This window comes from Streptomyces corallincola (assembly GCF_019104725.1).
Lineage (GTDB): Bacteria > Actinomycetota > Actinomycetes > Streptomycetales > Streptomycetaceae > Streptomyces > Streptomyces corallincola.
In genome coordinates, this window is sequence record NZ_JAHRXF010000017.1 from 56,635 (window position 1) to 109,407 (window position 52,773).

A 52,773-nucleotide genomic window follows, 5' to 3' on the forward strand; every position below is an offset into this window, starting at 1 on the left:
GTCTCCGGCATCGACGACCACCCCGTACTGCGCGCCCTGCGCCGTAACCAGCCGGGGTTCGCGCGCCGCGTGCACAGCACCGACCGTGTCGCGGACTGGCTCACCACCGGCATCACCCGCCGCGCCCACCAGATCTACGCCCCGCCCTGGCTGCGCTGGTGCCAGCCCCTGCGGCCTCTCTTCCCGGCCGTCGTCTCCCGGATGACCCGGCACGAGCTGCGCACCCATTCCCGTACCGAACTCGGCTCCGACACGGAGGTGTTGGGCGCCGGGGGACGTGCGGACTGGGAGGCGCATCTCGCGGAGGGACGGGCCGGGGCCGTAGGCCGCACGCCGTCGTGAGGGGCAGACTGCCGTCCCACCGCCGCCCCGGCCATCGGCCTGCCCCAGAGGACCCCGCACCCCGGCGCTCGGCCATCGCCACCGGACGGCGCCGGGAACCAAACCACCACCGTCCCTACACCACCGCCCCGGCACCACCGTCCTGGCGCAACCCACCCCAGCACCGGCTGAACTCCCCGTCCCCCCAAGGCGCTTCGGATCACCTCGGACCGCGAACCGCCGGGAGAGCGACCTCATGCCTCGTCGGCGGATACGTACGTGTCCGAGGCCGGGGAAGGCTTCGTGGACGGCGTGCCGGAACACGGGCGCGGCCTCGGAACCCGGACGTCCGGCACCGGACGACACCGGCACCGGACGACAAAGACACGGTCGGGTGACGGGCGGCCCGTGAACCCGGGTCCGGGCACGCGGTGCATCCGTGCATGAGGAAACATCGGTAAACGCGTGTGAACCACGCAGGCGTTCGCCGACACGCGTCGCCCCCGTCACCACCCGAGGAGACCGATGACCCCCGCCCGGCGCGCCCGCTGGCTCGTCCCGCTCGCCCTGCTCCTCGTATGGCTCGGAGCGGGCGCCGCCTTCGGCCCGTACGCCGGACGGCTCGGCGAGGTGTCGAGCAACGACCAGGCGGCCTTCCTGCCCCGCAACGCCGCCTCCACCCAGGTACTGCGGGAGCAGAAGGCGTTCGCGCAGAAGGAGACCCTGCCCGCCATCGTCGTGTGGACCACCGGGAAGGGGACGGACGCCGCCGCGCTGCGACCGCGCGCCGCCCGCGCCCTGGCCTCGCTGGCGAAGGACCCCGCCCTCGCCGGACCCGTGTCCGCGCCGATCGCGTCCGGCGACGGCCGCGCCCTGGAAGGTGTCGTCCCGCTCCGGCCCGACCTCGGTGACGGCCTCGCCGACGCCCTCGACCGGGTCCGCGCGGCGGCCCGGCAGGTGCCGGGCACCACCGTCCAGTTGGCCGGACCGGCGGCCAGTCAGGCCGATCTCGCGGACGCCTTCGCCGGTATCGACGGCATCCTGCTCCTCGTCGCCCTCCTCAGCGTCCTGGTCATCCTCCTCCTCGTGTACCGCAGCGTCCTGCTGCCGTTCGTCATCATCCTCGGCGCGGTGTTCGCGCTCGGTGTGGCCTGCGCCGTCGTCTACGTCCTGGCCGAACGGGGCGTCGTACGGGTGGACGGACAGATCCAGGGCATCCTGTCGATCCTCGTCATCGGCGCCGCCACCGACTACGCGCTGCTCCTCACCGCCCGGCACCGCGAGGAACTCGCGGCGGGCAAGGACCGGCAGAGTGCCGTCCGCGCCGCCGTGCGACGGTCCTCGGGGGCCGTCGTCGCCAGCGCCGCCACCGTCGTCGCCGGACTGCTCGCCCTGCTGCTGAGCGACCTCACCAACAACCGCGCCCTCGGCCCCGTGGGTGCCATCGGCATCGTGTGCGCGCTGCTCTCCGCGCTGACCTTCCTGCCCGCGGTGCTCGCCCTGCTCGGCGGCGCCGCCTACTGGCCGGCCACCCCCGCCAGGCAGCGCACGCGCGGGCACGGCCGACGCCTGTGGGAGGGGGTCGCGGACCGCATCGACCGCAGCCCGCGCCGGGTCTGGGCCGTCGCCCTGCTGCCCCTGGTCGTGTTCGCCGCGCTCTCCCCGACGCTGGCGTCCAAGGGCGTCCCCATGAACGGCATCTTCGTCAACGACGCGCCGTCCGTCGCCGCCCAGGACACCCTCGGCCGCCACTTCCCCGGCGGTTCCGGCAACCCGACCGTCGTCATCGCCCAGGCCGACCGCTTCTCCCAGGTCGCCGACACGGCCCGCCGCACCCCCGGAGTCGCCGCGGTCGCGCCGCTCACCCGCGCGGGCAGGCCCGGCGCGGACGCCCCGCCGGTGGTCGCCGACGGCCGCGCCCTGCTGTACGTCACCCTCCGGGACGGCGCCGACAGTGACGCGGCCCGCACCACCGTGGCCCGGCTGCGCACCGCGCTGGACGGCGTACCCGGCGCCGACGCCCTGGTCGGCGGCTTCACCGCCCAGCGCTACGACACGGTGAAGACCGCCGAACGCGACCGCTCCGTCATCGTCCCGGTGGTCCTCGCGGTCATCCTCGTCGTCCTGATCGGCCTGCTCCGCTCGCTGGTCGCCCCGGTCCTGCTGGTGGCCACCGTGGCACTCAGCTACCTGGCCACGCTCGGTGTGTCCGCGCTGGTCTTCCAGCACCTGCTGGACTTCACCAGCACCGACCCCTCGGTCCCGCTGTACGGGTTCGTGTTCCTGGTCGCGCTCGGGGTGGACTACAACATCTTCCTCATGTCGCGCGTCCGTGAGGAATCGTTGCGGCTGGGGGTGCGCGAGGGGGTGCGCCGGGGTCTGGTCACCACCGGAGGCGTGATCACCTCGGCCGGTGTGGTGCTCGCGGCGACGTTCGCCGCTCTGGTGGTGATCCCGCTCGTGTTCCTCGTGCAGATCGCGTTCATCGTCGCGTTCGGCGTGCTGCTGGACACACTGGTCGTCCGCTCCCTGCTCGTCCCGGCCCTGGTCCGCGACCTCGGCCGCTGGACGTGGTGGCCGGGCGCGCTGAGCCGGAGCACCGGCGGCCCCGGCACCGCCCGGCCGGACACCACCGGGCCCACGGACACCGGTCCCACGGACACCGGGCCGACCGGACGGGACGTCAGCACGGGCACCTCGCGGCACACCGGCTGATCACGTACGGCGCCGGACATCGGCAGGCCCGACAGCAGGAAGGAAGGAGCAGACGATGACCACATGGACGGTCCGGCCCGACGGTGGCAGGCCCGAGAGCACCCGCTGCGCGCATCTGGACCAGCCCGCGCCTCCGCCGCCCACCGGCCGCCCGGTCTGCGAGGAGTGCGCGGCGCGGGGACGCTCCTGGGTCCACCTCCGCGTCTGTCTGACCTGCGGCCACACGGGCTGCTGCGACAGTTCCCCCGCGGCCCACGCCAACGCCCACTACGAGCGGACCGCCCACCCGGTGGCCGCCGCCCTGGAACCGTCGGAGCACTGGGCCTGGTGCTACACCGACGTGGTGTTCCTGGAACGCCGGTAAGGCGGAGACGGCCACGTCCCGGCGATCCCGGTGCGCGGCACGAACGGGACGCCCCGGAAAACCAGTTGCTCCGGTTGCCGCCAGCGTCCCGGACACCGAGCCGGACACTCGGCGCCGGGCAGCCCCAGCTCCCTCACCTGCTGGACGGTGACGGGTTCGCTCAGGCGCTCGCCGTGCTCCGGTGGGCGAGGGCGGGCCGGGGTGCCGCGTGGTGGGCGGGCAGGGCCGCGGACGAAGCGGGGACGAGACGGCGCAGCCACAGGGAGGCGGTGAGGAGCAGGCCGGTGAAGACGGCCAGCAGGGCGGCGGCGACCCACATACGGCGGCTGCCCGGTTCGGTCCAGCCGGTGAGGGCGGCCGCGAGGGCCCAGAGCAGGGCCCCGGCCGCGTAGAAGGCGCGGACGCGGCGGAGTTGGCGTACGGCCCGCAGGAGGGTGAGGGGTTCGGTCTTCGCTGCCATGCGGATGCGGGTACCCCGATCACGGGAGGCATCACCCGGCCGTCACGGCTCGTCCTCAACTCCGTTCACGGACAGGCTCTTTGCGCCTCCGATTCCCCGGTCACCCCCGTGCTCCGCTCACCGGACGCCCCCGTGCTCCGCTCACCGGCCGCCCCCCGTACTCCTCTCACCAGTCACCCCGACTCCGTTCCTCGGCCGCTCCCGACTCCGTTCACCGGCAGGCCCGTTGACCCCGGTGAGCCCGGTCCGCCGCTCAACTCCCCGCCCGCAGCGTCCTGGACAGCCCGAGCGCCGCTGTCCGCACCGCCGGGGCCAGGCGGGCCGGGTGGAAGCCCGCGCGGGGGACGGCCACGGAGAGGGCGGCGACGGCACGGCCGCCGGGGCCGAAGACGGGGGCGGCGACGCAGGCGACGCCCTCGGCGGCTTCCTGTTCCTCGTAGGCGAGGCCGGAGACCTGGGTCTGTTCGAGGGCGGTGCGCAGCCGGGCGGGGTCGGTGAGGGAGTGGCGGGTGAGGCGGGGCAGCGGGGCGGTGAGGACCTCGTCGGTGAGTTCGGGCGGGGAGAAGGCGAGCAGGGCCTTGCCCACGGCGGTGCAGGTCAGGGGGAGTTTGCCGCCGATGCGGGAGGGCAGGGCGAGGGAGTCGTGGCCGTGGATGCGTTCGACGTAGACGACGTGGTGGCCCTCGCGGACGCCGAGGTGCACGGTCGCGCGGGTCGCTTCGAACAAGTCCTGGAGGAAGGGCAGGGCGGCCTCGCGCAGGTCCCGGCGGCGCGGGACGAGGGAGCCGAGCTCGAAGAGCCTGCCGCCGAGGTGGTAGCCGTCCGGGCCGTGTTCCAGCAGGCCGAGTCCGAGCAGCGAGGCGACCAGCCGGGACGTGGTGCTCTTGGCGAGGCCCGCCCGGTCCGCGAGTTCCGTGAGACGGAACGGACCACCACTGGGGACGAAGCAGTCCAGGAGGAATACGGCTTTCTCCAGCATGGTGCCGTTGGCGCTGTTCCGTGACATGGAACGGATTTTGCCAGGTCGGACCCCGGTCGTCTATCCAGTAGGGGTCACCAGCAGGGGTCACCCACCCCGTACCAGCAGGGGTCATCCGCCTCGTACCAGTACGGGGTCATCCCGCCCGCATCCGACCGGAGGGCCGAGCAGTGAGCGCCTCATCCGCACCCCGTACGAAAGTCGCCGTCATCGGCTCGGGGAACATCGGCACCGATCTCATGATCAAGGTGCTCCGCCTCTCGGAGAGCCTGGAGATGGCCGCGTTGGTGGGCATCGACCCGGAGTCCGACGGGCTGGCCCGTGCGCGTCGGCTGAAGGTGGCCACCACGCACGAGGGCATCGACGGCCTGGTCGGCATGGACGGCTTCGACGAGGTCGGCATCGTCTTCGACGCGACCTCCGCCGGTGCGCACCGGCGCCACGACGAGGTGCTGCGCGCGCACGGCAAGACCGTGGTGGACCTGACCCCGGCCGCGCTCGGCCCGTACGTGGTGCCGCCGGTCAACGGCGCGGAGCATCTCGACGCGCCGAACGTCAACATGGTCACCTGCGGCGGCCAGGCCACCATCCCGGTGGTCGCCGCCGTGGGCGCGGTCGCGCCGGTGCACTACGCGGAGATCGTCGCCTCGATCTCGTCCCGCTCGGCGGGCCCCGGCACCCGCGCCAACATCGACGAGTTCACCGAGACCACCGCCTCCGCCATCGAGAAGGTCGGCGGCGCGGCGCGCGGCAAGGCGATCATCGTGCTGAACCCGGCCGAACCCCCGCTGATCATGCGGGACACCGTGCACTGCCTGGTCTCCGCGAGCGACGAGGCCGCCATCACCGCGTCCGTGGAGGAGATGGCGGAGCGCGTACGGGCGTACGTCCCCGGCTACCGGCTGAAGCAGCGGGTGCAGTACGACACGGTGGCCGCCGACGACCCGCTGCGCTCGCTCGCGCCCGGCACCGGCGGCCTGCTGCGCGTCTCGGTGTTCCTGGAGGTCGAGGGCGCCGCGCACTACCTCCCGGCGTACGCGGGGAACCTCGACATCATGACCTCGGCCGCGCTGCGCACCGCGGAGCGCATGGCCGCCCGACGCATCTCGGAGGTGGCGGCGCGATGACCCGTCTGTACGTCCAGGACGTGACCCTGCGGGACGGCATGCACGCCGTCCGGCACCGCTACTCCGTCGAGCAGGCCCGTACGATCGCCGCCGCGCTGGACGCGGCCGGGGTCGCGGCCGTCGAGATCGCGCACGGCGACGGGCTGGCCGGTTCCAGCGTCACCTACGGGGTCGGCGCGCACACCGACTGGGAGTGGATCGAGGCGGTCGCCGGGGTCACCCGGAACGCGGTCCCGACGACCCTGCTGCTGCCGGGCATCGGCACGCTGCGCGATCTGAGGCAGGCGCGGGCGCTCGGCATCCGCTCGGTGCGGATCGCCACGCACTGCACCGAGGCCGACATCGCCGCCCAGCACATCGCCGCCGCCCGCGAGGCGGGCATGGACGTGGCCGGGTTCCTGATGATGTCCCACATGGCCGAACCCGCCGAACTCGCCCGCCAGGCCAAGCTGATGGAGTCGTACGGCGCGCACTGCGTGTACGTCACGGACTCCGGCGGGCGGCTCACGATGGACGGCGTCCGCGACCGGCTGCGCGCCTACCGCGACGTCCTCGACCCGAGTACGGAGCTGGGCATCCACGCCCATCACAACCTCGCCCTCGGGGTGGCCAACACGGTCGTCGCCGTCGAGAACGGCGTGACCCGCGTGGACGCCTCCCTCGCCGGGCAGGGCGCGGGCGCGGGCAACTGCCCGCTGGAGGCATTCGTCGCCGTCGCGGACCTGATGGGCTGGGAGCACGGCTGCGACCTGTTCCCGCTGATGGACGCGGCCGACGACCTCGTACGCCCACTCCAGGACCGGGAGGTCCGGGTGGACCGCGAGACCCTCACCCTCGGCTACGCGGGCGTCTACTCCAGCTTCCTCCGGCACGCCGAACAGGCGTCCGCGCGCTACGGCGTGGACACCCGGTCCCTGCTGGTCGAGGCCGGGCGGCGCCGGATGGTGGGCGGCCAGGAGGACATGCTGACGGACATCGCGCTGGACCTGACGTCCGGGCGGACCTCGGCGTAGACAGGACGCCGGTGCCTCTCCCGGTGCCGTAGGCGTACGGGATGCCGTCTACGAGGGTGCACGCGTACGGGGGTGCACGCGGCCCTCGTACGCACGGCCCCGTACGCACGCCCCCGTACGGACGGTCACTCTCCCGTGGGCGCCGCCGTGCCGTCCGGCATACCGGAGGGTGTGTGCCGTCCGAACACCCCGTGCTCGAACAGGCCGGTGCCGGTCCGGCCGTCGGCGGTCCGCACGAGCGAGAGGCTCTGGGTGTGCGGTGTCGTCCGGTCGGCCGGGCCGAGGGAGGCGAAGTTCCAGCTCTCGTGGGAGACCGTCTCGCCACCGTGCCAGGCGCCGAAGGCGTGGTCGGGGTGTCCGTAGCCGAGCCCCTTCATGAGGAACGGCACGCGCGCCTCGATCTCCACCTCGCGGGACGGACCACCGGCCGGTCCGAGCCGGAGCCGGGCATGTGCGGGCCTGCGGGTGCCGGGCAGATAGCGGATCGCGCACGCGGCCTCGGTGCCGCGCAGGGGCTGCCGGGCTGGGTCCGCTCCCCACACCGGCAGCGCCGTGGCGACGACGCCCGAGCGGTTGCCCGCCGGGTCCTCGTGCCAGGTGGTGTGCAGGCACTCGTCGTCGAAGTGCAGCACCGACCACACGAAGTACGCCTCCGGCGGAGCGGCGGGCCGGGCCGGGGTGCCGCCACCGGCACCGCCGTGCAGGGACCGCACGCCCCAGGAGCGGTTGCGGACCGCGAGCCACCGGGACCTGTCCAGCACGGTGGTACCGCCCTGACGGGTCGTCAGGGTGCCCTCGACCGAGCCGAACTGCACGACACGGGTGACGTCCGAGACCGTGCGGAGGCCCGCGGTACGCACCGTGCGGGGCTCCTCGGCCGGGTCGGTGTGGGCGTGGAAGACGAACTCGCCTCCCAGACCCTCGTGTTCGTCGGCGACCACCCGGAGGGTGCGCAGCGGACGTACGACCTCGATCGACAACGGGCCTACGGACAGCGGGCGTTCGGGGCGCAGGGCGGTGGAGGCGAACAGCGAGGTCTGGCGGCCCGCGTGGGAGACGGAGAACGCCGCGTCGGCGACGCCGAGGTTCGGGTGGAGGCTCAGCCCGAAGCCCACGGCGGTGGTCGCCTCCCGGTCGAAGAAGCCGAACCAGTACCGCTCGTAGTGGGCGGGGTCGCCGGAGGCGGGATGGGCGACGGGCATCGGGGTCTGGTGGACGGGATAGTCGTCCCAGGGGGTGATCATGCGGGCAGGAACTCCTCGGCTCCGAGGTCGAGGGCCTGCGCGGTGCCGCGCCGGAGCATTTCGAGCATCATGGCGTCCCCCCGTCCGTTCGAGATCACGGTGCCCGCGGCCGGGACGATCACCAGCAGGATGGCGAGGGAGAGCCTGCGGTACTCCGCCCACGTCCACTCCTCGGTGACGGCGGGAACCCCTCGTGCCGCGAGGTCCGCCGCGTGCCGCCGGACGACGTCCCGCTCGGCCCGCCGACGTCGGGAGGGGTCGAGGGAGCTGCCGACGAGGTAGGCGAGATCCCACAGCGGGACTCCCCAGCCGACGATCTGCCAGTCCAGCACCCAGGTACGGTCGGCGGAGAACATCATGTTGTCGTAGCGGAAGTCGTGGTGGGTCAGGCAGAACGGGCCCGGCAGGTGTTGGGCCCAGTCCGAGCAGACCTGGCCGAACCGCTCGATGAGGCGGCGGGCGGCGGGTCCGAGGGCCGGTGAGAAGCGGTCGCGGACCGACGCCCAGGAGCGGGCGTACCGTTCGGCCTGGGCGGGGATGGGCACGCCCGTCCGCCGATGCAGCCACGGGATGCCCGCCGTCTCCGGATCGCCCCAGGACGGGGCCTGGAGCGCGGCCAGTTGGGCGCGTGCGCGTTCCAGGCGGCCGACCGGCGCGGTGCCGAGCTGGTCGCCGGGAACGGCGATGCCACAGAGGTCTTCGAGCAGGACACCCGGCGGGGTGCCGCCGGGGCCGGGGAGCGTGCCGTGGAACGCGGGCGTGCGCACGGCGAGGCGTGGGGCCAGCTCGCGGTAGAAGACGGCTTCGCGCTCGTAGGCGGACAGAGCGGCGGCGGTCCGGGCCGCCGTGGGGTCGAGCGAGGGCATCTTCGCCACCAGTGTGGCGGGGCCGGTTCCCTCCCCCGCGTACCGGAGGCGGAGCCGGAAGGTGTCCGCCAGCAGCCCGCCGCCGACCGGCTCGGCCGCCGCCTCGGTCACGCTGGCCGTGCCGGTGAGGGCGCCGGTCTCCCGCAGGGCGGTGGTGAGTTGGGCCGCGCTCCAGGTGTGGACCGGAGGGGAGGACGTGCCGAGTGCTGTCATCTGCTCCGCTGTCCGCTCGCTCGGACGCGTTCGGTCCGGACACGAGGTCGCTCCCTCCCACTGCCGGACGGATGCCGTCCGGGCGCGGGGATTTCCGGTGAACACGCTTTTTGGTGTGGGGAGTTGAGCCTAGGAACGGGTACTTCCGCAACGCTGACGTTTTTCTGATGGCCAGCCCGGCGCTCCGGCGGGCGTGCTTCAGGTGCCGGTCAGGAACCGCCGGGCGTTGCCGTGGGAGATGGCCGCCCGCTGGTCCGGGGTGAGGAAGCCGGCCTTGGCGAGCACCGAGCCGACGGGGCGTTCCCCGAGGGGGTAGGGGTAGTCGCTGCCGGTCATGACGTGGTCGGCGCCGAGGGTGTCCACGAGGAGGCGCAGGGCGCGTTCGTCGAAGACGACGGAGTCCACGGAGAAGCGGGACAGGTAGTGCGAGGGCGGCTGTTCGGAGGTGCCGATGACGTCCGGGCGCCGGTGCCAGGCGTTCTCCAGACGGCCGAGCCAGAAGGCGAACGAGCCGCCGCCGTGGGCGAAGCAGATCCGCAGCCGTTCGTCGATGCGGTCGAACGCGCCGCCGAGGATCAGGGAGATCAGCGACAGGTGCGTCTCGGCGGGCATACCGGTGAGCCAGCGGGCCATCCACCGCTCGGCGCGCGGGGAGCTGGGCATGTCCCAGGGGTGGACGAACACGGGGACGCCGAGCGCCGCGCAGTGCTGGAGGAAGGTGACGACGCCCTCGCTGTCGAGGTCGTCGTCGCCCACGTGGTTGCCGATCTCCACGCCCCGGTGGCCGGCCGCCACGCTGCGTTCCAGTTCGCGGCAGGCGGCGTCCGGGTCCTGGAGCGGGACCTGGCAGAAGGGGAGGAGCCGGTCGGGCGCGGGGGCGGTGATCTCCAGGGCGAGGTCGTTGAAGATCCGGGCGATCTCGGCGGCCTCGGCGCCCGAGCGGCCGTAGTGGAAGAACGCCGGTGTGGGTGAGACGACTTGGACGTCCACCCCGTCGGCGTCCATGTCCGCGAGGCGCAGTGCGGCGTCCCAGCAGTGGGCGGTGAGGGCGCGGAACTCCCGCGCGCCCGTCATGATCACCTTGTCGTCGCGCAGCCAGGGCGCGTCCGGTCCGGCCCAACCGGTCAGATCGGGCCAGCCGTCCGGGACGTAGTGGGTGTGGATGTCGATGAGGCCGGTCATGAGCGGCTCCGGCGGGCGACGGCCTGGATCTCGATCAGCAGGTGCGGGTGCGGGAGTTGGTGGACGGCGACGGTGGTCCGGGCGGGCCCGTTCTCGTCGAAGTACTCGCCGTAGACCTCGTTGTAGCCGCCGAAGTCGTTCATGGCGATGAGGTACGTGGTGAGCTGGACGATGTCGGAGAGGTCGGCGCCGGTCTCGCGGAGGATGGCGCGGATGTTCTCGATGACGGCGCGGGTCTGCTCGCGGATGTCCAGGGTGGTGGTGCCCATCGCGTCGGCCTCGGCACCGGCGATGGTGTTGTCGGCGCGGCGGGCGCTGGTGCCGGAGACGTGGATCAGGTCCCCGGAGACCTTGACGTGCGGGTAGCGGCCTCGGGGGGTCGCCAGGGCGGCGACCGTGTGGGAGCTGGTGTCGGTCATGGTGGGGTCCTCGGGGAGGGTGGCGGGGGGGCTGGCCCCCTGTCGGGCTGAGGTCACCGGGCGCCCGTGGGGGTCACGGGCGCCCGGCTCACACGTGGGTGCCGCACACATGGACGCGGCCCACATGGGGGCGCCGCACACGCGCGGAGGCTCACGTGTGGATGCGGCTCACACGTAGAAGGGCGGCGGCACCTGCTCGGCGAGCATCACGGACTTGAGCTGGGTGTACGCGTCCAGGGTCTCCTTGGCGACCTCGCGGCCGAGACCGCTCTCCTTGTAGCCGCCGAACGGGGAGCCGTCCACGAGGTTGACGTACTGGTTGACCCAGACCTGCCCGGCCTGGAGCCGGTCCGCGGTGCGCATGGCGTTGCGCAGGTTGGAGGTGTAGACGCCGGAGGCGAGGCCGTAGCGGATGTCGTTGGCCTGCTCGATCATCGTGTCGAAGTCGTTCCAGCGGATCACCGAGAGCACCGGGCCGAAGATCTCCTCCTGGGCGATGGTGGAGTCGTTGGTGGTCTCGAAGATGGTCGGCGCGATGAACCAGCCCGCCTCGTGGCCGGGCACCTCGACGCGCTCGCCGCCGGTGATCAGCTTGGCCTCGGCCTTGCCGGTCTCGATGTACTTGAGCACGCGCTCGCCCTGCTTGGGCGAGACGACGCTGCCGAGCCGGGTCTCGGGGTCGAGTGGGGAGCCGACGCGGATGCTCCGGAATGCGGTGACCAGCTTCTCCATGAACGTGTCGTAGATGTCGTCGTGGAGGAACAGCCGGGTCCCGGCGAGACAGGACTGCCCGTTGCAGAAGGTCGCGGCGAAGGTGACGTTGTCCACGACGGCGTCGATGTCGTCGATGTCGGGGAAGACGATGTTCGGGCTCTTGCCGCCGAGTTCGAGGGTGACGGGCACCAGCCGGGAGGCGCCCGCGTGGGCGATGATCCTGCCGACCTCGGTGGAGCCGGTGAAGGCGAGCTTGGCGACGTCCGGGTTGCCGGTGAGCGCCGCACCGGCCTCCTCGCCGAAGCCGGGGACGACGTTGACGACACCGGCCGGGAAGATCTCCGCGAGGTACTTGGCCAGTTCCAGCGTGGACAGCGAGGCGTTCTCGTCCGGCTTGAGGACGACGGTGTTACCGGCCGCGAGGGCGGGCGCCAGCTTGAAACTCACCATGATCGCGGGCACGTTCCACGGGATGATCGCGCCGACGACACCCAGCGGCTCGCGCTTGGCGATGGCCCAGCCGCCCGGCGTGACGTTGTTCCAGCCGTCGTGGGTGGAGATCGCGGAGGCGAAGAAGCGGTACTGGCCGATGGCCTGCCGGTAGTCCTGCGGGAGTTCGAAGACGGTACGGCCGATGTCGTGCGCGTCGATCCGGACCAGTCGCTCGGTGTTCTCCTCCAGCCAGTCCGCGACCTTCAGCAGCAGCTTGGCCCGCTCGGCGGCCGGGGTGGCCGACCAGGCCGGGAAGGCGGCCTTGGCGGCGGCGACAGCGGCGTCCACCTCGGCCGCGCCGGACCGGGTGATCACGGCGAGCCGTTCGCCGGTGGTGGCGTCCGTCGCCGGGAACGTCTCCTCGGTGAAGGCGGTGAACTCGCCGTTGATCAGGGGGAGGTAGTGCGAGTCGAACATGGGAGTCTCCTGTTTAGAGCGCCGACTTGCTTCTGGAAAAGGTGACTTGCTGTGCGGAGCGCGCTGACGTGCCGCTCAGAGTGCCGACTTGCCGGGGTGGACGGCACCGCACGCGGAACACGTGCGAGCGGCCTCACTCCCGTAGAACGCCTCGAAGGCGGGGGGAAGGTCGGTCACGATGTCCCGCACCTGGAGGACGACTTCGTGCACGAGCGCGGCGCAGGACAGGCAGTACCACTGGAATTTCTCCAGCGTGCCCTCCTCGCGGATGCGCTCGACCACGATGCCGATGGAGCCGGGTTCGGGGCGCTGCGGGGAGTGCGGGGTGTCGCGGGGCAGCAGCCACATGTCGCCCTCACGGATGTCGATCCGCCGCGGACCGTCCTCGGTGATGACGTTGACGTGCATGTCACCCTTGATCTGGTAGAACAGCTCCTCGTACGGATCGACGTGGAAGTCGGTCCGCTGGTTGGGGCCGCCGACCACCTGCACGATGAAGTCGCCGGTCTTCTCCCACATCTGCTGGTTGTTGACCGGGGGCTTGAGCAGGTGCTCGTGTTCGGCGACCCACTCGGTGAAGTTGAAAACCTGGGGAACGGCCACGGGGTCCTCCTGGGGGCTGGTGCCGTAGAGCTGATGCCAAGTGCCCTGTCCGGCAAGGCACTTGACGGCTAGGCGTCGAAGGTGAAGCTGACGCGGCCGAGGGTGGAGACGCGGGCCTCGACGGTGGAGCCGGGGGTGAGCGGGGCGGCGGCGGTCGCCGCACCGGCCAGGACGACCGTCTCGTCGGGCAGGTGCAGCCCGGTGGCGCGGGCGAGCCGGGCGGCGGTCTCGACCGCGCGCCAGGGGTCACCGAGGATGGCGGCCGTGGAGCCGGTCTCGGCCACCCGCCCGTCGATCTCCATGACGACCCCCCGGTTGGCGGTGTCGGTGTCGGCGGCCCGCCAGGGGCCGAGCACGTAGGCGGCGGCGGAGGTGTTGTCCGCGACGACGTCCACGAGGTTGAAGCGGAAGTCCCGGTACCGGGAGTCGATGATCTCCAGGGCGGGGGCGACGGCGGCCACCTCGCCGCCCCGGAGCAGGAAGGCGATCTCCGGCTCCACCCTGGGGTGGATGAACCGGCCGGGGTCGAGCCGGCCGCCGTCCGCGACCGCCATGTCCTCGGTGAGTTCCCCGATGATCACGTCGAAGACGCCCATCTGGACGGCCTTCGCCCGGCTGGTCAGGCCGAGTTTCACACCGGTACGGGCCCGCTTGCGGGCATCGACCACCAGGCGCTGCACCGCGTAGGCGTCCGCGAGGTCGAGATCGTACTCCCGGCTGAGCTGCGGGACGGCGCTGCGGTCCGCCGCCGCGTCGGCCAGGGTCCGGGCGAGCGCTTCGAGGTTCATCGCGTCCTGCCAGGGGTGGAGGGGGTCGGGTGGAGGTCGGCAGAGGGGGTGGAGTCGGGGGAGGGGGTGGAGGGCAGCGGTCGTACGGTGGTCCGCTGCCGCACGGCGAGCATCTGCCGTACGGCGAGCCGCGCGGCGCGTGTCCCGGACACGGTCGCTACGGTCGCTGCCGTGCCGGTGCCGGGGGTGGTGCCGGGGGTCATGCCGCCGCTCCCTCGAACACGGCGCGTACGTCGCCGAGGGATTCGAGGCGGGCCCGGTGGACGCCCGCGCCGGACACCGGGACGACGGGGCCGAGCGCTCCGGAGAGCACCACGTGTCCGGCGCGCAACGGCTGTCCCCTGCGGGCGAGTTCACCGGCGAGCCAGGCCACGGCGGTGACCGGCGAGCCGAGGCACGCGGCGCCCGCGCCGGTGGAGACCGCCTCGCCCCGGTGCTCCAGCACCATGCCGATGTCGGACAGGACGGCCTCGCCGGGCCTGACGGGGGTGGTGCCGAGGACGAAGGCGCCGGAGGAGCCGTTGTCCGCGACGGTGTCGGTGAGGGTGATGTCCCAGTCCGCGATCCGGGAGTCCACGATCTCGACGGCCGGGAGCAGGAACTCGGTGGCGCGCAGCACGTCCGCGACGGTGCACCGCTCGGTGTCGAGGTCCCGGCCGAGGACGAAGGCGACCTCCGCCTCGACCCGCGGCTGGAGAAACCGGCCGAGCGGCACCGGCTCGCCGTCCGCGTACGCCATGCTCGCGGTGAGCGTCCCGAAGTCGGGCCGGTCAACGCCGAGTTGGCGTTGCACGGCGGCCGAGGTGAGGCCGATCTTGTGGCCGACGACGCGTTCGCCGTCGGTGATCAGCGCGCCGGTCAGGGCTGCCTGGACCGCGTAGGCGGCGTCCAGGTCGTCCCCGATCAGATCGCGCACCGGGGCGCAGGCCACCTTGGTCCGCTGGGCGGTGCGCAGTCGCTCGGCGGCTCGGGTGATGACGTCGTCGGACATGTGCGTCGTCTCCTCTGAGCTGGGTTCGGAGAAACGGATACGGGTCGGAGCCGGGCGTCAGAGCTGGACGCAGACGTTGGTCGGCTGGCGGTAGAAGTGCAGGGAGTGGGTGCCGCCCTCGCGTCCGATGCCGGAGAGTCCGGCGCCGCCGAACGGGGCGCGGAGTTCGCGCAGGAACCAGGTGTTGACCCAGGAGAGCCCCACTCGCATCCGCTGCGCGACGCGGTGCGCGCGCTCCAGGTCGGAGGTCCAGACGGCGGCGGCGAGCCCGTACTCGGTGTCGTTGGCGAGGCGTACGGCCTCGTCCTCGTCGTCGAACGGGATCAGGGCGGCGGCCGGGCCGAAGATCTCTTCGCGCACCACGCGGTCGGTGTTGGTGAGCCCGGTCCACAGGGTGGGCTCGATCCAGGCGCCCCCGGCCAGGTCCTCCCCCAGGTCGGGCACTCCCCCGCCGGTGAGAACCCGGGCGCCCTCCCGCACGGCGAGGTCGTAGTAGGAACGGACCTTCTCCCGGTGACCGGTGGAGATCAGCGGCCCGAACGTGGTGTCCGGGTCCTCCGGTCGGCCGGGGCGGAGTTCGGCGGCGCGCTTCGCGAGCGCGGCGGCCACCTCGTCGTACACCGGACGCTGGACGTAGACGCGTTCGGTGCACAGGCAGACCTGGCCGGTGTTGGTGAACACCGAGCGGGCGAGGCCGTCCACGGTGCGTTCGAGGTCGGCGTCGGCGAAGACCAACGCGGCGTTCTTGCCGCCGAGTTCGAAGGAGACGGGCCGTACCCGCGGGGCTACGGCGCGCATGATCGCGGAGCCGGTCGCGGACTCGCCGGTGAAGGTGACGCCGTCGATGCCGGGGTGGGTGGTGAGGAACTCGCCCGCGGAGCCGGGTCCGAAGCCGTGCACCACGTTGAACACGCCGTCCGGGACACCCGCTTCCGCCATGATCTCGGCGAGCAGCGCGGCGCTGGACGGGGTCTCCTCCGACGGTTTGACCACGACGGCGTTGCCGCAGGCCAGCGCGGGGGCGACCTTCCAGGTGAGCAGCAGCAGCGGGAGGTTCCACGGCACGATCACCGCGACCACACCGAGCGGCTTGTCGTACGCGTAGTTCAACGCGCGCCGCCCGTCGGGGAGTTCGGTGAGGAAGGAGTCCATGCCGTGGGCGGCGACCGTGTCCGCGAAGGCGCGGAAGTTGGCCGCGGCCCGTGCCACGTCGAGGGTGCGGGCGAGGTGCAGGGGCTTGCCGGTGTCGGCGGACTCCGCCCGCACCAGATCGTCGAACCGCTCCTCGACGCGGGTGGCGATCCGGCGCAGCAGGGCGGCCCGCTCGGGGACCGAGCTTCTGCCCCAGGGCCCGTCCAGGGCGGCGCGGGCCGCCCGGACCGCCTCGTCCACGGTCGTGGCGTCGGCCTCGTGCACCTGGCCGACCACCGAGCCGTCCACGGGGCTGGTCTTGGTGAAGGTGCGGCCGGTCTCGAGGAACCGGCCTCCTACGAAGTTGGTGATGTCCACGGGACAGAGCTTAGATCTTATAAAATCGAAAAAACAAGAGGCTGTGCTTTACTCGTGGACATGGCCATTTCCGTACCCCGCCGGACCGTGAGCGCGCACGACGTCGCGCTGCGTGAGATCCGGGACCTGATCCTGACCGGCGAGTACCAGCCCGGCGCCCCGATCAGACAGGAGACGGTCGCCGCCCGGCTGGGCCTGTCGGTGATCCCCGTGCGCGAGGCGCTGAAGTCCCTCCAGGGCGAGGGCCAGGTGGTCTTCGTACCCCGCAGGGGCTTCTTCGTCAGCGAGTACAGCCGTGACGACCTGCTGGAGATCTGCTCGATCCGGGCCGCGTTGGAAGGCATGGCCATCCGGCGGGGCGTGCCGCTGCTGACCCCGGCCGTGCTCGCGGAGATGCGGGAGGCAGAGGCGCGGATGCGCGAGGCGGACGCGGCGGCCGACGTGATCGCCTTCCTCGACGCCGACCGCCGCTTCCACTTCTCGCTGCTCGGGCCGGGCTGCGGCCCGCAGATGTACGGCGTCCTGACCTCGCTGTGGGACCGCTCCGACCACTACCGGGCGAAGGTCCTCAGCGAGAGTGCCACCCGGCACAGCAACCACCACGAGCACGAGGCGATCGTCTCCGCCGCCGAGGCGGGCGACGCGGAGCGGGTGATCGAGCTGCTCGACGCGCACCGGCTGGGCGCGCTGAAGGGGCTGGACCACGGGGCGGAGACGCGCGAGGCGGGCTGAGCGCGGGGGCACGCGGGGCGCGGGGTACGCGGAGCGCGCCCCGCGGACGCCCTGGGCGTGCGCGGGGCTACGGCGTCATCCCGTACGGCGTCATCCCGTACGGCGTCATCCAGCACGGCGTCATCCCGTACGGCGCCCCCTCGGGCTCGCACGCCGTGGGCGCGCGCGGGGGCTACACCGTTTCGGTGTCGCGCCCCATGAACTGCGCCAGCCCCACCACCAGCAGGTCGATCACGACCATGATCAGCAGGCAGACGGTGAAGGCGTGCGGGCTGTTCAGCGGGCCGGGCCGGTCGGCGACCATGTGGAAGAAGATGCCGCCGGTCAGGGCCACGCCCACGGTCGCGCCCATCTCCTGCGCGGTGCTGAGCACCCCGGAGGCGGACGCCGCGTGTTCCGGGCCGACGGGGGCGAGGATCAGCGAGGACAGCGGGGCGGTGGTGAAGCCCATGCCGACGCCCGCCACCAGCAGCGGCGCCGCGAGCCACAGCGCGTGTCCTCCGGCGCCGATCTCCCGTACCAGCAGGGCGAGTCCGCCGTAGCCGACGACGACGAGGAACGCGCCGAGGGCGGGACCCTGGCGGCCGAGCCGGGCGGCCACGGTGCCGCCGAGCGCAGTCGCGGCGAAGAACCCGATGCCCATCGGCAGATACATCAGCCCCGAGCCGAGCGGTGTCATGCCGCGCCCCTGCTGGAGGTAGAGCGACAGCACCAGGAAGCAGGCGCCCATCGTGGTGAAGTAGCAGACCATCGCGAGCAGCCCGAAGGAGAACGAACGGGACCTGAAGAGCCCGGTGTTGACCAACGGCGAGCCGCCGCGCCGGGTCGCCCGGTGCTGCTGGTACGCGAAGACGGCGAGCAGGGGTACGGCCGCGACGAGGCACACCACCGACCAGGCGGGCCAGCCCGTCTCACGCCCCTGGGTGAGCGGCAGCACGATGGCGACCAGGCCGAGCATGACGAGGAGCGTGCCGACGACGTCCAGTCCGGTACGGCCGCCGCCGCGCGACTCGGGCACCAGCCGGGGCACGAGCAGGACGGCGATCAGTCCGACGGGCACGTTGACGAGGAAGATGGCCCGCCAGCCGAGCCCGCCCGGATTGAGCGTGATGAGCGAGCCGCCGATCAACTGGCCGAAAACCGCCGCCATTCCGATGGCCAGGCCGTAGACGTTGAACGCCACCACACGCGCCCGGCCCTGATAGATGGAGCCGAGCAGCGCGAGCACCTGCGGGGTGATGAGGGAGGCCGCGATGCCCTGGAACACCCGTGCCGCGATGAGCTGTTCGGGGTTTCGGGCGAGTCCGGCGCAGGCGGAGGCGGCGGTGAACAGGGCGAGCCCGATCACGAACAGCCTTCTGCGGCCGTGGAGATCGCCCAGCCGCCCGGCCGTGATCATCATCGTGGTCAGCGGGAGCCCGTAACCGGCCAGCACGAACTGCACCTGGACGGCGCTCGCGTGCAGACCGCTCTGGATGTCGGGCACCGCCACGTTGACGATGAAGAAGTCCAGCACGGTGATGAAGGTGCCGAGCGAGACCAGGACGAGCGGGCTCCAGCGCATGGGCGGCTCCGGCGCCGGAGCGCCGGAGACCCCCGCGATGTCCGGCTCGGACAATTCCTCGGTCGCCATGACACGTCCCCCTTGCGCGATTCTCCCGCGGGCCGCGATTCGACCGCGATTCAGTCGCGCAGAATTATGGCCCAGGAAATCCATGCCTGTCCATCGCGTGCCACCGCACCGGCACTTTCCCGCTTTTCCGTACGCGGATTCCAGCCATGACCCGCCTCGGCGAACATGCACGTCAGCCGCGCGTCAGCGCCATGTCAGCGGCGCGTCAGCCCCGTGTCAGCGCGATGTCAGCCTGTATCCCGACGGATTATTCACCGCTCAACCAGACAGCCCGGATCGCTCGGGAAATTCCCCGGAGAATACATTCACCCGGCACACTTCTTCCGGCGGACCGTGTTCCGGGAATTGCATAAATGCGATCCGGGGGGCGCCGCTCAGGTGACCGGGGGCATGTTCGGTCCGGTGGTGCCCAGTTGCTCGGTGGCGAGGACCGGGGGCACCGGCCAGGTGACTCCCTTGGGCGGCCAGCTCTGCCCGGTCTCCTTGAGGAAGTCGGCGGGCGGCTCGTAGAGCGGGGGCTGCGTCCCGTCCGGGATCATGGATGCCCAGGTCGTGCCCTCCTTACGGGCCTTGAACTCGTCCTTCATCGCGGCCAGGCGCTCCGGCTGCTGGATGAGGTCCACGGCGGCGGCGGCCAGATAGCGCGCGGCGGACAGCGCCGCCTGGTGACCGATGTTGGTCCCGGCGGTGGAGGTGACACCCCAGTTGTGGTTGGGCAGGCCGGGCGGGTACGCGGCGGCCAGCAGCACCGCGGTGGGCGCCTGCCAGCTGATGTCGGCGGTGTCGGTGGACAGCCCGCCGGTGTAGGCGCTCGCGGGCGGAGCGAGCGGGGTGAGGTCGGTCGGCATGCCGATCTCCGGGCGGCCCAGGGACTTCTGGATCGCCTTGGCCAGCGTGTGGTCGGCGTCGGTGAACCTCGGCGCGCCGATCTGCCGCATGTTGTCGTTGAGGAGTTCCGCCCCCGCCTTGCTGGCGAGCAGGTTCCACGTCGCGGAGTGGAACTTGTGCACCAGCCGGGTCTGGCTGGCCTGCGCCGCCGCCTTCGCGCACTCCACGATTTTGTCGTACAGGACCTGGGCGCGGGCCGGGCTGCCCTCGCGGACGAAGAACCAGATGGAGCACATGTCGGGGGTCACGTTGGGGGCGCCGCCGCCATTGATGACCGCGTAGTGGAAGCGGCCGGAGGGGGCGACGTTCTTCTCCCGCAGGTACTCCGACATGGTCGCCATCAGCAGGGCGCCGTCCAGGCCGCTCTTGTTGCCGAGCGGGGTGCCGCCGTGCCCGGAGGCGCCGAGGAAGGTGAAGGTGGCCGAGATCAGGGCGCTGGTGGTGTTCCAGAACGGCACGGTGATGTTGAACGGGTGCCAGTCGAGGAACGCGTCCAGCCCGTCGTAGACCCCGGCCTTCACGGCGTACGCCTTGCCGACGAGCTGTTCCTCGCCCGCGCTGCCGAAGAGTTTGACGGTGGCCTTGAGGTTGTGGGCGCGGATCGCCTGGGCGACGGCGATGGCCGCGGCGGTGCCGCCCGCGCCGAGCGCGTTGTGCGCGTCACCGTGCCCCGCGCCGTACGTCGGCCCGTAGGCGTCGTGGTTGTAGACCAGCGGGTCGTGCGTCCCGGCGCCCTTCTTCTGCGACAGGCCGGGCAGCGCGTCGTACTCGGCGTTGAAGCCGAGCACCGGGCCGCCGTTGCCGTACGTGGCGACGAACGCGGTGGGGAAACCGGCCGAGCCCCACTGGATGCTGAAGCCGTTGGCGCGCAGCAACTCCGCCGTGGCGAGCGAGGACTTCCACTCGCGCAGCGACAGCTCGGCGTGCTGCCACACGTCGTCGCTCAGTTTGGTGACGGCGTCCTGGTTGGCGTCTATCCAGCCGAGCGCGGTCCGCTTGGCGTCCGTCGTTCGGGCCAGTCCGGTGGGCGCGCGGTAACTCCCGTCGTACACACCGGTCTTCTCGTCGTGGCCGAGTGTCGCGGCGAGCACCGGGTCGCCCTGGAGCAGAGCGGCCGTGGACGCGGTCGCCCCCACTCCGAACATCTTCAGCAGCCGCCTGCGGCCAAGGGTGGGGTCGGTCATGTGCGCTCACGTTCCTCAGGGTCGGGACCATTCCTGGGCGCCGCGTACGGGTGGCGCGCCGCCACAGATGCAACGACCCGTCGAGGTAGTCGAGTTCAATCGAGAACGGGCCCGGCACGACAGGGAGGCAGCGGTGACGGAACGGCTCGGGGACGACCACCTGTTCGCGGGGGCGGCGCCCTACTACCGGCGCGGGCGGCTGCCGTACGCGCCCGGTCTGACGGCCGCGCTCGCGGAGGCTCTCGGACTGGACGGCCGGGGGCGGCTGCTGGACATGGGGTGCGGGCCGGGGACGCTCGCGCTGGAGCTGGCGGAACTGTTCGCGGAGGTGGTCGGGGTGGACCCGGACGCCGGGATGCTCACCGAGGCGACCCGCGAGGCGGCGGCGCGCGGGCTCACCGGCCGGGTGCGGTGGGTCCGGGCACGTGCCGAACAACTCCCGCACGACATCGGCACGTTCACGGTGGCCGCTTTCGCCCAGTCCTTCCACTGGATGGACCGTGCGGCGGTGGCGGCGGCCACGCGGGAGCTGCTGCGGCCCGGCGGGGTGCTGGTGCATGTGTCGGACCTGAAGCCGGAGACCCGGTCCGCGGCGGGGCTGCCGGGTCCGCCGGTGCCGCGGGACCGGATCGCGGAGCTGGTCGCCCGGTATCTCGGGCCGGTACGGCGGGCCGGGCGGAAGCTGTTGCCGCAGGGGACGCCGGGCGGCGAGCGGGAGATCCTGGCGGCGGCCGGGTACTCCGGGCCGCGTCGGCTGGTCGTGCCCGGTGGGGAGGTGCTGGAGCGGTCGGCGGACGACGTGATGGCCGGGGTGTTCTCGCTGTCGTACTCCGCGCCGCATCTGTTCGGCCCGCGACTCGGCTCCTTCGAAGCCGAGTCGCGGGCCCTGCTGCGGGAGGTGTCCGGACCGGGGGTGTTCCACGAACGGCAGCCGGACACCGAGGTGTTCCTCTGGGGGACGGGCGTCGGCCCGGAGGCGTAGGGGCGCCGAACCGGAGGGTACGGGGGCGCCCGTCCGGGCCCCGGCCAACTGGGCTTTCCAGTGGCTCAGTTCAGCTCGGAGCGCCGAACCGCCCCCGCCCCCTCCGCCTCAGATGCTGAACCGCTCCTTCGCCAGCAGCGGCCGCACCCGGCTGCGGAACCCGCCGGTGCGGAAGGGGACTTGGAGCAGTCCCGGGCGCAGTTGCTGGGCGAGGGCGGCGGCGATCATGCCCTGGTCCAGGGCGAGGACGAAGTCGCTGACCCGGCCGGTCTTGACGTCCACGGAGTCGCGGAAGCCGTACCGGTCGTCGTAGGCGCCGAAGTCACGGTCCAGGGCGTGCAGGTTGGCCAGCGCCTCGGCCGGGGCCTGCGGGAGGGCGAGGAAGGAGGCGTGCGGGGTGACGACGCCGCCGGGGAAGTAGCCGTCCTGCTGCATGCCGATCTCATCGACGCCGTACACGTCGTAGCCACCGGCGGGGATGCTGGCCGGGGAGAAGCCCCAGTAGCCGTATTTCTGCTGGTCGAGGCCGTCCTCGATCTGGCTGCGGACGTAGCGCCGGTGGGTGAGGCCCCAGGAGTGCGGGGACCATTCGGGTTCGGGGACGAAGAGGGGGACCATGAGGGCCTCGAACATCGAGCCGCCCCAGGTGGGGACGACTTTCCGGCCCCGGTAGGTGTAGTGGCCCTCCCAGACCTTCACGCCGTCGATGGTGGCGTAGGCGCCCTCGGGCTCCTGCTGCTGACCCATGCCGGGGAGCAGGGTGCGGAAGAGGTGCCAGTAGTGCTCGGTCGGCAGCGAGCCGTCCGCGATGCCGAGGTAACTGGCCATGCGCGGCTCGGTGTTGAGGGCGCCGTAATGGTGGCCGGTCGGCTCGCCCTTGCCGGGCTTGTCGGGCCAGAAGCCGCCCCGGAGCTGGCCGGGTCCGGCGACGGGGTCGCTGGGGTCGTAGGGGGTGTAGTAGTACGACCAGTCGGCGTCGGCGAGCAGCGCGGCGACGCGGGGGCGCAGTTCGGGGGAGGCGTACGCGGCGATCCGCAGACCGGTGACGAGCCAGGCGTTGTCCACGGTGGAGAGGAACGGGCGGACGGTGTCGCCGGTCTCGGGCCAGCTGGTGAGCACCGAACCGTCGTGGATGTCGTACCAGTTGAACCAGAAGCCGTGCGCGCGCTCCAGCTTCTCGACGGCGGAGACGGTGTGCGCCAGGCGTTCGCGCATGGTGGCGGCGGAGATGACGCCGAGCCCACCGGCGGCGGCGGTGGACCACAGGCCGCACCCGATGTTGGTGGGCGAGGTCTGCGGGGAGGGCACGGGGGTGCCGCTCCCGCTGACGTCGATCTTGTCGGCGGCCAGCCCGAAATCGCTGGTCATGGCCATGACAGACCGATAGGTGGCGGCGAACCATTCGCGCAGCACGGCGGGCGAGGACCCGCCCCGGTACGAGGACGACGGGCGGCCGGAAGGGGACGGCGCGGCCGGGGGCGTGGCGGCGTGGGCGGCGGCGGGGGTGAGGGACGTGGCCGCGAGGGCGGTCCCGGTGGCGGCGAGGAAACGACGGCGGTTCATGCGGCTCCGAACTCCCTTGAGAAGTGCACCGGTTGATGGTCGTGTGCGAGGTGTACGGGGTGTGGTCGGTCGCGCCACGGGCCGCGGCCAAAGGGGCCGCGGCCCGTGGCGGGTGTGCCGTCGGGCGCCGGCGGGGGTCAGGTGACCGCCGGCGCCCGGGTCGTGGGGCCGCGCGTCAGGCAGAGGTGCGCGGCAGTTCGCGGGTGCGGCCGAGGCCGCCGAGCCAGTGGGCGGAGGGCTTCGCGGTGCGCTCGAAGGTCACCGGGTCCACGGCGATCAGGCCGAACGTCGGCTTGAACGAGCCCCATTCGTAGTTGTCGAGCGCGCTCCAGGCCAGGTAGCCCTGGATGTTGAGGCCGTCCTCGACGCAGGCGGCGACCTCGTCGAGGGCGCCCGCGTAGTAGTCGGCGCGGCGGCTGTCGTCGGCGGTGGCGATGCCGTTCTCGGTGACGATCAGCGCCAGGTCGGGCCCGGCGACCTCGGCGGTGTGGCGCAGCGCGTGGCCGACGGCGCGCGGGTAGTACTCCCACTGGGTGAGGGTGCGCTCGGCGTCCTCGGGCGCGGGCACCGGCCCGTCGGCGCCGATCTTGGTCCGGGTGTACGACTGGACGCCGATCCAGTCGTCGCCGCGCGCGGCCTCGATGAAGACGTCCTCGCGGGGGTGCCGGTAGGCGGCGGTGACGTCCTCGGCGCCGGGCAGCGCCTGGTACACCTGGTTGGCGATGGTCCAGCCGGCCTTGATGGCGGGGTCGATGGCGCGGACGGCCTTCATCGCGGCGTGGTGGGCGGCGATGATCGCCTCGGTGGTCTCCTCGTCCGGGGTGGGCAGCCCGGCGGGCGGGAACCCCTTGTCGCCGGACTTGGCGAGGCCCGCCATCACGGCGATCATGTTGGGCTCGTTGATGGTGCAGACGTGCGTGACGCCCTCACCGATGATCGGCGCGCAGTGCTCGACGTACCGGGCGAACAGGTCGGCGGCGCCGTCGGCGGTCCAGCCGCCGAGGTCCTCGAACCACTGCGGCACGGTGAAGTGGTGCAGGGTGACCATCGGGCGCAGGCCGCGCGCGAGGGCACCGTCCACCATGCGGCGGTAGTGGGCGATCTCGGCGTGCGAGAAGGTGCCGCGCACCGGCTCGACGCGGGCCCACTCGACGCTGAACCGGTAGTCGGTGAAGCCGAGTTCGGCGAGCAGGTCCATGTCCTGCTCCCAGCGGTGGTAGCTGTCGCAGGCGTCGAGGCTGGGCTCGGCGATCCCGGCGGCCGGGTCGTGCTCCTTGCGCCACCAGTCGCTGTTGACGTTGTTCCCCTCGATCTGGTGGGCGGCGGTGGATGCGCCCCACAGGAAGCCGTCGGGGAAGCGGGTCGAGGTCTGCGTCATCGTCCGTTCTGTCTTTCTGGTGGTGTGGGGGTTCTCGGGCCGTCGGGTGGGCCGTCGGTGACTGCCGTGCGCGGCGCGGCGGTCCGCCCGAACTCGCTTACCTGGTGGGCTACTTGAGCCCGGCGGTGGCGATGCCCTGGGTGAAGTGCCGTTGCAGGACGGCGAAGACGAGCAGTACGGGCAGCACGACCAACAGGGAACCGGCCATCAGCACGCCGTTGCCGCCCGCCACCGTGCGGTTGGGGTCGTTGGCGAAGGTGGCCAGTGCGACCGGCAGGGTGTACTTGCCGGGGTCGTTGGTCGCGATCAGCGGCCAGATGAAGTTGTTCCAGGAGGCCAGGAAGGTGAAGATCGTCAGCGTGGCCAGGGCGGGCTTGACCAGCGGCAGCACGATGCGGAAGAAGATGTACCACTCCCCCGCGCCGTCGATCCGGGCCGCCTCCAGCAGCTCGTCCGGGATGGCCTGCATGAACTGCCGCATCAGGAACACCCCGAAGGCGCTCGCCGCGAACGGCAGGACCAGACCGGCGTAGGTGTCGATCAGGCCGAGCTGGTTCATCAGGACGTACAGCGGCAGGATCATCAGGTTGGCGGGCACCATCAGCGCGGCCAGCACGATCCCGAACACCTTGGAACGGCCGGTGAAGCGGAGCTTGGCGAGGGCGTAGCCGAGCATGGAGCAGAACAGCAGGTTGCACACCGTGGTGAGGACGGCGACGGCCAGCGAGTTCACGAAGTAGCGCGGCATGTCCAACTGCCGCAGCAGCCCGGTGAAGTTGCCGAGCGTCCAGTGCGTCGGAATCCACACCGGCGGGCTCGCGGTGAGGTCCTGCCGGGTCTTGAAGGCGGACAGCGCCATCCAGAGGAAGGGCGCCGCCATGATCAGCAGGCTGAGCGCGGCGACCACGTAGAGCAGGATCTTGCGCGTACGGTTCCCGGGTCCTCCGCCGCTCGGGCGGTGCGGCCGGGTCCCGGCGGCCGGGAGGGTCGCGGTCATCGGGTGTTGTCCTTCATCAGTCGGAGCTGGAGGACCGTGACGGCCATGATGATGACGAACAGCACGTAGGCCATCGCGCTCGCGTAACCCATGTGGAAGAAGTTGAAGCCCTGCTGGTACATGTCCAGCGAGACCGTCAGGGTGGCGTTGTTGGGGCCGCCCTGGGTCATCACGAAGGGTTCCTCGAAGACGTTGAGGTAGCCGATGGTGGTGATGACCGTGGCGTAGAGCAGGGTCGGACGCAGCAACGGCACGGTGATGCGGCGCAGTTCCTGCCAGCCGCTCGCGCCGTCCAGCCGGGCCGCCTCGCGGACCTCGTTCGGGATCGCCTGGAGTCCGGCGATGAACAGCACCATGACGGTGCCCAGGTTGCGCCACACGCCCATCGCGATCAGCGAGGGCATCGCCCAGGTGGAGGAGCCGAGGAAGTCCGGTGCGTGGAAGCCGAGTTCGGAGGCGAGCCCCGCGATCAGCCCGTCCGAGGGGTCAAGCACGAACCGCCACACCACGGCGACCGCGACGATCGTGGTGACGACCGGGGCGTAGAAGCCGATCCGGAAGAACGTACGGGCCCGGTCGATGCCGTTGTTCAGCAACAGCGCGGCCAGCAGCCCGAGCACGATGGTCAGCGGTACGCCGACGACCACGAAGTACCCGGTGTTGAAGAGGGACTTGAGGAACGTGTCGTCCTGGAACAACTGGGTGTAGTTGTCCAGCCCGACGAACCGGGCGTCCAGCGGGCGGGTCACGTTGCGCGCCCCGAAGTCGGTGAAGCTCATGACGAGCGTGGCGACGATCGGGAACAGCATGAAGACGCCGAACAGCACGAGGAACGGCGTGGAGAACAGCCATCCGTGCAGATTGTGGCGGCCGACCGGGCCCCGGCCGGGCCGGGAGGCGCTGCGCTTCCCGGCCACGGGGGTCTTCGTCGGGGCCGCCTCGGACGCGGCCGGTCCTGTCGTGAGGGACATGGGGGCTACTTCGTCAGTCCTGCGATCTGGTTCTGGGCCTGGGTGAGCGCGGTCTTGGCGTCCGCGCTGCCCTGGGTGACGGCGCCGATCGCGGCGTCCACCTTGGAGGTGATCTCGGTGAGCTTCGCGGCGGACGGCTCGGTGCGGGCCGTCTCCATCTGCTTGCGCCAGATCTTCATCTCGGCGTCCGTGGCAAGCGTCCCGCTGTCCCAGGCGGCGCGGTTGGCCGGGAGGTCGGCGGTGCGCTTGAACCAGTCGGCCTGGCCCTTGGCGCCGGTCAGGTACTGGATGAACTTCGACGCCGCCGCCTTGTGCGTGCTGTCGGCGGAGACGGCGAGGCTGGAACCACCGGCCATCGACACCGACCCCTTGTCCCCGGCGGGCAGCGGCGCGACGGCCCACTTGCCCTTCAGGCCGGGGTAGTTGTCGGCGATGAGCCCGGTCATCCAGGGGCCGCCGAGGAACATCGGCACGTTGCCGGTGTTGAAGTCCTTCGTGACGTCGTAACCCGGCTGCTCCGACTTGGCGATGAGCCCCTTCTTGAAGAAGCTGCCGTAGTAGTCGAGGGCCTTGACCGCCTGCGGCGAGTCGATGACCGGCTTGCCCTGGGCGTTGAGGATGCCGCCGCCGTCGGAGTACAGGAACGGGTAGAAGCTCTGCACGGTGTCGAGACCGGAGGGCTTGAGGTCCATGCCCCACTTGGTGTGCGCCTTGGACTGGTACGCCTCTGCGTCCTGCTGGAGCTCGGCCATCGTGGTGGGGGCGGCCTTGATGCCGGCCTTCTTGGCGAGGTCGGTCCGGTAGTAGAGGACGCGGGTGTCCACGTACCACGGCACGCTGTAGGTCTTGCCGTCGTAGCTGCCCTGCTGCCAGGCGGCGGGGAAGAAGTCGCCCTGGTGGAAGGTCTTGGTGTCCACCGGCTCCAGCACGCCCATGTCGGCGAACTCACCGAGGTAGCTGCTGCCCATCTGCACCACGTCGGGCAGCTTGCCCGCGGCGGCGGCGGCCACCAGCTTCTGGTGCGCCACGTCCCAGCCGACCGGGGTGACCTTGACGTCGATGTTGGAGTGCGTCTTCTCGTACTCCTTGGCGACGTCCCCCAGCTTCTCGCCCTCGGTCCCCATCGCCCAGACGGTCAGCGTCTGCTTGGCGTTCGCGGCGACCCCCGCGCCACCCGAACCACCGCAGGCGGTGAGGGTCAGCGCTGACGCCAGGGTGAGGGTGATCGAACCGATAGCGGCAACGCGGTTCATGGACGGCTCCTCCTTGAGCTTCCTGCTTGGGTCTTGCGGGTGGTGCGGTGGTGCGTGACGTGCTGTCCCGCGCGGCTCGCTCCCGCGTGGAGCACGGGGCTCGCGGCACGAATGTATGCGCTGTCTGTAAGCGCATACATCACTCTGTTCCAGAGAGTTGGGAGCTGACAAGGGGGGTCTTGGTCACACTCGGGTAACGGGCGGGGGATGGGACCGAGGACATCACCGCAGCAACGTAAGCGGGATTGATGCAGGATGAAACCTTTGCTAAGTGAAAGGTTTCCCACTTTCAGTGCTGGGACAGGGCGGCGATCCGGCCGGGCCGTTCGCTGAAGCAACCGGGACGGCGGGCGTCCGCTCAGGAGGCGGGCGTACCGCCGTCGGGGCAGCCGCAGCTGCCGCGCCGGGCGACGGTGACGGGGAGCATGCGGGAGACGGGCTCGGTGCCGGGCGTACCGTTCGCCGCGCCCCCGGAGCCGCCGGTCTGGGCGGCGGCGAGCCGACGGACGAGGAGTTCGACGGCCTCCTCCCCCATCCGCACGGTGGGCTGGCGCACGGTGGTGAGCGAGGGGCGTACGAGGCGGCTGAGCGGAATGCCGTCGAACCCGGTGACCAGCACGTCGCCCGGTACGGACAGCCCCCGGCGTTCGAGTTCGCGGAGCGCGCCGACGGCCATCTGGTCGTTGGCGAAGACGAACGCGTCGGGCCGCTCGCCGGGGCCGTCGCAGAGCAGGGCGGCGGCGCGGGCACCCTCGGCGCGGGTCATCATGCCGACGCGTACGGCGGGTTCGGCACCGACCTCCACCCCGGCGTCCCGGCAGGCGCGCCGGAACCCGGCGAAGCGGGCCCGCACGTCCGGGGACTCCTCGGCGGTGCCGATGTAGGCGGGGCGGCGGACACCGTGGTCTTCGAGGAGGTGGCGGGTGAGTTCGCGCTGGCCGTCCTCGTTGGCGACCTCGATGTGGTCGAGGTGGTCGAGGTGGTCGGTGCCCTCGCGGGGCCCGGCGAGCATGACGACGGGGCGGCGGCGGGAGATGACCTCCAGTTCCCCGGTAGGAACCGTACGGGCCATCACGGCGAAGCCGTCCACCCGCCCGGCCACCTTGGCGACGAGGCTCTCGGGGCCGCCCTGGAGGGACGCGGCGATGAGGAGGGCGTATCCGTGGCGGCGGGCGGCGCGTTCCATGCCCCGGATGATCTGGTCGGAGTAGAGCATCGCGGCGTCGTCGTCATCGGTGTCCGCGTCCGGGTCGGCGTAGTCCGGGAAGCAGAGCCCCAGCACCCCGGTGGACCGGCTCGCCAGCCCGCGCGCGTTCCCGCTCGGCACGTACCCCAGCTCCCGCGCCACCGCCAGCACCCGCTCCCTCGTCGCCTCCCGCACCGTGTCGGGGGTGCGGTACACCCGCGAAACGGTGGCGATGGAGACACCGGAGCGCTCCGCCACGTCGTACACGGTGGGGGAGGCAGTCACGTCTTCAGGTCCGTTCGCCGGTCGGGGGCGGGGGGGTACGTGCGTAATGAAAGCGCATTCACTGTAGGGGGCCGGGGGTGGGGGGAGCAAGCGGGTGGGGTGGGTTTGGGCTGGTGGGGGTGGTTGGGGCGTTGGGGGGAGGCTCGGGGGACGGACGCGGGCCCCGGACCGTACGCGGCGGAACCGGGGCTTTACCGGCCGGGATGCCTGGCCGCGTGCGCGCTCTACGGAGTGCGTTCTACGGAGGTGTGTTGTGGTGCGTAGGAGAATCTGTGCCCGGCGAAGTCGGCGACGTGGACGAAGCCGATGCGTTGGTAGAGGGCATTGCTGGTGGGGTTGTCGGGGTCTGTGAACAGGACGACGGCCGTCGCGCCTGCGGCGAGTGCGGCTCTGCTGACGTGGGCCGTCACGGCTGCCGCGTAGCCGTGGCCGCGGAGGGGGGCGGGGGTGTAGACGGGGTCCACCCGGACCATGCCGCCGATGACCGCGGTCGTGGCCGCCATCGAGGCGGAGGTTCCCTCCGGCGTTTGCCAGAGGGTGAAGCGCCTGTCACCGAAGCGCGAGTCACCCCAGGAACCGGCGTCGATCAGGTCGATGGACGATTGCTCCCCGACCTCGACGCAGAACTCGCGGCACCAGCGCACGACTTGCTCATGGTCGCCGCCGCCCGCGACGCGTCCCTGACCGGCCGGGCGCGGGTCGGGAGGGGTCAGCGTGCCGAGACGGTAGAGATGCGTCCGCCAGAACGGCTCCGACGCCGCGCCCGTGACCCGCTGCCATGACTCGGCCAAGGCCCCGGCGGTGTCGCGGTTCGCGATGACCGTGGCCGGGGACCGGCCGATGTCGGCCAGGCGAGCGGCGAGGGTGTCCGTCTGCTCGGCCGCGAGGGCGGTGAGGCCCAGGCGTCCCCGCAAGGTGAGATAGCAGATCGCACGCACCTCACCTCCTGATCCCAACCACCCGAACAGATCCGCGCCGGACTCCCCTTCAGCCCTTCTGTCGGCCCGCAGCTTCTCGATGTCCGTCAACGCCGTGTTGTGCACGGCAGGGCGCGAACACAGGAACTCCCCTGTTCGGGAAAGGAATTCATCGATGTCTCGGGTGATATGCCAGTCTTCGGGAAGCATGCTTCATGATCCCGCGCCCCGGACCCCGCCCGGCGGACTTTGAGCCAGCAGACTTTGGGCCAGCATCAACGTGGCCGCCAGCGCGGCGAGCGCGAATCCGCCCCGCGCCCCGAACACGTCGATCGCCTCTCCCGAAGCCGCCGCCGCGACAGCCGAGCCCGCCGCACTGCCGAGCCCAGCCAGGCGAACGCCTGTGTCAGGACGGTCGGGTGAACGGTGGATTCGGCGAGGACGGAGAAGAGCACGAGCAGGGGCGGGACGGTCGCACCGGTCAGCACGAGGACCGCTCCGAGCCCGACCGGTGAGCCGACAAAGGGCAGGAGCAGCGCGCTGACGGTCAACACCCCGCTGAACAAAACCATTTGCCGCACCGTGCTCATCCGCCATCGGCGCAGCCCGTACAGCCAACCCATCAGCAATCCAGTGAAGTTGGAGACGCCGAAGAGGGGTGCGGCGGCGCCGGGAGCGTCATGGGCCACCGTGAACGCCGTCACCGAGACCTGCATGGCGCCGAAGTAGACCCCGATGGCGAGGTTGAGGCCCATCAGGAGGATGAGTCCGCCGTTCATCAACGGCCTTCCACGAAACCCCTGTTCGGATTCCCCGTCCCTCAAGGGCGGCGGTGCGCTCCCCCGCTGACCCGCGAGGACCAGCCCACCCCCGACCGACAGGGAAGCGGCCAGCACCGTCCCGAGTACGGCCCGCCCGTCCGCCGCTAGCGCGCTGACCACGGCCGGACCCACGAGGTAGCCCACGGCGTTGGTGAGGGACTCCAGGGCGAAGGCGGTGGGGAGTTCCGCCGCACGCTTTCCGCGCAGCAGTGCGGCCCAGCGCGCCGCGGACATCGCACCGAGCTGGGGGACGCTGACTCCGACCAGTGCACCGGCGAGGACGAGGAGGCCGTCGAAGGCGTCCGCCGTGACCAAGCACACGAGTGCGGCGACCGCGAGGGCGTGGGCGAGGAGCGCGGGCGGCAGAACGCGGGTCTGCCCGAACCGATCGACCAGTCGGGCCACTTGAGGTGCCCCCACGGCCTCGGCCACGGCGAACGCCCCGCCGACAAGCCCCGCCGACGCGAAGGTGCCGGTACGGCTGTGCACGAGCCAGACGATGCCGAGGCTGGTCATCGCCACGCCGACGCGTCCGAGCGAGGCGGGCAGGAAGAAGGCTACGGCGCCCGAAGTCCGCAGCAGGGAACGGTAGTTCGCCGACGACACGGCGAGTCCTGTTCGCTGCCCGACGGGGCGGCCCACCTGAGTCGTCGGTGTCCGACGTACGGACCCGTGGTCACCACCTGGAACCGTCCAGTTCTGGCACGGAGAGGGAACACACGCCCCGCACCGACTCCATCACCGGGCAGAAATCTCGTTGATCGTTGATCTCGTTGATCTCGTTGATCTTGTTGACCTGGTTGGTCTGGCTGATCCAGTCGATCTCGTGTTTTCGATCCACTGTGAGCGGCCATTCTCACCGCGCGCACGGCCCAATGTCCATCAGCTGCGCCGATTCCCCCACGCCGCACGCTCCACAAGGAACGATGAGGAGAAGCGCGCGCCCCGACGACAGAGACGACCGAGGAGACCCGTGGGACCCATCGCCCAGCCCGCAGCCGAGAACCCCTGGTTCCGGCGGTACGCCCCCGCCCCGGACGCCGACCACCGCGTGGTCTGCTTCCCGCACGCGGGCGGCTCCGCGAGCTACTACCTCCCGGTGGCCCGCGCACTCGCACCGCACGCGGACGTGCTCGCGGTGCAGTACCCCGGACGCCAAGACCGTTACGCCGAGACCCCGTTGACCAGGATCGGCGCGCTCGCCGACGAGGTGTACGAGAACCTGCTCCCCTGGACCGACAGGCCGCTGACCCTGTTCGGGCACAGCATGGGCGCGCTGGTGGCGTTCGAGGTGGCCCGGCGGTTCGGGGACGATCCGGACGGGCCCGTACGCCTGTACGTCTCGGGGCGCAGGGCGCCGTCCACTTACCGCGAGGAGAGCCACCACAAGCTGGACGACGCCGGTCTGGTCGAGGAGATCCGCTCACTGGGCGGTACGGACACGAGCGCGCTGGAGAACCCCGAGCTGATGGCCCTGGCGCTCCCGGCGCTCCGGGCGGACTACGAGGCGGTGGACACGTACTCCTGCCCACCGGACGCGACGGTCCCGTGCCCGGTCACCGCACTCGTCGGCCACATGGATGCGCGCGCCACACTTCCGGAGGTCCAGGTGTGGCGGCAGCACACCACAGCGGCGTTCGATCTCAAGACCTACCCCGGCGGCCACTTCTACCTGACCGACCACTTCCCGGAGATCACCGCCCTCTTGGCCGCGCATGTCACCAGCCAGGAGGCGAGCCAGCTCTGACCTCGGTCGGGGACGGGGGTCGCGGCATCGGAGGGGTTTCAAGTTCTGTATTCCACAGACGAGTTGATGTCCAAGGTTCCGGGGATACCAGGGCAGTCATATGACCGATCCATCGCCTGATGCCTTGATCCAGGGTGACCGTGCGGCATCCGCCGGTACCCGTGGCCGCGGGCCCGCGCGGCACATCCACGATCGAAAGAGGACTCGCCATGATCAGCCGACGCCGTTTCACGATGATGGGCGCGACCGTCGCCGCCGCTTCGGCGGTGGTCGCGGCGCCCTCGGCGCACGCGAGCGGGCGGCCCGGCCGTTCGCAGGGGGTGCGCAACATCGTCCTGGTGCACGGGGCCTACGCCGACGGCTCTTCGTGGGGCAAGGTGATCCCGCTGCTCCAACGGGCCGGGATGCGGGTGACCGCCGTACAGAACCCGCTGACCTCGCTCGCGGACGACGCCGCCGCGACCCGGTTCGCACTGGCGCGGCAGGACGGCCCGACCCTGCTCGTCGCGCACTCGTACGCCGGCACGGTGATCTCGGAGGTCGGCCTGGACGACAAGGTCGCCGGGCTCGTCTACGTCGCCGCCCGCGCCCCGGAGGCCGGGGAGGACTTCGCGGCGCTGGCGGCCAAGTTCCCGACTCCGCCGGTCAGTTCGGGCATCGTCTCCTCGGGCGGCTTCCGCTGGCTGGACCAGGACGCGTTCCTGCGGGACTTCGCCAACGGGGTACCGCGCGAGGAGGCGCTGACGCTGTACGCGGCCCAGGGCCTGCTGTCCACCGCCCCGCCCACCACCAGCGTCGCCGCCTGGCACGAGAAGCCGTCCTGGTACGCGGTCTCCCGCCAGGACCGCACCATCAATCCCGACCTGGAACGCTTCATGGCCCACCGGATGCGAGCCCGCACCATCGAGGTCAACGCGGGCCACCTCTCCCTCATCACCCACCCCCAGGAGATCAGCCGCCTCATCCTGGGAGCGGCGGCGTCGGTCTGACCTCTGCATTCCGGAGGCGGGCGGGGCCGACCCCGAGGGCAGCGGCCTGACAGCCACCACCAAGGCCCAACGCCAAGGCCCACCGCCGAGGCCCACTACCGAGGCCCGCCGCCGCGCACCCGGCGTCGCCCGCCCGGCGTCGCGCGCCCGGCCTCGGATGAGGGCGGCGGACGGCGACCTGTGCGCGGAGACCCCAGCCCGGATGGACCATTAAGCGGACTCCGGGGTCCGGTAACCTTGATACCGGACCCCTGAGTCCGCTTTTTGTCGTCCGCTCCCACCAGGAGGTTTTCCCATGTCCCACGCCAGGATCAGCGAGGCGCTGCGCGCACTCGTCTTCGCACCCGAGCCCGGCGTCGAGCTGAGTGAGGCCGTAGACCGCTTCTACTCCCCCGACTACACGCACCGCGCCGACGGCCGGACCATCGACCGGGAGAGCTTCACGCGGATGGCCGCCGGCTTCCGGGATCTGATCGAGGAAGGCACGGTCACCGTCCTGGACGAGGTCAGCGACGGCTCCGTCTACGCCGAGCGGCACGTGTTCCACATCCGCCTCAAGGACGGCACCACCCAGCACCGGGAGGTCGCCCTGTTCGGCACGCTCGCGGAGGACGGCAGGTTCCGGCATCTGAGCGAGACCGGCTTCGACATCACTCCTGCCTGACGCCCGAGACACGCGGCGTCCGCACCGCCGGAACCACCGCGAGCCCCGGCACACCGGCACCCCCGAAACCCCAGCATTGCCAGTCCCGCACCACCAAACGCGCCCCTCACGACCACCGGAGTACCCGTATGACCCGCCTCCCCGACCCCTCCCCCAGCGCACTCCCCGAACCGGTCCGGGACTTCCTGACCGCGCTGCCACCCGACCCTATGGTCAGGATGCTGTCCCATTCGGCGGGCACCGTGCGCCCCTTCGTCGAACTGGCCCGCGCCCAGTTCACCGCCCTCGACTTGCCCGCCCGCTCCCGTGAGCTGGTGATCCTGGCGGTGGCGGCACGCACGGGCAGCACCTTCGTCGGCGCGCAGCACGAACCGATGGCCGACGCGGCCGGGGTGGAGGAGCACGTGCGGCGACTCGTCCGCGAAGGGGTCTTCGACGGCCCGGGACTGGCCGGGGCCGACCGTGCGCTGCTCCGCTTCACCGACGAGGTTCTGTCCGGCCCGAGCGTGCCGGACGACGTCTTCGAGGCGGCCCGGCGGCACCTGAGCGACCGCGAGCTGGTCGAGGTACTCCAAGTCATCGGGTACTACTGGACCTTCGGGCGGATCTCCACGGTGCTGGACGTCCCCGTGACGCGGGTCTACGGCGACGAACCGATCCTGGAGTAAACCGGTGCCCGTACGGGCAAACCCTGAGACCGCCGGGTACGCTCACGCCTGCCCCAGAACGCGCGGCGCGGCCGGACCACCGGTCCGTGACCGTTCTCCCGAGACAGGTCCCCACCTTGGCTCCCGCCACCCCGTCCGCAGGCCCCGGAGAGACCCGGCCCGGCACACCGAGGCGGAAGGACGCGCGCCGCAACCATGAACGCGTGGTCGCGGCAGCGGTCGCGGTCTTCCGCGAGCAGGGGACTCTCGGGTCCGTACCGCAGATCGCGGCGCGCGCCGAGGTCGGCAAGGCCACCGTCTACCGCAGCTTCCCCACGAAGGAGGACCTGCTGGAGGCGGTGACCCGGCTGAGCCTGGCCGAACTGGAGCGAGGCACCGCCGAAGCGCTGCGCGACAGCGACCCCTACGGGGCTTTCCGGGGTTACGTCCTCAGGCTGTTCGACGCGCTGGCCCACGACAGGCTTCTCGCGGAACGCCTCGCGGACTCGGGCTCACCGGCGGCGGCCTCGGTACTGCGCACCCTGCTCGACGCGATGAACGCCGCGAAGGCCACCGGCGAGCTGCGTCCCGACGCCTCCCGGCAGGATCTCCTGGTCGTCCTGTGCGGGACGGCACTGCAACTGGTCCGGTCGGCGGAACGCGATCCCGCCACCTGGCACCGCTACGGCGAGATGGTGATCAACGCTCTGCGTCCCTGAGCCGTTCTCCAGGGCAGGCAACCCGCGCGGGTCCCCTCACCTGCCGTGCGCCTCGCCGCACTTCCGCCATGCCGCTCGTCCGCCAGCCGCTCGTCCGCGCCTGCCCGGTCGGTTCTCCCACGAACCGACCGGGCAGGCAGGAGACTTGACCCGCACTCGGGCGATGCTGTCCCTCGTCGGGCCCCGACTACCTCGCGGCGATGGTGTATCCGCCCGGCAGCACCTCCGCGCGTACGCTCGCCCCGCGCACCTCGCGGGTCTGGTGGGCGTGGCCCGTGGCGTCGTACGACGTGACCGTGGCCGGACCGGAGCCGGGGAGCTGGACGGTGACGGTGCGGGAGGCGGTGGCCGCCGAGGCGAGCAGGGCGGTGCCGTGGCCGTCGGCGCCGGTGACCAGCCGGGAGACCTCCGGCTGGATGAGCAGGGCGTCGAGCGCGCCCGTGCCGTGCGTGCCGGTCGCCTTCAACTGGACCGACTTGGCCGGGAGTTCCCCGTTCAGCGTGACCGGGAGCAGGGCGCCGGGTGCCGGGGAGATGCCCTGGGGGCCGCCGGTGCCGTAGCGGAGGGTGCCGAGGTGGCGGTCGTCGGCGGTGAAGGAGAGGGTGCCGGTGCCGCCGTCGGTGAGGTCCGCGACCGGGGCGAGCAGGCGGGGGCCGTCGCCCGCCGGGATCTTCCAGGTGAGGGTGGAACCGGGGCCGGTGGAGACGTAGGCGCCACCGCTCCACTGGGACTCGCCGGTCCACGCGGACGACGGGGTCGTCTTCGTCGCGCCGCCGCCGAGTCGGGCCGACTCGGCCTCCACGACCCGCTGGCCGTCGCGGGCGGTGATGTGTCCGGCGGCCAGCGCGGTGCGGGCCACGTCGGGCGCCGCGTCCAGGGCCTCCATGCTCAGCAGGCCGTGAATGGTGGACTCGGCACCGGAGTTGTGGTTGACGGTCCCGTCCGCCGAGACCCCGTCGAAGGTGACGCCGGTGGCGGGGTCGTACATCGCCGTGCCCGCCGGGTTCTGGCCGAAGAACCAGCCCGCCGCGATACCGGCGAGACGGCGCGGGCCGGGCGTGCGGGTGGCGGCGGCGACGGCCAGCAGGGACTCCACGCGGGAGTCGGCGCCGTAGGCGATCTGGCTGCCGTCCACGGGGGCCGGGGCGAGGGAGTTGTCCGGGCCGGTGGAGGTCAGCAGGTGCGGGGTGAAGACGCTCGCGTCGGAGACGGCGGGCGCCAGCAGGGCGGGGTCGTGCAGCGCGGCGGCGGCCTGGGCGAGGCCCTCGGGCATATGCGCGCCCCAAGCGTGCCAGTTGGAGACGGAGTTGGCGGTCGGCAACAGCGCGCCGTACGGCCACTGGCGGGCGTCTCCGCCGCCGAGGGCCGCGACGCCCCGGGCGAACTCCTTGAGCGCGGTACGGGCCGCGCCGCCGCCACCCGCCCCGACGTACGCGCTCAGGCCGGTCATCGCCTCGGACGTGGCGTCGGCGCCGCCGGTGATGAGCCAGGCGGGGACACGGTGGCCGTCTGCTGTGTCGTACGTGCCGTAGGAGCCGAGGACTTGGCGGTTCAGGGCGCCAACCGCCAGTTCCATACGGGACTTGAGGAAGTCAGCGAACTTCGGGTCGGACTTCTTGAAGTCGGCGTAGCCCTCCCCGAGCGCCCAGACGGTGCGGGCCAGCCAGTAGGAGGCGCCGGTGTCCGAGGGGTTGGGGGTGTCGGGCGGGGTAGGGGTGCGGTTCAGGGTGCCGTCGGGCTGCATCCACAGGACAACGTTGCCGGCGTCCTTGCCGCTGGCGGTCTGGAGGTAGGTCAGGCCGCGCAGCAGCCCGTACGCCTGGGCGCGGCTGTGCGTGTCGCCGTCCGCGCGCCAGTGGCGGAGGTACACCACGGCGGCGCGGGCTATGTCGTCCGCGTCGTAGGCGCCCTGGCCGTACGTGTTGTGCGCGGCGTCGAAATCGCCGCCGCCGGTGGGCTGGTAGCCGCCGCCGGGCAGGGCGTTGGCGTAGACCCACAGCATCCGCAGCGAGGGGTCCTCGGCGAGGCGGTACGTGGTGTGCCCGGTCTGCGCGGGCGGCTTGACGCTGGTGGTGAGGGCGTCGAGGTGGGCGAGGTTGGTCAGCTTGCCGGGTGCGGCGGGCGCGGCGGCGTCCGTCATCGCGGGGGCGGCGGACGCGGCCGGGGCGAGCAGCCCGATCAGCGCGACCGCTGCGGGCAGCAGGGTACGGCGGAGCACGTCGGTCTCCTGGGTCGTGAGGTGGGCTGTGTGCTGTGGTTTGTGCTGTTGCTGTGTGGTGCGCAGCCATGTGGTGGGGCTCGGTGCTGCGGCTTGCGTGCGTAGGGGGAAGGGCGAGACAGCGGGCGGGGCACCCGTGTGGCCGCAAGATAACCCACGTGTTTCGGTGGGCCACCCGGGACGGGCTGCGATGATCACGTTGCGTGCATGGATGATCGACCCAACGTCCGCCAACTGTGCGCGTACGGTCGGAAATATGTAAAGCCACTGTGAACAACGAAGATTTTGCCTTTACCCGGGCGCCCGCTCACCCCCCTCACCGTCCGCCGGATCGCGTACGAAACCTGTCGCCAACTGGTCTCCTTGGAGCAGTACTTCGGCTTCGCTGATGACGGCGGCGAGGTCGGAGCCCGCCCTGAGCAGAGCGACGGTACGGTCCGCGATGGCGTCGAGACGCACGCCCAGGACCCGTTCGGTCTCCTCCAGCCCCTCATACCGGCCGAGAGCGCCCATGATCTCCCGGACGGCCGGCACCCCGTACCCGGCACCGCGCAGCGCGACGACGATGCGTGCGGCACCCACGGCCGCGGGGCCGTACCTGCGGGCCCGCAGAGTCGTGACCCGCTCGGGCGCGACCAGCCCCTCCCGCTCCCAGAAACGCAGCGCGGAAGGCCGTACACCGAGCGCCCCGGCCAGCTCGGTGATCGTCATCGAATCCCCCTCACGCGCGCCGTCGTCCCCCTCGCGCGCGGCGCCGCCCCCTTCGCACTCGGCCCGGATCGCCGCCAACGCCCGCCGGGCGTGCAGCACTTCGTCCCGCTCGGCGGCGAGCCGCACATGCACGGCGCCCACGGCGGCCGCAGCGTCCCCGATCCCGGCCCCGCGCAACCCTGCCAGCACCCGCCGGGCCTCCACCGGCCCGGCCGCGCGGGCGAGGCCCCGGTACGCGTGCAGTGCGCGGACGTGCAGCGCGGTGTACGCCCGGTACCCGTTGCCCGCACGCGTGGCTGGCGGTACGACGCCCAGCCGCTCCAGGTCCCGTACCTGTTGGGGTGAGTACCCGGACTGCCGCGCCACGTCGGCCGTACGCAGGGGCCGGCACCGGGCGTCGTCCATCGAAACCCCACACAAGCACTTGAAGGTCATGGTTGAACCATGAGTATGGAACAGATCATCGCGGCGGTACGCGGCTTCCCCGGCGCCCTCGTCCTCCTCCCGGAACCCGGAGGGGAGTACCCCGAGGAATCCTGGGGCGACGCCTTCTTCTACTACTCGCCCGACGGCCGCCTCCCCCGCACCACCCAGCCCTACGCCACGATCACCACGGCCGGACCGGACCCCGCTCCGTGGACCCTGAACATCCACGTGGGCCGCTCGGCTCTGACCGCTCTGACCAGTACCGATCCCCTCCCCGACCCCACACCGCCCGACCGCTTCCACCCTCACCCCTTCTACGCCCCCCAGGGCTGGGTCTCCGTCCTCGCCCCCGCCGAGCGCACCGGCGCGGCCGCGCTGCGGCTGCTGCGAAACGCCCACGAAGCCGCGCGCGAGCGCCACGAGCGACGGCGTGCGTCCCGGACGCCCCCTACTGGAGGAGGAAGCGGCTCCGAGACCTGAGGGCGTGCACGACCTCGGCCGGTGCCTTGTGGGGTGCGCCGGCGTCGTACGGGGGCTGGGGGTCGTACTCCGTGCCCAGTTGCACCGCCTGGGCGTGGAGGTCGTCGGTGAGGCGGCCGACGAGGGTGAGGCCCATGTCGATGCCGGCGGAGACACCGGCGGCGGTGACGAACTTGGCGTCGGTGACGACGCGTTCGGAAGTCGGTACGGCGCCGAAGCGGGCGAGGGTGTCCAGGGCGAGCCAGTGGGAGGTGGCGTGGCGGCCGGTGAGCAGCCCGGCGGCGGCGAGCAGAAGGGAGCCGGTGCACACCGAAGTCGTCCAAGTGGTGGCCGAGTCGGCGGTACGCAGCCAGTCGAGCAGGACCTCGTTCTCCATCTGGTCCGACTGGCCGGGTCCGCCGGGAACCAACAGCACGTCGGGGGAACGCACTTCGCTCAGTGCTCTGTCCGCGACCAGTGCGAGGTCTCCACGGTCGTTACGTACGAGTCCGGGGCGCTCGGCGACGAACACCGTCTCGGCGTCGGGAATGCGGCACAACATCTCGTACGGGCCGACGGCGTCGAGTGCGGTGAAGCGGTCGAAGAGGACGATGGCGATCTGCATGGGCTGCCTCTCAGCGGGCTCGCGGCGGACTCTGCCGACGGTCACGAATATCGTCGATCTGTCGGGCTTTGAGCGGGTGCGGACGGAAGCGGCGGCGGTACTCGGCCGGGGCTGTGCCCAGGGTCTTCACGAAGGCACGGCGCATCGCCTCCGGGGTGCCGTAGCCGCTGGCGCGGGAGATCCGCTCGACCCCGTCGGCCGTGTCCTCCAGGAGCCGCCGGGCGTGCTCCATGCGGACGCGCTCGACGTAGCGGCCGGGTGTGGTGCCCGTCTCGATGTGGAAGGCACGGGCGAAGTGGCGCGGGGAGAAACGAGGTGCCGGGCGACGGCGAGCGCGGTGGCCCGGTCGTGGTCCTCCTCGACCAGCGCGAGCGCGAGATCGATACCGGCGGTGACTCCGGCGGAGGTAGCGATGTGTCCGTCGCGGACGAAGATCGGGTCCGGATCGACCTCCACCGCGGGGTGGGTCCGGGCCAGGTGGTCGCAGAGCGCCCAGTGGGTGGTGGCTCGGCGGCCGTCCAGCAGTCCGGCGGCAGCGAGCAGGAGCGCCCCGCTGCACACGGAGGCGAGGGAGGGGGCCGTCGGGGACCAGGGTGAGGCCGCTGGAGGTGCGGATGGGGGTGCCGTCCAGCGAGGCCGTGTACACCGCATACGAAGTGCCAGTGTGGCGACCGGCTCCCGTGAAGACCTCCAGGGGACCGGTCACGTCCAGGCTCTGCACGCCGTCGAAGAGGACGACCAGCACGGATCGCTGCGTCATGGCGTCCATCCTTCGCCCAGGGCGCGGTGGCCGCAATGACGAGTACCCCACCTTTTCTGCCATCCGGGAGGGGTGACCCGTCAGGCGGTGCCTCCTACCCCGGCCGCTTCCTTCTCCAGGAGTCGGCGTCGCATCGTCCGTGGTCCGAAGGCCGCCAGGACCATCGCGCCCACCAGCCAGGTCGCCGCGATGAAGATGAAGACGCTGCGGTAGCCGGAGGTGTTGTAGAGGGCGGCGATGATGAGGGGGCCGAAGGCGTTGGAGAGGCGGCCGAGGCCGTAGGAGACGCCGGTGCCGAGGGAGCGTCCGGCGGTGTCGAAGAGTTCCGGGGAGTAGGCGTAGCCGAGGGCGGTGTAGCCGCGTTCGAAGAGGTTGACGAGGAAGCCGAACACGACGATCAGCACCGGGTTGAACGTGAGGCCGTACAGCAGGCCGCAGACGGCGATGACGGTGCCGAACACGACCAGGCACCACTTGCGTTCGAAGCGGTCGGTGACCAGGGCGGCCAGGTACGAGCCGAGCGGGGCGCCGACGGTGGTGAGGGCGACGTAGAAGACGGACTTCTCCACGCTGAAGCCCTGTTGGGCGAGCAGGGTCGGGGCCCAGCTGGAGTAGCCGAAGAAGCCGATGGTCTGGGTGACCCAGAGGACGGTGAGCAGGAGGGTGGGGAGCAGATAGCGGCGCTGGGTGAGGAGCTTCAACGGGGCGGTGATACGCGGGGGTTCGGCGACGGGCGGGGCGGGTTCGGGGAGCGGGCGGCCTGATTGCGCGGTGGCCTCGGCCTCCAGTTCGCGCAGCACGCGGTCGGCCGCCGCGTGGTCGCCCCGGCTCTCGTACCAGCGCGGCGACTCCCGCAGTTTCGGCAGGAAGAAGAGGTAGAGCACGCCGAGCGCGCCCCACAGGTACACCAGCCGCCACGACCAGTCGTTGAGCGGTACGACCGCGCTGGCCACGAAGTTGGTGACCGGGGTGCCGCAGATGCCGATGACGATCGCGTACGCCTGGTACTTGCCGCGCACGGCCGCCGGGAACACCTCGGCCACGTAGATCACGGCGACGACCGTCATCGCGGACAGCCCGGCCGAGGTCAGAATGCGGAACGCGCTCAGTGAGACGAGGTTCCAGGAGAAGACGGCGGCGAGCGAGGAGACGCTGAAGAACAGCGTGGTCGCCGTCAACGCCCTTTTGCGGCCCCACCGGTCGGCCAGTCGGCCCGCCGCGACCGAGCCGATGAACATGCCGACGAACGACAGCGAGGTGACGTAGGCAATCTGACTGACCGTCACACCCCAGAGTTTCACCAGGCGGGGAGCGGTGATGGCGAAGCTGTTGATGTCGGCGAACTCGAAGAAGTACGCGAACGACACGGCCAGCAGCGTCATTCTGTGGAACCGCGAGATCGGCAACCGGTCCAGCCGGTTCCGGGCGTTGGCGTTGACAGTGAGCATGGCGGCCCTCGTCGTCGAAGGAGGTGGGCGGGCGGGGTGGTGTGGGGATGGGGTGGGGCGTTGTGCGGAGAGCGGTGATTCCCCTGCTGTGCGCGGGAGTTGGGTCAGGCGGGGTCGTCCGGCCAGTACAGGCGGGCCGGGTTGGTGACCAGCAGCTTCCGGCGGGACTCGTCCGTGACCGCGATGCGGGGAATCCACGAGGTCAGCAGGCCGTCGTCGGGCATGTGGCCGGTCAGGTTGGGGTGCGGCCAGTCGGTGCCCCACAGCACGGAGTCGGGGAACTCCTCCACGACCTTGCGGGCGTGCGGCACCACGTCCTGGTACGACTCCCGCTCCCCGTCGAGCGCGGGCGGGCCGGTACGGCTGAGGCGTTCGGGACAGGTGACCTTCACCCACACGTCCGCACGCTCCGCGAACCGCAGGAAGCGGGCGAACTCCGGTCCTTCCGGTGGGAGTTCGACGTCCGGTCGGCCCATGTGGTCCACCACCAGCGGGGTGGGCAACGCGGTGAAGAAGTCCGCGAGTTCGGCCAGGTCCTGGCTCTCGAAGTAGACGACCACGTGCCAGCCGAGCGGGGCGATCTTCCGCGCGATGACGGCCAGGTCCTCCTTGGGTGAGCGATTCACCAGCCGCTTGAGGAAGTTGAACCGCACCCCGCGCACCCCGGCCGCGTGCAGCCCGGCCAGTTCGGCGTCGGTCACGTCGGGGCGGACGGTGGCGATACCGCGTGCCCGCCCGTCGGCCGCCCGTACGGCGTCCACCATCGCGGAGTTGTCGGCGCCGTGGCAGGTGGCCTGGACGACAACCCGGCGGGCCACACCCAAGTGCGCGTGCAGGGAATCCAGTTGGTCCTTGCTCGCATCACAGGGGGTGTACTTGCGTTCCGGGGCGTACGGGAACTCGGCGCCGGGGCCGAAGACATGGCAGTGCGTGTCCACGGTGCCGGGCGGGAGGGTGAAGGCGGAGGGTGAGGGGTTCTGGTACCAGTCGAGCCAGCCGGGGGTCTTCTGGAAGGGGCCACTGGTCTGCGGGGGCTTGGTCACGAGGACTCCCCCGGCGTCCGGACCGCTCCGGTGGTGACCGGGCCGGTGCCGGTGGTGACCGGGCCGGTGCCGGTGTAGCGCAGGCCCGCCGCCGCCAGCTTCTCCCGCATCGCGTACATGTCGAGCCCCAGCTCCCCCTCCGCCAGGCGTTTCCGTTTACCGGCCTCGTTCTCCTCACGGCGCCGCCCGGCCTCGGCGGCCTCGGCGGCCCGCTCGGCGGGGACGACGACGACACCGTCCGCGTCGGCCCGTACGACGTCGCCGGGACGGACGAGGGCGCCCGCGCAGACGACCGGCACGTTCACGGAGCCGAGGGTCGCCTTGACGGTGCCGCGTGCGTTGACGGCCCGGCTGAACACGGGGAAGTCCATGTGGCGCAGCTCGGTCACGTCCCGGCAGCCGCCGTCGATGACGAGGCCGACGGCGCCGTGCGCGCGGGCGGAGGTGGCCAGGAGTTCGCCGAAGAAACCGTCCTCGGACTCGGTGGTGCAGGCGGCCACCAGCACGTCGCCGGGCCGGAGTTGCTCGACGGCGACGTGCAGCATCCAGTTGTCGCCAGGCTGGAGGAGCACGGTGACGGCGGTGCCGCACAGGTCGGCCTCGGGGTAGACGGGCCGGATGTACGGGCGGAGGAGACCGGTGCGGCCCATCGCCTCGTGCACGGTGGCCACGCCGAGTCCGGACAGGTCCCGGACGGCTTCGGGGTCCGCGCGGTCGATGTCCTGGTGGACGACGCCGAGTTCGTACATGGCGGGTTCCTTCATCTCAGCGTCCCTGCCGCTTGAGCAGGGCGTCCAGGCGGGGGTAGACAGCGCGCGCGTTCGCCTCGCGCACGGCGTGCTCGTCGTCGGCGGGCAGACCGGCGGCCTCCAGATAGCGGAGGGTGTCGTCGAAGTACCGGCCGGTGCGCGGGTCGATGTCGCGGACGGCGCCGATCATCTCGGAGGCGAACAGGATGTTCCGGCGGGGTACGACGTCGAGCAGCAGGTCGAAGCCGGGCTGGTGGTAGACACAGGTGTCGAAGTACACGTTTTCCAGGACGTGTTGCTCCAGCGGCGGCTTGCCGAGCGCCATCGCCAGGCCCCGGAAACGGCCCCAGTGGTAGGGGACGGCGCCGCCGCCGTGCGGGACGATCAGCCGGAGGGTGGGGAAGTCGGCGAAGAGGTCACCGGTCACGAGCTGCATGAACGCGGTGGTGTCGGCGTTCAGGTAGTGCGCGCCGGTGGTGTGGAAGGCCGGGTTGACGCTGGTGCTGACGTGCACCATCGCGGGGATGTCGTACTCGGTCATCGCCTCGTACACCGGGTACCAGGAGCGGTCCGTGAGCGGGGGCGCGGTCCAGCCGCCGCCGGAGGGGTCCGGGTTGAGGTTGATCGCCACGGCACCCAACTCCTCGACGCTGCGTCGGAGTTCGGGTACGCAGGTGGCGGGGTCCACACCGGGCGACTGGGGCAGCATCGCGGCGACGGCGAACCGCTCGGGGTAGAGCGCGGCGACCCGGGCGCACAGGTCGTTGCAGACGGCTGCCCAGGCGGCGGAGGTGCCGAAGTCCCCGATGTGGTGCGCCATGAAGGAGGCACGCGGCGAGAAGACCGTCAGGTCGATGCCGCGTTCGTCCATCAGGCGGAGCTGGTTCGGCTCGACGCTCGCGCGCAGTTCGTCGTCGGATATACGGGGTCCCGCCGGGTCCGGCGGAGTGGCGGACGGGTCGGCAAGGGCGGCGATCTGCCGGTCACGCCACTCCCCCAGCGCACCGGGCGCGGTGGTGAAGTGGCCGTGGCAGTCGATGATCATGCGGGTGGCTCCTGGAGGGGGGTGGGGGCGCTGGGCGTGGGGCGCGGGGACGTGTGTGTGCGGGGCCTATGTGGCGGGCGTACATGTGGGGGCGTGTGCACGGGGGGGACGACGCGCGGAGGGGGAGACGTGTGGAGTCGTACATGTGGTGCGGGCCCATGTGGTGGGCGCACATGTGGTGCGGGCCCATATGTGGGGCGTGGTGACTGTTCTGTGGTGGGGAGGTCCGGGTTCAGGGTGTGGGGTTGTCCCGCTGCGGATGCTCCGGCTCCCGTGTCCGTTCCTGGTGGGGCCATGCCGTGGGCGGGACCAGCACGCTGCCCGTCATGATCAGGCGGGCGGTGCGGAGCAGGGCCGAGCGGGTGACCCGGAGGGGGTTGTCGGGGTCGAGGCCGAGGCGGAGGTCGAAGGACCCGGAGGGGTGCTCGACGGAGATGTCCCGGAAGGGTCCGGGTTCTCCCGGAGGGGTGCCGTCAGGGGTGTCGGCGGCGGGGGTGGTGGCGTCGGTGGTGGTGGCGTCGGGTGCGGTGCCGGAGGCGGTCCCGGACGGGCCGAGCGCGGCCACCTCGTGGGCGACCGTGCCCGGCAGTACGCACGCGGTCGCCGCCGTGACGGCCGCGAGGACGCCGATGGACTCGTGGCAGACGTGCGGGATGAAGCTGCGGGTGGCGAGGGTGCCGCCCGCGCGGGGCGGGGCGACGAGGGTCATCTTCGGGTAGTTCCGCGCGCTGACGTCCCCGAGGCCCATGAGGTGTCCGCAGGCCAGCCGCAGCGTCTCCACCCTGGCCTTCAGCTCGTCGTCGGCGTTGAGCCGCTCGGGCGTCTCCAGCCCCGTGCGGCCGAGGTCGGCCGCAGCGACGACGACCAGGGGCATGCCGTTGTCGATGCAGGTCACGTCCACGCGGGTGCCGTCCAGCTCGACGGTGTCCCGTACGTTCCCGGTGGGCAGCAGGCCGTCGCACACCGCGCCCTCGGTGTCGAGGAACCCGATGCTGACGGCAGCGGCGGTGCCGGGTACGCCGTCGATGCGGGTGTCCCCCGCGTACTCGACGTAGCGACCCTGAGGACCCTTGGGGGTACTGATGGTGATCTCGGCGATCGTCCCGGTGTTCAGGGTGAGCACCCGCGCGGTCGTGGTGTCGGCGTCGGGGCGCAGCAGCCCGGACTCGACGGCGAAGGGGACGACGGCGGCGAGCATGTTCCCGCAGTTCGGGGTGGTGTCCACGGTGTCGGTGTCCGGCTGGAGCTGGGCGAACAGGAACTCCAGGTCAACGCCGTCCCGGTCGCTGCGGTCCACGATCCCGGCCTTGCTGGTCAGGGGGTGCGCGCCGCCGAGGCCGTCGATCTGCCGGGGGTCGGGCGAGCCCAGCGCGGCGAGCAGGACGGCGTCGCGCGCCGCGCGGCCGAGCGGGAGGTCGGCGGCCCGGAAGAAGGGGCCGCGCGAGGTACCACCGCGCATGAACCAGCAGGGGACGGGGACCTGCGGCCCGTAGGGGGTGGGGGCCTGGGGGCCTTGCGGCAGGGGCTGGCCGGTCGGCGTCATCGTGGCCTCCTTCGTCGCGTCCAAACGGTGGAACGCACGCCAACATAACCATCAACGAGATTGTTGACAATAATGTGGACGAGAATTTCCACCATCTCCGGGAGGGCCGATAGACTCCCGACGACGCCGGCGACAGGGGAAGGGAAGGGGCCGCAGTGGCGGATCAGAGGTTGAGCGGGCAGGCGGGGCGCCGTCTGGTCAGTGAGTCCATTCGGCGGGCGCTGTCCAGGGGCGATCTGGTGCCCGGACAACGACTGGTCGAGCAGGAACTCTCCGACTCCCTCGGCGCCACTCGCGGCTGTGTCCGCGAGGCCCTCCAGGACCTCGCCGCCGAGGGACTGGTGGAGCTGGTACCGAACCGGGGCGCCCGGGTCCGCGTGGTCTCGGTCGAGGAGGCCGTACAGATCACCGAGTGCCGGGCCGCGCTCGAAGCGCTGTGCGCGCGGCGCGCCGCCACGCACGCCTCCGCCGCCGACCGGGCCGCCCTGCTCGCCATCGGCACCGCCATGCGCGAGGCGGTCGCGGGCGGCGATCTCAACACCTACTCCGCGCTCAACCGCCAACTGCACGCCACCGTCGCCGAGATGAGCGGCCAGCAGGTCGCCTCCGGACTCCTGGACCGGCTCAAGGGGCAGATGGTCCGCTACCAGTTCCGGCTGGCCCTGCGCCCCGGCCGCCCCGCGCAGTCCCTCCCGCAGCACCTGGCGATCATCGACGCCGTGGTCTCCGGCTCCCCCGAGGCTGCGGAGGCGGCGGCCCGCGCCCATCTGGACAGCGTCATCGAGGAGTTGCGGGCCCACGAGGAGCCGGGGGCGGAGCGGGCCGGGGCGTTCTGACGGCACCGCGCCACCGCCGCGCGCGAGGACGGCCGCGGAACATGGCGCTGCCCCGCCGGGACGGACACCGGCGGGGCAGCGAGTTCGGGTCGGGCCAGGCTCAACCAGCATTCCCTGTACGGCTGTTGGGGCGGGGCTGGCATGAGCCGTGCGTGCGGTCAGCTGATGAAGGAGTTGGGCGCGCAGGCGCTGCTGGCCACCCAGACGTGGGACTCGATGCGGTCGTTCATGGTGACGCCGTTGGTGAAGTGGTTGCGCCCCAGGTCGTCCACGTACTTCTCGCCCGGCTTGAGGCAGCCGTACGCCCTGTCGTCGTAGTTGGGCAGGTAGTAGAAGGCGACGACGTCCTTGCCGCCGACGAAGCCGCTGTTCATGACCGACGACGCCGTGTTGGCGTCGGAGCCCGTGAACGGGCCGGAACTGTCGCCCCAGTTGGGGTCGTTGCCCGCTGTGACGCCCAGCAGCGTGCCGGTGCAGTCGGTGCCGTCCCAGGCCCGGACGTTGCCGTCACGGCCGTGGGCGTTCCAGTTGGCGTTGCAGTTGGTACCGGCGTGGGCGGCGGTGGCGGGTACGGCTACGCCGAGGGCGGCGAGGCCGAGGGTGGCCAGTGAGACGGCCAACTTGCGCATGACGGACTCCAGTTCTGCCTCTCGGAGGAGGCGTTGCGGTGATACGGAGGCGTGAAGGGGGGAGGGCGCGCGGAGGGGACCGGCCCCACGGACGCTGCGGGCCCGAGCGCCCGACCGTCCGGACGCCCCGATGCGTGAACGCGTGGACGCGTGGATGCGCCGGACGCCTATTACGGCGTAATAGCCCTAGCTGATGAACGAGTTGGGTGCGCAGGCGCTGGCCTGGACCCAGGCGTGCGACACGATGTTGTCGTTCATCCTGGCGCCGTTGGTGAAGTGGTTCCGGGTGAGGTCGTCCACGTACTTCTCGCCCGGCTTGAGGCAGCCGTAGGCGGTGTCGTTGTACTGGACGTGGTAGTAGAACGCGACGACGTCCTTGCCGCCGACGAAGCCGCTGTTCATGACGGAGGTGGCGGCGTCGCCGTCGCTGCCCTGGAAGGGACCGGACGCGTCCCACCAGTCGGGGTCGTTGCCCTGGGTGACGCCGAGGAGTTCGCCCTGGCAGTCGAGGTCGCGCCAGGCGCGGACGTTGCCGTCGCGGCCGTGGGCGTTCCAGTTGGCGTTGCAGCCGGGCCCGGCGTGCGCGGTGGCGGGCAGTGCGAGTCCGAGGGCGACGCATCCGAGGGAGGCGAGTCCGAGCGTGGTCAGGGAGAGGGTCAACTTGCGCATGGCGAAGCCCCGTTCGGTGTGCGGTGTGCGGAGATGAGGAGAGTGGGTTCGGACGGCGGCCGGTGCGGTCCGGGGCGGCTCAGGTGCGGGCGGGCACCGTCTTCTCGGCGCGGGTGAGGGCGTCCTGCTTGATCCGCCGGTACAGGTCGAGTTGGGCGCCGTATTTTCCGGTGAGCTGATCGACGTAGTGGGCCTCGCGGCGCTCGCCGATCGTGCGGAGGTGGACGGAGCGGGCGCAGGTGGCGTCCGCGACGGCGAGACGGGTCTCGGCGGTGAAGCCTCGGGCCTCCTCGGCCGGTGTCCGCTCGGCGTCGTGTTCGCGGGTGGACTGCCGGGCGGCGGCCGGGTCCCGGTAGGGGTGCCCGGCACGTCTCATACAGGCCGACCAGGCGTGCACGGCGCGGGTGAACTCCCCGTCCTTCAGCAGCTTGTTGACGTAGAGCGGGCGGAGATTGCTGACGGTGGTGTCGGTACGGAACCAGCGCGCCGGGTCGCCGTAGAGCCGCTTCTCGGCCTCGCCGGTGCAGCCGCCGGACATCTTGGTGATGGTGCCGCCGGTGGGAGACATGGTCCGGAGTTGGGTGCTCCTGGTGCCGCCGTCCATCGCGGTGTCGAAGGCGCGCTGCCGGTCCGGTGAAAGGGCCTTGCGGTACGCGACGTTGGGGTTGGCGAGGCGGGCGCGGTCCTCCTGGGCCGTGATCCGGCTGCCGTAGCCGTAGGTGCGGGCCCAGTTGACGTCGTCCTGGACGTATCCGAGGGGGCGGCTCTCGGCGAGGCCGGGTCGTCGCTCGTCCTGGAAACGGAAGCCGTGGCGGCGCATGCACTGGGTGATCAGGTGCTGTTCGGCGTCGGAGACGCGGAGGTCCTCGGCCCAGGTGAGGTCGCGGCCGGAACCGGAGCCGGAATTGAAGCCGGTGGAGGCGCGTGCCGTGGCGGAGACGTCGGCGCCCGTCGAGCAGGAGGTCAGCGCGGACACGGTGACGGCGGCGAGGCACAGTCCGGCGGCGGCCACGGCCACCGCCGGGCGGCGCGTGACGGCATCGGTGCGCTTCATGGGTCTCCCTCCCCTGGGGTGCGGTCCCAACAGGTCGCTGATTACGACACGTTGACGCTGTGGGAAGGGCGTTTGTATGACGCCGGACACGCGAATTCCTTGCCGTGGCCGGGGTCATACGGGGGGTGTGGTCGCGGCGGTCACTCAGGTGAGGGGGATGTCCGCCCGCATGTGTGTGCGCATGTGTGTGCCCATGTCCGCCCGCATGTCCGTCGCCGCCTGCTTGGTGCTCCAATTCCTGCGGTATGTGGCCGAGTTCGGCCGATCACGGCGCCGGGTGCGTGGGGCGGGGGATGATGACCCCTCCGCACGATCCCAGGGGGGACATGAACACCCGTATCACCGCTGCCGCGTTGCTCGCGGTCGGCGCTTTCGCCGTCGTCGGCTGCTCCGGGCCGGGGCAGTCCGAGTCTGGCGGGGACAAGCCCGGTTCCGCACCGGCCGGGAGCGCATCCGTACCGGGCGAGGCAGCTTCCGCGTCCGCCGGGTCCACCGGCACCGCCGATCCGGACGGCTCCAACGGCTCCACCACGTCCGCCGGAAGCAGCAGCGGCACAGGTACCGGGGTGCCGAAAGCCGCCGCCTCGGCCGCCTCCAGCACCCCGGACAACGCCCGGCCCGCCGACGGCAAGGCGGCCCCCGGCCACTCGGCCGCGAAGGCGGCCGGTATCCCGCCCGAGCCCAGCGGCCCGAAGCGCGCGCGGCTGCTGCACGACCTCTCGGCCGTCAGCCCGAACATCGTGAAGTACGAGGACAAGGCCGTCGCGGCGGCCCGTAACCAGTGCTCGTCGATCAACGGGGGTGGTGCGCGCCTGGACCACACGGCCGCGCAGCGCTTCAGCTACAAGGACGTGAAGACGACCGAGGCGCAGGGCAGGCAGATCAACCAGGCTTTGCGGTCGAGCGGGTTCTGCAAGGTCTGACCGGGGTTCGACGGCAGGTGCCGTCGGCGGGGGGAGGCAGGAAGCAGCCCAGCTGCCGAGCGGCCCCGCGCCCACGGCACAGGTCGTACGGAGCAGGTCGTACGGAGCAGGTCGTACGACTCGGGTCAGTGGAACTGCGGAACGATGAGGTAGATGCCGTAGACGACCACCGCCGCGCACGCGAGGAAGCAGAGCGTGGCCTGCACTTGGCCGGAGAGGGACCGTGCCGTACCGGACGGTTCCGGTGAACTCGTCGTACTGGAAGTGGAGTTGTGGTCCCTCGCCTCTGCCGAGCGGGCGAGGCAGAGGACGCCGAGGGTGAAGACGGCGACCACGGCGACGGTGACGCCGATACTTACCGCGGTGACCTGTCCGAGGGCGTTCCAGTCGAGATGCATGACGGTCTCCGGGCTCAGACGGCGCTGCCGACGTCGGTCGGCGCGGGGGTGCGGACGCTGACTTCGTGGGTGTCGTTGACGTTCGTCGCGTCCACCGGGTTGCGGCGCGCTGCGAGCACGACGACCGTGGCCACGGCGAGCGCGACCAAGGCGATGACGGCCGTACCGGTGTCGCCGCCGCGTTTGACGACGGCGGCCGAGAGTCCGCCGACGAGCGCGGCGGCGGGCAGGGTGATCAGCCAGGCGGCGGCCATCCGGCCCGCGACACCCCAGCGGACCTCCGCGAGTCGTCGGCCGAGCCCGGCGCCGAGGATGCTGCCGGAGGCGACCTGGGTGGTGGACAGGGCGAAGCCGAGGTGGGCGGAGGTGAGGATGACCGTGGTGGACGCGGTTTCGGCGGCGAAACCCTGCGGGGACTGGATCTCGGTGAGGCCCTTGCCCATCGTGCGGATGATGCGCCAGCCGCCGATGTACGTACCGAGTCCGATGGCGAGGCCCGCCGCGGCGATCACCCACACGGGTGGCCCGGCCGCGTGCCCGAGGGCGCCCGCCGAGATGAGGGTGAGGGTGATGACGCCCATCGTCTTCTGTGCGTCGTTGGTGCCGTGCGCGAGGGAGACCAGCGAGGCCGAGGCGATCTGGCCGAGCCGGAAACCCCTGGTCACGCCGCGTTCGTGGGCGTGGCGGGTGAGGCGGTAGGCGAGGTAGGTGGCGATCAGGGCGGCGGCGCCCGCGACGACCGGCGAGAGCACGGCCGGGATCAGTACCTTCTCCACGACCTTGTCCAGGTGTACGCCGTCCGCGCCCGCGCCCACCCACACGGCGCCGACGAGTCCGCCGAACAGCGCGTGCGAGGAGCTGGACGGCAGCCCCGCGAGCCAGGTCACGAGGTTCCAGAGGATCGCCCCGACCAGCCCGGCGAAGATCATCGCCGGGGTGACGAGGGTGTCGTCCACGATGCCGCCGGAGATCGTCTTCGCCACCTCCGTGGACAGGAAGGCCCCGACGATGTTGAGCACACCGCTCACCAGAACCGCTGTCCGTGGCGTCAGCGCCCCCGTTGCGATGGACGTCGCCATCGCGTTCGCCGTGTCGTGGAATCCGTTGGTGAAGTCGAAAGCGAGCGCGGTGACGATGACGACCGCCACCAGGAAGGTGATGTGGTCCATTCCTTGAGCAAAGCAAGTGCGGGTCAATGGCGGGCGGAAGAGGGGGGGCGGGGGGGTCGGAGGCTGGGGGGGGCGGGGGGCGGTGGGAGGTGGGG

General features: G+C 71.6%; 51 protein-coding genes and 1 pseudogene (1 of these 52 only partly in view). 15 read left to right on the forward strand and 37 right to left on the reverse strand.

Features of this window, described 5'->3' with window-relative positions; all coding sequences use genetic code 11:
- The 3 genes from KUM39_RS13760 to KUM39_RS13770 form a co-directional block, all read left to right on the forward strand.
- Positions 1-342, forward strand: the 3' end of a protein-coding gene (locus KUM39_RS13760) for an SDR family oxidoreductase (RefSeq protein ID WP_217785926.1). 555 nt of this gene lie to the left of the window's left edge; 342 of the gene's 897 nt are visible here — the last part of the coding sequence; its start codon lies off the left edge, out of view; the stop codon is at positions 340-342.
- Between the two features lie 504 nt (positions 343-846).
- A complete protein-coding gene (locus KUM39_RS13765; protein WP_217785878.1) occupies positions 847-3,036 on the forward strand; it encodes an MMPL family transporter in 2,190 nt (729 codons plus the stop codon).
- 55 nt (positions 3,037-3,091) lie between these two features.
- Positions 3,092-3,400, forward strand: coding sequence for a UBP-type zinc finger domain-containing protein (locus tag KUM39_RS13770; protein ID WP_217785879.1), 309 nt, complete (start codon positions 3,092-3,094; stop codon positions 3,398-3,400).
- Positions 3,401-3,560: 160 nt separating this feature from the next.
- On the opposite strand, the gene KUM39_RS13775 is transcribed toward KUM39_RS13770, so the two are convergent.
- Together KUM39_RS13775 and KUM39_RS13780 are read right to left on the reverse strand one after the other, a co-directional pair.
- Positions 3,561-3,860: a hypothetical protein gene (locus tag KUM39_RS13775; RefSeq protein WP_217785880.1), complete on the reverse strand. Its 300-nt coding sequence runs from the start codon at positions 3,858-3,860 to the stop codon at positions 3,561-3,563.
- A 253-nt stretch (positions 3,861-4,113) separates the two neighbouring features.
- On the reverse strand, positions 4,114-4,839 hold the full coding sequence (locus tag KUM39_RS13780; protein WP_217785927.1) for an IclR family transcriptional regulator: 726 nt from the start codon (positions 4,837-4,839) through the stop codon (positions 4,114-4,116).
- Between the two features lie 170 nt (positions 4,840-5,009).
- Between KUM39_RS13780 and KUM39_RS13785 the strand changes: the two genes are divergently transcribed.
- Positions 5,010-5,966, forward strand: a complete 957-nt coding sequence (locus KUM39_RS13785; protein WP_217785881.1) for an acetaldehyde dehydrogenase (acetylating) — start codon at positions 5,010-5,012, stop codon at positions 5,964-5,966.
- Positions 5,963-6,979, forward strand: a complete 1,017-nt coding sequence (gene dmpG / locus KUM39_RS13790) for a 4-hydroxy-2-oxovalerate aldolase (RefSeq protein WP_217785882.1) — start codon at positions 5,963-5,965, stop codon at positions 6,977-6,979. Before KUM39_RS13785 ends, dmpG begins: the two co-directional genes overlap by 4 nt.
- A 125-nt stretch (positions 6,980-7,104) precedes the next feature.
- Here the strand turns inward: dmpG and KUM39_RS13795 are convergent, their stop codons facing one another.
- The 10 genes from KUM39_RS13795 to KUM39_RS13840 form a co-directional block, all read right to left on the reverse strand.
- Positions 7,105-8,223, reverse strand: a complete 1,119-nt coding sequence (locus KUM39_RS13795) for an Rv3169 family protein (RefSeq protein ID WP_217785883.1) — start codon at positions 8,221-8,223, stop codon at positions 7,105-7,107.
- Positions 8,220-9,302: a phosphotransferase family protein gene (locus KUM39_RS13800; RefSeq protein WP_217785884.1), complete on the reverse strand. Its 1,083-nt coding sequence runs from the start codon at positions 9,300-9,302 to the stop codon at positions 8,220-8,222. The genes KUM39_RS13795 and KUM39_RS13800 overlap by 4 nt, the downstream gene beginning before the upstream one ends.
- A gap of 198 nt (positions 9,303-9,500) precedes the next feature.
- Positions 9,501-10,484: an amidohydrolase family protein gene (locus KUM39_RS13805; protein ID WP_217785885.1), complete on the reverse strand. Its 984-nt coding sequence runs from the start codon at positions 10,482-10,484 to the stop codon at positions 9,501-9,503.
- Positions 10,481-10,903, reverse strand: a complete 423-nt coding sequence (locus KUM39_RS13810) for a RidA family protein (RefSeq protein ID WP_217785886.1) — start codon at positions 10,901-10,903, stop codon at positions 10,481-10,483. The genes KUM39_RS13805 and KUM39_RS13810 overlap by 4 nt, the downstream gene beginning before the upstream one ends.
- 168 nt (positions 10,904-11,071) lie before the next feature.
- Entirely contained in the window at positions 11,072-12,526 is a 1,455-nt protein-coding gene (locus KUM39_RS13815) for an aldehyde dehydrogenase family protein (protein WP_217785887.1), read from the reverse strand.
- Between the two features lie 75 nt (positions 12,527-12,601).
- A complete protein-coding gene (locus KUM39_RS13820) occupies positions 12,602-13,129 on the reverse strand; it encodes a 3-hydroxyanthranilate 3,4-dioxygenase (protein WP_217785888.1) in 528 nt (175 codons plus the stop codon).
- A gap of 68 nt (positions 13,130-13,197) precedes the next feature.
- Entirely contained in the window at positions 13,198-13,917 is a 720-nt protein-coding gene (locus KUM39_RS13825) for a 2-keto-4-pentenoate hydratase (RefSeq protein ID WP_217785889.1), read from the reverse strand.
- Positions 13,914-14,120: a hypothetical protein gene (locus KUM39_RS13830; protein ID WP_217785890.1), complete on the reverse strand. Its 207-nt coding sequence runs from the start codon at positions 14,118-14,120 to the stop codon at positions 13,914-13,916. Before KUM39_RS13830 ends, KUM39_RS13825 begins: the two co-directional genes overlap by 4 nt.
- The gene (locus tag KUM39_RS13835; RefSeq protein WP_217785891.1) at positions 14,117-14,908 is read right to left on the reverse strand and encodes a 2-keto-4-pentenoate hydratase; all 792 of its coding nucleotides are present in this window, start codon (positions 14,906-14,908) and stop codon (positions 14,117-14,119) included. Before KUM39_RS13835 ends, KUM39_RS13830 begins: the two co-directional genes overlap by 4 nt.
- A 57-nt stretch (positions 14,909-14,965) precedes the next feature.
- The gene (locus tag KUM39_RS13840) at positions 14,966-16,411 is read right to left on the reverse strand and encodes a 2-hydroxymuconic semialdehyde dehydrogenase (protein WP_443732237.1); all 1,446 of its coding nucleotides are present in this window, start codon (positions 16,409-16,411) and stop codon (positions 14,966-14,968) included.
- 66 nt (positions 16,412-16,477) lie between these two features.
- Here KUM39_RS13840 and KUM39_RS13845 point away from each other — a divergent pair, with 66 nt between their 5' ends.
- A complete protein-coding gene (locus KUM39_RS13845) occupies positions 16,478-17,149 on the forward strand; it encodes a GntR family transcriptional regulator (RefSeq protein WP_217785892.1) in 672 nt (223 codons plus the stop codon).
- A 172-nt stretch (positions 17,150-17,321) separates the two neighbouring features.
- Here the strand turns inward: KUM39_RS13845 and KUM39_RS13850 are convergent, their stop codons facing one another.
- Both KUM39_RS13850 and KUM39_RS13855 read right to left on the reverse strand, forming a co-directional pair.
- Positions 17,322-18,782, reverse strand: coding sequence for an MFS transporter (locus tag KUM39_RS13850; protein WP_246620096.1), 1,461 nt, complete (start codon positions 18,780-18,782; stop codon positions 17,322-17,324).
- A 374-nt stretch (positions 18,783-19,156) separates the two neighbouring features.
- A complete protein-coding gene (locus KUM39_RS13855; protein WP_217785894.1) occupies positions 19,157-20,854 on the reverse strand; it encodes an amidohydrolase in 1,698 nt (565 codons plus the stop codon).
- A gap of 133 nt (positions 20,855-20,987) precedes the next feature.
- On the opposite strand from KUM39_RS13855, the gene KUM39_RS13860 reads away from it, so the two are divergent.
- Positions 20,988-21,836 (forward strand): class I SAM-dependent methyltransferase, encoded by an 849-nt coding sequence (locus KUM39_RS13860; protein WP_308288120.1) that lies wholly within the window; start codon positions 20,988-20,990, stop codon positions 21,834-21,836.
- 108 nt (positions 21,837-21,944) lie between these two features.
- On the opposite strand, the gene KUM39_RS13865 is transcribed toward KUM39_RS13860, so the two are convergent.
- The 9 genes from KUM39_RS13865 to KUM39_RS13905 all read right to left on the reverse strand — a co-directional run bounded on the left by KUM39_RS13865 (position 21,945) and on the right by KUM39_RS13905 (position 32,048).
- Entirely contained in the window at positions 21,945-23,399 is a 1,455-nt protein-coding gene (locus KUM39_RS13865) for a glucoamylase family protein (RefSeq protein WP_217785896.1), read from the reverse strand.
- 175 nt (positions 23,400-23,574) lie between these two features.
- Positions 23,575-24,777, reverse strand: coding sequence for a glycoside hydrolase family 1 protein (locus KUM39_RS13870; RefSeq protein ID WP_217785897.1), 1,203 nt, complete (start codon positions 24,775-24,777; stop codon positions 23,575-23,577).
- 109 nt (positions 24,778-24,886) lie between these two features.
- Positions 24,887-25,774 carry a carbohydrate ABC transporter permease gene (locus tag KUM39_RS13875; protein ID WP_217785898.1) on the reverse strand — a complete coding sequence of 296 codons (888 nt, stop codon included), beginning with the start codon at positions 25,772-25,774 and terminating at the stop codon, positions 24,887-24,889.
- Entirely contained in the window at positions 25,771-26,745 is a 975-nt protein-coding gene (locus KUM39_RS13880; RefSeq protein ID WP_217785899.1) for a carbohydrate ABC transporter permease, read from the reverse strand. The genes KUM39_RS13875 and KUM39_RS13880 overlap by 4 nt, the downstream gene beginning before the upstream one ends.
- Before the next feature lie 5 nt (positions 26,746-26,750).
- Positions 26,751-27,998 (reverse strand): sugar ABC transporter substrate-binding protein, encoded by a 1,248-nt coding sequence (locus KUM39_RS13885; RefSeq protein ID WP_217785900.1) that lies wholly within the window; start codon positions 27,996-27,998, stop codon positions 26,751-26,753.
- A gap of 358 nt (positions 27,999-28,356) precedes the next feature.
- A complete protein-coding gene (locus KUM39_RS13890) occupies positions 28,357-29,469 on the reverse strand; it encodes a LacI family DNA-binding transcriptional regulator (RefSeq protein ID WP_217785901.1) in 1,113 nt (370 codons plus the stop codon).
- Between the two features lie 224 nt (positions 29,470-29,693).
- A complete protein-coding gene (locus KUM39_RS13895; RefSeq protein WP_217785902.1) occupies positions 29,694-30,596 on the reverse strand; it encodes a GNAT family N-acetyltransferase in 903 nt (300 codons plus the stop codon).
- 65 nt (positions 30,597-30,661) lie between these two features.
- Complete coding sequence (locus KUM39_RS13900; protein ID WP_308288121.1) at positions 30,662-31,813, reverse strand: MFS transporter; 1,152 nt, start codon at positions 31,811-31,813, stop codon at positions 30,662-30,664.
- Between the two features lie 70 nt (positions 31,814-31,883).
- Positions 31,884-32,048, reverse strand: a complete 165-nt coding sequence (locus KUM39_RS13905; protein ID WP_217785903.1) for a hypothetical protein — start codon at positions 32,046-32,048, stop codon at positions 31,884-31,886.
- 132 nt (positions 32,049-32,180) lie between these two features.
- On the opposite strand from KUM39_RS13905, the gene KUM39_RS13910 reads away from it, so the two are divergent.
- The 5 genes from KUM39_RS13910 to KUM39_RS13930 all read left to right on the forward strand — a co-directional run bounded on the left by KUM39_RS13910 (position 32,181) and on the right by KUM39_RS13930 (position 35,973).
- Positions 32,181-32,954, forward strand: a complete 774-nt coding sequence (locus KUM39_RS13910) for a thioesterase II family protein (protein ID WP_308288122.1) — start codon at positions 32,181-32,183, stop codon at positions 32,952-32,954.
- A 209-nt stretch (positions 32,955-33,163) separates the two neighbouring features.
- Positions 33,164-33,943, forward strand: a complete 780-nt coding sequence (locus KUM39_RS13915; protein WP_217785904.1) for an alpha/beta fold hydrolase — start codon at positions 33,164-33,166, stop codon at positions 33,941-33,943.
- A gap of 295 nt (positions 33,944-34,238) precedes the next feature.
- A complete protein-coding gene (locus KUM39_RS13920; protein ID WP_217785905.1) occupies positions 34,239-34,607 on the forward strand; it encodes a nuclear transport factor 2 family protein in 369 nt (122 codons plus the stop codon).
- A 128-nt stretch (positions 34,608-34,735) separates the two neighbouring features.
- Positions 34,736-35,275, forward strand: coding sequence for a carboxymuconolactone decarboxylase family protein (locus KUM39_RS13925; RefSeq protein ID WP_217785906.1), 540 nt, complete (start codon positions 34,736-34,738; stop codon positions 35,273-35,275).
- A gap of 203 nt (positions 35,276-35,478) precedes the next feature.
- The gene (locus KUM39_RS13930) at positions 35,479-35,973 is read left to right on the forward strand and encodes a TetR/AcrR family transcriptional regulator (RefSeq protein WP_308288123.1); all 495 of its coding nucleotides are present in this window, start codon (positions 35,479-35,481) and stop codon (positions 35,971-35,973) included.
- Between the two features lie 187 nt (positions 35,974-36,160).
- On the opposite strand, the gene KUM39_RS13935 is transcribed toward KUM39_RS13930, so the two are convergent.
- A complete protein-coding gene (locus KUM39_RS13935) occupies positions 36,161-38,191 on the reverse strand; it encodes a hypothetical protein (protein WP_217785908.1) in 2,031 nt (676 codons plus the stop codon).
- 291 nt (positions 38,192-38,482) lie between these two features.
- Positions 38,483-39,307, reverse strand: coding sequence for a MerR family transcriptional regulator (locus KUM39_RS13940; RefSeq protein WP_217785909.1), 825 nt, complete (start codon positions 39,305-39,307; stop codon positions 38,483-38,485).
- A 39-nt stretch (positions 39,308-39,346) separates the two neighbouring features.
- Between KUM39_RS13940 and KUM39_RS13945 the strand changes: the two genes are divergently transcribed.
- A complete protein-coding gene (locus KUM39_RS13945) occupies positions 39,347-39,808 on the forward strand; it encodes a DUF6194 family protein (protein ID WP_308288124.1) in 462 nt (153 codons plus the stop codon).
- On the opposite strand, the gene KUM39_RS13950 is transcribed toward KUM39_RS13945, so the two are convergent.
- From KUM39_RS13950 to KUM39_RS13980, 7 genes and pseudogenes are all read right to left on the reverse strand, one after another.
- Positions 39,777-40,412 carry a DJ-1/PfpI family protein gene (locus KUM39_RS13950; RefSeq protein WP_217785910.1) on the reverse strand — a complete coding sequence of 212 codons (636 nt, stop codon included), beginning with the start codon at positions 40,410-40,412 and terminating at the stop codon, positions 39,777-39,779. The two genes, KUM39_RS13945 and KUM39_RS13950, sit on opposite strands and share 32 nt — an antisense overlap.
- Positions 40,413-40,422: 10 nt before the next feature.
- Positions 40,423-41,172, reverse strand: a pseudogene (locus tag KUM39_RS13955) (GlxA family transcriptional regulator).
- Positions 41,173-41,252: 80 nt separating this feature from the next.
- Complete coding sequence (locus KUM39_RS13960) at positions 41,253-42,620, reverse strand: MFS transporter (protein WP_217785911.1); 1,368 nt, start codon at positions 42,618-42,620, stop codon at positions 41,253-41,255.
- 104 nt (positions 42,621-42,724) lie between these two features.
- Positions 42,725-43,663: an amidohydrolase family protein gene (locus KUM39_RS13965; RefSeq protein ID WP_217785912.1), complete on the reverse strand. Its 939-nt coding sequence runs from the start codon at positions 43,661-43,663 to the stop codon at positions 42,725-42,727.
- Positions 43,660-44,412 carry a 4-carboxy-4-hydroxy-2-oxoadipate aldolase/oxaloacetate decarboxylase gene (locus KUM39_RS13970; protein WP_217785931.1) on the reverse strand — a complete coding sequence of 251 codons (753 nt, stop codon included), beginning with the start codon at positions 44,410-44,412 and terminating at the stop codon, positions 43,660-43,662. The genes KUM39_RS13965 and KUM39_RS13970 overlap by 4 nt, the downstream gene beginning before the upstream one ends.
- A 16-nt stretch (positions 44,413-44,428) precedes the next feature.
- A complete protein-coding gene (locus KUM39_RS13975; RefSeq protein WP_217785913.1) occupies positions 44,429-45,457 on the reverse strand; it encodes an amidohydrolase family protein in 1,029 nt (342 codons plus the stop codon).
- 232 nt (positions 45,458-45,689) lie between these two features.
- On the reverse strand, positions 45,690-47,000 hold the full coding sequence (locus tag KUM39_RS13980) for a 4-oxalomesaconate tautomerase (RefSeq protein ID WP_217785914.1): 1,311 nt from the start codon (positions 46,998-47,000) through the stop codon (positions 45,690-45,692).
- A gap of 155 nt (positions 47,001-47,155) precedes the next feature.
- On the opposite strand from KUM39_RS13980, the gene KUM39_RS13985 reads away from it, so the two are divergent.
- The gene (locus tag KUM39_RS13985; protein ID WP_217785915.1) at positions 47,156-47,836 is read left to right on the forward strand and encodes a GntR family transcriptional regulator; all 681 of its coding nucleotides are present in this window, start codon (positions 47,156-47,158) and stop codon (positions 47,834-47,836) included.
- Between the two features lie 158 nt (positions 47,837-47,994).
- Here KUM39_RS13985 and KUM39_RS13990 read toward each other — a convergent pair whose 3' ends face one another.
- The 3 genes from KUM39_RS13990 to KUM39_RS14000 form a co-directional block, all read right to left on the reverse strand.
- Positions 47,995-48,465: a hypothetical protein gene (locus KUM39_RS13990; protein ID WP_217785916.1), complete on the reverse strand. Its 471-nt coding sequence runs from the start codon at positions 48,463-48,465 to the stop codon at positions 47,995-47,997.
- A gap of 186 nt (positions 48,466-48,651) precedes the next feature.
- Positions 48,652-49,134 carry a hypothetical protein gene (locus KUM39_RS13995; protein WP_217785917.1) on the reverse strand — a complete coding sequence of 161 codons (483 nt, stop codon included), beginning with the start codon at positions 49,132-49,134 and terminating at the stop codon, positions 48,652-48,654.
- Positions 49,135-49,213: 79 nt separating this feature from the next.
- Positions 49,214-50,188: a hypothetical protein gene (locus KUM39_RS14000; RefSeq protein ID WP_217785918.1), complete on the reverse strand. Its 975-nt coding sequence runs from the start codon at positions 50,186-50,188 to the stop codon at positions 49,214-49,216.
- 326 nt (positions 50,189-50,514) lie between these two features.
- Here KUM39_RS14000 and KUM39_RS28170 point away from each other — a divergent pair, with 326 nt between their 5' ends.
- Entirely contained in the window at positions 50,515-51,111 is a 597-nt protein-coding gene (locus KUM39_RS28170) for a hypothetical protein (protein ID WP_246620097.1), read from the forward strand.
- Between the two features lie 125 nt (positions 51,112-51,236).
- Here KUM39_RS28170 and KUM39_RS14010 read toward each other — a convergent pair whose 3' ends face one another.
- Both KUM39_RS14010 and KUM39_RS14015 read right to left on the reverse strand, forming a co-directional pair.
- A complete protein-coding gene (locus KUM39_RS14010; RefSeq protein ID WP_217785919.1) occupies positions 51,237-51,509 on the reverse strand; it encodes a hypothetical protein in 273 nt (90 codons plus the stop codon).
- Between the two features lie 14 nt (positions 51,510-51,523).
- Positions 51,524-52,678, reverse strand: a complete 1,155-nt coding sequence (locus KUM39_RS14015) for an inorganic phosphate transporter (RefSeq protein ID WP_217785920.1) — start codon at positions 52,676-52,678, stop codon at positions 51,524-51,526.
- Between the last annotated feature and the right edge of the window lie 95 nt (positions 52,679-52,773).

Coding starts and splice junctions, on each gene's coding strand:
- KUM39_RS13845 (WP_217785892.1), top strand. CDS start 16,478: ATGGCCATTTCCGTACCCCGCCGGACCGTGAGCGCGCACGACGTCGCG.
- KUM39_RS13765 (WP_217785878.1), top strand. CDS start 847: ATGACCCCCGCCCGGCGCGCCCGCTGGCTCGTCCCGCTCGCCCTGCTC.
- KUM39_RS13990 (WP_217785916.1), bottom strand. CDS start 48,465: ATGCGCAAGTTGGCCGTCTCACTGGCCACCCTCGGCCTCGCCGCCCTC.
- KUM39_RS13850 (WP_246620096.1), bottom strand. CDS start 18,782: ATGGCGACCGAGGAATTGTCCGAGCCGGACATCGCGGGGGTCTCCGGC.
- KUM39_RS13980 (WP_217785914.1), bottom strand. CDS start 47,000: ATGACGCCGACCGGCCAGCCCCTGCCGCAAGGCCCCCAGGCCCCCACC.
- KUM39_RS13825 (WP_217785889.1), bottom strand. CDS start 13,917: ATGAACCTCGAAGCGCTCGCCCGGACCCTGGCCGACGCGGCGGCGGAC.
- KUM39_RS14000 (WP_217785918.1), bottom strand. CDS start 50,188: ATGAAGCGCACCGATGCCGTCACGCGCCGCCCGGCGGTGGCCGTGGCC.
- KUM39_RS13915 (WP_217785904.1), top strand. CDS start 33,164: ATGATCAGCCGACGCCGTTTCACGATGATGGGCGCGACCGTCGCCGCC.
- KUM39_RS14015 (WP_217785920.1), bottom strand. CDS start 52,678: ATGGACCACATCACCTTCCTGGTGGCGGTCGTCATCGTCACCGCGCTC.
- KUM39_RS28170 (WP_246620097.1), top strand. CDS start 50,515: ATGAACACCCGTATCACCGCTGCCGCGTTGCTCGCGGTCGGCGCTTTC.
- KUM39_RS13995 (WP_217785917.1), bottom strand. CDS start 49,134: ATGCGCAAGTTGACCCTCTCCCTGACCACGCTCGGACTCGCCTCCCTC.
- KUM39_RS13855 (WP_217785894.1), bottom strand. CDS start 20,854: ATGACCGACCCCACCCTTGGCCGCAGGCGGCTGCTGAAGATGTTCGGA.
- KUM39_RS13780 (WP_217785927.1), bottom strand. CDS start 4,839: ATGCTGGAGAAAGCCGTATTCCTCCTGGACTGCTTCGTCCCCAGTGGT.
- KUM39_RS13865 (WP_217785896.1), bottom strand. CDS start 23,399: ATGAACCGCCGTCGTTTCCTCGCCGCCACCGGGACCGCCCTCGCGGCC.
- KUM39_RS13940 (WP_217785909.1), bottom strand. CDS start 39,307: ATGGACGACGCCCGGTGCCGGCCCCTGCGTACGGCCGACGTGGCGCGG.
- KUM39_RS13775 (WP_217785880.1), bottom strand. CDS start 3,860: ATGGCAGCGAAGACCGAACCCCTCACCCTCCTGCGGGCCGTACGCCAA.
- KUM39_RS13885 (WP_217785900.1), bottom strand. CDS start 27,998: ATGAACCGCGTTGCCGCTATCGGTTCGATCACCCTCACCCTGGCGTCA.
- KUM39_RS13870 (WP_217785897.1), bottom strand. CDS start 24,777: ATGACGCAGACCTCGACCCGCTTCCCCGACGGCTTCCTGTGGGGCGCA.
- KUM39_RS13950 (WP_217785910.1), bottom strand. CDS start 40,412: ATGCAGATCGCCATCGTCCTCTTCGACCGCTTCACCGCACTCGACGCC.
- KUM39_RS13810 (WP_217785886.1), bottom strand. CDS start 10,903: ATGACCGACACCAGCTCCCACACGGTCGCCGCCCTGGCGACCCCCCGA.
- KUM39_RS13895 (WP_217785902.1), bottom strand. CDS start 30,596: ATGCTTCCCGAAGACTGGCATATCACCCGAGACATCGATGAATTCCTT.
- KUM39_RS13880 (WP_217785899.1), bottom strand. CDS start 26,745: ATGTCCCTCACGACAGGACCGGCCGCGTCCGAGGCGGCCCCGACGAAG.
- KUM39_RS13830 (WP_217785890.1), bottom strand. CDS start 14,120: ATGACCCCCGGCACCACCCCCGGCACCGGCACGGCAGCGACCGTAGCG.
- KUM39_RS13770 (WP_217785879.1), top strand. CDS start 3,092: ATGACCACATGGACGGTCCGGCCCGACGGTGGCAGGCCCGAGAGCACC.
- KUM39_RS13800 (WP_217785884.1), bottom strand. CDS start 9,302: ATGACAGCACTCGGCACGTCCTCCCCTCCGGTCCACACCTGGAGCGCG.
- KUM39_RS13795 (WP_217785883.1), bottom strand. CDS start 8,223: ATGATCACCCCCTGGGACGACTATCCCGTCCACCAGACCCCGATGCCC.
- KUM39_RS13835 (WP_217785891.1), bottom strand. CDS start 14,908: ATGTCCGACGACGTCATCACCCGAGCCGCCGAGCGACTGCGCACCGCC.
- KUM39_RS13920 (WP_217785905.1), top strand. CDS start 34,239: ATGTCCCACGCCAGGATCAGCGAGGCGCTGCGCGCACTCGTCTTCGCA.
- KUM39_RS13970 (WP_217785931.1), bottom strand. CDS start 44,412: ATGTACGAACTCGGCGTCGTCCACCAGGACATCGACCGCGCGGACCCC.
- dmpG (WP_217785882.1), top strand. CDS start 5,963: ATGACCCGTCTGTACGTCCAGGACGTGACCCTGCGGGACGGCATGCAC.
- KUM39_RS13815 (WP_217785887.1), bottom strand. CDS start 12,526: ATGTTCGACTCGCACTACCTCCCCCTGATCAACGGCGAGTTCACCGCC.
- KUM39_RS13805 (WP_217785885.1), bottom strand. CDS start 10,484: ATGACCGGCCTCATCGACATCCACACCCACTACGTCCCGGACGGCTGG.
- KUM39_RS13975 (WP_217785913.1), bottom strand. CDS start 45,457: ATGATCATCGACTGCCACGGCCACTTCACCACCGCGCCCGGTGCGCTG.
- KUM39_RS13925 (WP_217785906.1), top strand. CDS start 34,736: ATGACCCGCCTCCCCGACCCCTCCCCCAGCGCACTCCCCGAACCGGTC.
- KUM39_RS13960 (WP_217785911.1), bottom strand. CDS start 42,620: ATGCTCACTGTCAACGCCAACGCCCGGAACCGGCTGGACCGGTTGCCG.
- KUM39_RS14010 (WP_217785919.1), bottom strand. CDS start 51,509: ATGCATCTCGACTGGAACGCCCTCGGACAGGTCACCGCGGTAAGTATC.
- KUM39_RS13945 (WP_308288124.1), top strand. CDS start 39,347: ATGAGTATGGAACAGATCATCGCGGCGGTACGCGGCTTCCCCGGCGCC.
- KUM39_RS13875 (WP_217785898.1), bottom strand. CDS start 25,774: ATGACCGCGACCCTCCCGGCCGCCGGGACCCGGCCGCACCGCCCGAGC.